We start from the raw sequence: 57,335 nt of genomic DNA, 5'->3' as shown, positions 1-57,335 counted from the left end.
GCGTCAGGCCAGGGGAGAGGGCGAAGGCCAGCGGCAGCGCCTGGCCCGGCACGCTCTCAAGCCGTGGCTCCAGCGCCGGCCCGGGCTGCGGCAGGCGCCGTGCGCCGGCTGCCTGGGTCAACCCAGCCTCTGGGCAAGGATCACGCGGCTTGGGTTCTGCATGGGACGGGCCTCCCTGGTCGAGATGGAAATACCGCCTTCCCGCCGCGGGTCACACGACCTGAAGCCGGCCTGCTGGCGATCCGAGGTTACGTGCTGGCGCTGCTCGGCACCATGCTGACCGCCGCGGTGCCGGGACTTCCATTCGCTTCCCGCAGGAGGACAGGAGCCGGCTACAGCGGATTGCGTTCATGTCCGAACACCAACCTGCTGTAGCGTATTGTTCATAGGGCGGCTTCCCACCCAGGGGCGGGCATGTCCTCCACGGTTCGCTCTAGCCCTTTCCGAGGCGCTTCTGCGCCCGGCGCAGCAGCCAGCCGTTGAAGCCGGTCGCCTTGCTGATCGCGTCGCGCAGCGCCTTCAGCTCGGCCTCGGCGCGGGAGCGGGCGACGGCGGCATCCACCGCCAACCCGCGGGCGATCTTCTGCCCCTCCTCGAGCTCCGCCAGCCGCTTCGCCACCATCGGGTCGGCGCCGCCGCCTTCGAGCTGCCGGATCCTGGCCTCGGCCCGCGTCAGCTCGCGTTGGAGTTGGGTGATTTCCAGCTTGAGTTCGGCGAAGCTGTGGGCGCCCTTGGGGCCTGCCGTCTTGGAGCGGGGGCGGCGGCTCATCCTGCCATCGCCCGCACCAACCCCGCTGGCCCGCCGCGCCGGACGGCGATCACGGCGCCTCCGCCTCCATCAGCCCCTGCAATTCGGTGGTGCTGGCGCGCAGCACGCGGCGGCGGTCGAGGATCTGCGGCGCCTGGTGCTGCAACTCGGCCCAGCGGGCCTCGACCGCGTCCAGGGCGGCGTCGAGGGTCTCGAATGTCTCCTCTTCCGGCGCCGGGCGGCCGGAGCGCCAGCGGAGGTAGAAGGGGCCGAGTTCCGTCATCGTGCATGATCCTCCAGAGGCCGGCGTTGTACGCCATTCCGTCAGGCCCGGGATGTGCCAGCGCGCGGACGCGACAACAAGCCGCGGACCGCCCTGCCGCGATGATCTCAGGGTCCTTCTGCTGCCGCTTGCCGCCACGCCTGTCTGCCATCGCTTGCCGCGTCCCGCAGCTGGAGCCCAAGGCGGCGGGCCTGACTGTCTATGGGTCTTTCCGGCAGCGCGCTGGCATGGAATCGTCACCGGCCAGAGCGGACTGCGGAGGGACGTGACATCCCGCAGCATGAATCCGCCCTGCAAACAATGAGCTGCGGCGGACTGGCGTTCAGGCATGGACGCAAGCCGCCCTGGACGGAGGAGGAAAGCCGATGCCACAGGAGCCGGACGACGCGCTGCGGACCCGCATCGCCGATGAATTGCCCGAGGTGGCCGAGATCGGCGATCCCGCCCTGCAACGGGGGGTGATCGAGGCCTGGGCGCTGGCACTCTCCCGCTCCTCATTCAGCTCGATCCGTGACATCCCACCCTCGGGCAACCCCGGCTCGATGACCCTGACCCGGGGTGACCAGACCGACCACATCCGCGGCGTCACCCGGCTGGCGATGCGCATGGCCGAGGAGATGGGTGCGCTGAACCCGGAGATGGCGATCAACCGGGACATCGTCATCGCCGGCGGGCTCTGCCACGACGTCGGCAAGCCCTGGGAGTTCGACCCCGAGAACCGCCGGCGCTGGGAAGCCTCGCCGCGCGCCACCGGCCTGCCCTCGATCCGCCATCCCGGCTATGGCCTGCACCTCTGCTTCCTGGCCGGGCTGCCGGAGGAGGTCGCGCATATCGCCGGCGCCCATAGCGGGGAGGGCGAGCTGCTGGTCCGCAGCCTGGAATGCACCATCGTCCACCTCGCCGACATCGGCTACTGGACCATGGCGCTGGCCGGCGGGCTGATCCGGCCAGAGACGGTCAGCAGCAAATACCGCCGTCCGATCGTGCTGTGAAGGAGGCGACGGCGATGCAACGACGCACCCTGCTGGCGGCGACGGCCGCCCTGGCCGCGCCGGCCCTGGTTCCCGCCCTGGCGCAGCCCGCCTGGCCGAACCGGCCGATCCGCCTGATCATCCCCTTTCCGCCCGGCGGCACCACCGACATCCTGGCCCGCTACATCGGCCCGCCGCTGTCCGCGGCGCTCGGTCAATCCGTGGTGATCGAGAACCGCACCGGCGGCGCCGGCACGGTTGGCGCGCTGGAGACCATGCGCGCCCCGCCGGATGGGCATACCATCTGCATCACCATCAGCACCCTCATCACCACGGCGTTGCTGAGCCGCCAGCCCTATCATCCGGTGAACGACGTCACGCCGATCCTGCATCTGGCGAACGTCGCCAACATCCTGGTGGTGAACAAGGCGCTGCCGGTGCACAGCGTGGCGGAGCTGATCGCCTATGGGCGGGCCAACCCCGGCAAGCTCTCCTACGGCTCGCCGGGCATCGGCACCTCGGTGCATCTCTCGGGCGAGATGTTCAAGCAGGCCACCGGCATCGACATGGTGCATGTCCCCTATCGCGGGGGCGGCCCGGCGCTGGCCGACCTGGTCGGCGGGCAACTGCAGCTGATCTTCGGCAACGCCAGCTCGACCCTGCCCTTCGTACGTGGCGACCAGGTGCGGGCGCTGGCGGTCACCGCGGCGACCAGGCAGTCCTACGCGCCGGAGCTGCCGACCATCGCCGAGGCCGCGATCCCAGGCTTCGCGGTAGCCGAGTGGTATGCGGTGATCGGCCCGGCCGGCATCCCCGCCCCGGTGACGGCGCGGCTGAACCGGGAGATCCTCGCCATCGTCGGCACGCAGGAGGGGCGGGCGCGGCTGCTCGACATGGGCTCCGAGATCGTCGGCGGCACGCCGGAGGAGTTCGGCGCCTTCCTGCGCGCCGACATGGCCCGTACCGAGGCATTGGTGCGCAGCACCGGGATCCGGATGGAATGACGCGGGCGGCGCCTGCCGGATTGGCGATTCGGCAGGCTTCGTACTAGACCCGGATAAGGGGGGAATACGGGCATGCAGGCGGATTACGTGATCGTGGGCGCAGGCTCGGCCGGCTGCGTGCTGGCCAACCGGCTGACCGAAGACCCTGGCACCCGCGTCATCCTGATCGAGGCCGGTGGCCGCGACTGGCACCCCTACATCCACATCCCCGCCGGCTACATGAAGCTGCTGCAGCACCCGACGCTGACCTGGGGCTACAAGGCGGACAAGGACTCCGGGCTGAACGGGCGGGAGATTCCCTACCCGCGCGGCCGGGTGCTGGGCGGGTCCAGCTCGATCAACGGGTTGATCTACATCCGCTCCCAGCCCGAGGATTACGACCACTGGTCGCAGCTCGGCAATCGCGGCTGGTCGTCGGAGGAGGTGATGCCCTTCTTCCGCAAGGCGGAGCGGTGGGAGGGCCCGGCCGATGCGGTGCATGCGACGGACGGCCCGCTGTTCACCTCCCGCACCCGGGACCAGCCGGAGCTGTGCCAGGCGGCGATCCAGGCCGGCGTCGAGCTGGGCTGGGAGTACCGCGAAGACCTGAACGACCTGCCGCATGGCCTCGGCGACCATATCGGCTGGGTGCAGCAGACCCGCGGCGGCCGGTTCCGTGCCTCCGCCGCGCGGACCTACCTGCGCCCTGCGCTGCGGCGGCCCAATCTGATGCTCGTCACCAATGCGCTGGTGCACCGGGTTCTGTTCGAGGGCACACGGGCGGTGGGCGTCGCCTTCTCCCGCGGTGGCGTCACCGAGGAGGCGCGGGCGGGGACGGAGGTGATCCTCTCGGCCGGGGCCATCGGCACGCCGCATCTGCTGCAGCTTTCCGGCGTCGGCGACCCGGAGCATCTGGGGCGGGTCGGCATCCCGGTGCGGCACGCGCTGCGCGGCGTCGGCCGGAATTTCCAGGACCATTTCCTGGTGCGGGTGCAGGCGGAGCTGACGGGCATCGCCACCTTGAACGAACGCTCCCGCGGGCTGCGCCTGGCTGGCGAGGTGGTGAAGTATTTCGCCACCAACCGCGGCATCCTGACCTATGCGGCGTCGCTGGTGGCGGCCTCGGTGAAGGTGCTGCCGGAATCCGCCACGCCGGATGTGCAGGCGCTGTTCGCCTCGGCCAGCTACGCGCCGGGGCCAACGCGGCAACTGGACACCAAGCCGGGCATGACCTCCGGCATCTGGCAGATGCGGCCGGAAAGCCGTGGCAGCGTGCTGGCCCGCACGCCGGACCCGCGCGACCAGCCCTCGATCAACCCGAACTACCTGTCCGAGGAGCGCGACCGGCGCACCATCGTCGCGGCGATGCGGCGGGTGCGGGAATGGTTCAACGCCCCGGCGCTGAAGCGCTACCTGGTGGCCGAGACGGTCCCCGGCCCGCAGGTGCAGACGGATGACGAGTTCCTCGCCTATGCGCGGCAGACTGGAACCACCGTGTTCCATGCCACCTGTTCCTGCCGGATGGGGCCGGATGCGATGGCGGTGGTCGACGACCAGCTGCGGGTGCATGGGTTGCAGGGGCTGCGCGTGATCGATGCTTCCGTCATGCCGACGGTGACATCGACCAACACCAATGCGCCGACCATCATGATCGCCGAGAAGGGCGCGGCGATGGTCAAGGCGACGGCCCAGGCTGCCCGGGCTGTCGCGGCCTGATCCTCAGCGCGGCGGGGAGACGGCGTGCTCGCGCAGCGAGGCGCCGCTGCCCTGGTCCACCTCGCGCAGCAGCACGTCATAGCCCCAGAGGCTGGCGAGGTGGCGCAGCACCTGCCGCGCCTCCTGCTCTTCCAGCAGCCGCCCGCCGGTCGCCTGGTGTTCCAGGATCAGCCGGCGGTCGCCGGAGAGGTCGACGTCCACCACCTGGATATCCGGGTCGGTGAGCGCCGGGTCGTATTGCCGGGCGAGGGCGCGGCGCAGCCGGCGGTATCCGCGCTCGTCATGCATCGCCTCCACTCGCAGCACCGGCTGGGCGGTGTCGTCCAGCACGTGGAACAGCTTCAGGTCGCGCATCAGCTTCGGGCTGAGGAATTGCAGGATGAAGCTCTCGTCGCGGAACTCCGCCCAGGCGTGGCGCAGCACTGGCATGGCGTCGCCACAGCCGGCGAAGTCTGGGAACCATTCGCGGTCCTCCTCGGTCGGCCTGGTGGCGATGCGCTCGATGTCCGACATCATGGCGAAGCCCAGCGCATAGGGGTTCATCCCGGAATAGCGCTGGTCGTCGAATTCCGGCTGCATGATGACGCTGGTGTGGGAATGCAGCGCTTCCAGCAGCGCGCCGTCGCTGATGCGGCCCTGTTCGTGCAGCCGGTTCAGGATACGGTGATGGACATAGGTGGCGCAGCCCTCGTTCATCACCTTTGTCTGCCGCTGCGGCAGGAAATACTGCGCCACGTTGCGGACGATGCGCAGGATCTCGCGCTGCCAGGGGGCGAGGCGCGGCGCCGACTTCTCGAGGAAATAGAGGATGTTCTCCTGCGGCAATTGCAGCAGGACGCGGCGCCGCTCCTCCTCGCTCCGGGTCGGTGGGGCGGCCGCCTTCTCCGGCATGGTGGACCAGAGCACGTTGTACATCTGTTCATCGTGCTCGCGCCGTTCCCGCTCCCGCTTCTGCTCGGATTGCAGGTCGGGGGCGCGGCGGCGGTGGCGGTGGACGCCGTAGTTCATCAGCGCATGCGCGCTGTCGAGGATGCGCTCCACCGCCGGCTCGCCATGCTGCTCTTCGCAGGACTGGACGTAGCCCTTGGCGAATTCCAGGTAATCCAGAATGCCCTTGGCATCCGTCCATTCTCGGAACAACCGGCTGTTCTTGAAGAAGTGATTGTGGCCGAAGGCGGCGTGGGCGATCACCAGCGCCTGCAGGGTGGCGGTGTTCTCCTCCATCACATAGGAGACGCAGGGATCGGAGTTGATGACGATCTCATAGGCCAGCCCGCGCAACCCGCGGCGGTACAGCGCCTCATGCTGGGCGAAATGCTTGCCGAAGGACCAGTGGCGGTAGAACAGCGGCAGGCCGGTGCTGGCATAAGCGTCCAGCATCTGCTCGGCGCTGATCACCTCGATCCGGTTCGGGTACCAGTCGAGGCCGAGTTCATCGCCGGCGATCTCGGCGCAGGCGTCATGGATCCGCATCAGCGTGCCGAAATCCCAGTCGGCACCCTGGTAGAGCAACCGGTCTTCCAAGGCGGCATTCATGCATTCGCCCCTTCAAGCACGCCGCGCTTGGCGAACAGCTCCCGGAACACCGGGAAGATCTCACGCCGATGGCGGACCTTCTTCATCGCCAGCGGCGCCCCAGCGGTGACCAGCGCCTCATAGGTTCGCCAGAGGTCGGTGGGGCCGCGCGGGAAGCCGGGGATGCCGTGCTCGCCCTCCCGCCCCACCTCGATATAAGCGTAGTACTGGCAGGCCGGCAGGATGGTATCCACCAGCAGCCGCGCCGTCTTCTGGCTGTCGCCAGCGGCGTTGTCGCCGTCCGAAGCCTGAGCGGCGTAGATGTTCCATTCGGCCGGCGGGTAGCGATCGGCGACCACCTTCTGCATCTCCTCGAGCGCGGTCGAGACCAGCGTGCCGCCGGTTTCCCGGCTGTGGAAGAAGGTCTCCTCATCCACCTCCGAGGCTTCGTGGGTATGGCGGATGAAGACGATCTCGACATGCTTGTAGCGGCGCTGCAGGAAGATGAAGAGCAGCGTGTAGAAGCGCTTGGCGAGGTCCTTCATGTCCTCGGTCATCGAGCCGGAGACATCCATCAGGCAGAACATCACCGCCTGCGCCACCGGCCGCGGTACCGGCTCGAAGCGGCGGTAGCGCACGTCGATCGGGTCGATCCAGGGGATGAGCCTGGTCCGCTGCAGCATCCGTTCCAGCTCCGCCCGCAGTTCCAGCACCCGCTCGGCCTGCGCCGGATCGCCTTCCAGCGCGGCGATCTCCTCCTCCAGCGCCTGCACCGCCTCCGGCTTCGGGCGCTTCAGCGCGATGCGGCGCGACATGCTGTTCCGCATGGTCCGGCCAAGCGCCAGGTTCGCCGGCGAGCCGCTGACCGAATAGCCGGCGCGGTGCCAGGCCGGGTCGGTGCCATCGACCAGCCGGCGTTTGGCCATATCCGGCAGCTCAAGGTCATCGAGGAAGAGGCTGAGGAACTCCTCGCGGGTCAGGACGAAGCGGAAATTATCCTCGCCGCTTCCATCCGGCGAACCCTCGGAGCCGCCGCCCCCGCCGCCGCTGGGCGGGCGGGGGATCTCGTCGCCCTCGCGGTATTCCTTATTGCCGGGCAGCACGTGGTCGCGGATGCCGCCGCTGCCATGGTGGAAGCTCGGCTCGCGGATTCCGTGCAGGGGAATGCTCACTTCCCCGCCCTCGTCGGCGTTGCGGATGTCCCGCTTGGCCGAAGCGTCCCGCACCGCTTCCTGCACCAGGGATTTGGCACGGCGCAGGAAACGCTGGCGGTTGGGCAGGCTACGGCCGCTGGGATTGAGGCGGCGGTCCAGGATCTGCATGCAGCGGGAGCCTTGCGACCGGGTTGGACGGCTAGCCGGCCTGCTTCACGCGCATGTACCACTCCACCAGCCGGCGCACCTGACGTTCGGTATACCCCCGGGAAGTCATGCGTGCCACGAATTCACTGTGCTTCTTCTCGGTTTCACCGTCTTTTTTCGACCCAAAGGAGATTACCGGCAACAGATCCTCCACCTGGCTGAACATGCGGCGTTCGATGACTTCCCGGATCTTCTCATAGCTGGTCCAGGAAGGGTTCTTGCCGCCACGGTTGGCACGCGCCCGCAGGGCGAATTTGACCACTTCGTTCCGGAAGTCCTTGGGGTTGGCGATGCCCGCCGGCTTCTCGATCTTGGTGAGCTCCTGGTTCAGCAGCTCCCGGTTCATCATCTGACCGGTGTCGGGATCCTTGAAGTCGAGGTCCTCGACCCAGGCATCGGCATAGCCGACATAGCGGTCGAACAGGTTCTGGCCGTAGTCGTTGTAGCTTTCCAGATAGGCCTTCTGGATCTCGTTGCCGATGAACTCGGCGTAGCGCGGCGCCAGCTCGCCCTTGATGAACTCCAGGTAGCGCTTCTCGGTCTCGTCAGGCAGCTGCTCGCGCCGGATCGACTGTTCCAGCACGTACATCAGGTGCACCGGGTCGGCGGCAATCTCGGTGGTGTCGTAGTTGAAGGTCGCCGCCAGCACCTTGAAGGCGAAGCGAGTGGAGGCACCATCCATGCCCTCATCCGGGCCGGCGGCGTCGCGGTATTCCTGCAGCGTCTTGGCGCGCGGGTCGGTCTCCTTCAGCGATTCGCCATCGTAGACCCGCATCTTGGCGTAGATGTTGGAGTTGTCGTGCTTGCGCAGCCGCGTCAGCACGCTGTAGCGGGCCAGCATCTCGAGCGTCGCCGGGGCGCAGGGGCTGGGCGCCAGTTCCGAGCTGCGGACCAGCTTGTCGTAGATCTTCTGCTCCTCGGTCACCCGCAGGCAGTAGGGCACCTTGATGACATAGATGCGGTCGATGAAGGCTTCGTTGTTCTTGTTGTTCTTGAAGGCCTGCCATTCCGCTTCGTTGGAATGCGCCAGGATGATGCCCTGGAAGGGGATGGCGCCGATGTTCTCGGTGCCGATGTAATTGCCCTCCTGCGTCGCCGTCAGCAGCGGGTGCAGCATCTTGATCGGCGCCTTGAACATCTCGACGAACTCCAGGATGCCCTGGTTCGCCCGGTTCAACCCGCCCGAGAAGCTGTAGGCGTCCGGGTCGTTCTGCCCGTACATCTCCAGCTTGCGGATATCGACCTTGCCGACCAGGGAGGAGATGTCCTGGTTGTTCTCGTCGCCCGGCTCGGTCTTGGCGACCGCGATCTGCCGCAGCCGCGACGGCCGGATCTTCACCACCCGGAATTTGGAGATGTCGCCGCCGAACTCATCCAGCCGCTTCAGCGCCCAGGGGCTCATCAGCCCAGTCAGGCGGCGGCGGGGGATGCCGTAGCGGTCCTCCAGCAGCGGTCCCATGCGATCCGGGTCGAACAGGCCGAGCGGGCTTTCGTAGACCGGGCTCATCTGCTCGCCGGCCTTCAGCACATAGACCGGCTCGGCCTCCATCAGCGCCTTCAGCCGCTCGGCGAGGGAGGATTTGCCGCCGCCCACCGGGCCCAGCAGGTAGAGGATCTGCTTGCGCTCCTCCAGCCCCTGGGCGGCGTGGCGGAAGAAGCCGACGATCCGCTCGATCGTCTCCTCCATGCCGTAAAATTCGGAAAAGGCAGGGTAGATGCGGATGGTACGATTGAGGAATATCCGCCCCAGCCGGGCATCCTTCGCGGTGTCCACCACCTCCGGTTCGCCGATGGCGGAGAGGATGCGCTCGGGCGCGGTGGCGTAACACCCCGGATCGGTCCGGCAGGTTTCGAGAAACTCGGCAATCGACATATCGGTCTCGCGCCGGGACTCATAGGCCCTGGCGTAGTCGGCAAAGATGTCTTGCATGCTGCTCATCGGCCGCCCCTGGAAGCGCTGGCACTTCAGCGCAACGCGAACAGGATGGAGCTAGCGCCAGCCGATGGCGGTAAACTTTTATTGCTGCGCCGCAAGGCGGTCGTGTAGAGTGCAAATCACCGCAGGGTGAGCAGCCTGCGTTCCCGCACGGGATCGCGCCAAGCAGGCCCGATTATAAATAAAGCATCAATTCCAGGCGCCGCATAACGCAATACGGCGCCCCGGCGCTGCTTGTGCTGCTTGATGCGGCGGGAGCGCGGCGACTTTGCCTCATTTCGGGCATTGCCGGAAGGTGAGCCGCCGGTCCCGGTTTCGTCATGTCTTGTCACAGGCAGCGATGCTGTTGCGATTCTGCGTGCTGAGGCCCGCGCCGGCAGCGCAGGGCGGCGGGGCAACTAAGGCTCTTGACAGAACCGGGGCCGGGTTCCGGTCCTGTCAAGGGGCAGCCGGGGAACCGGCGCATCGGAGTGGATCGCAGGGGCGCGTGAGCGCCCCGCCGAGCGGCATTCAACTCGAACGCCGCTCCGCGTCCGCTGGCGCCGTCAGTCCTCCGTGTTCGCCGGCGGCCCGGCCAGGACGCCGCCATCGATCACCATGCTCTGCCCGGTCATGAAGCTGCCGGCCGGGGAGGCGAGGAACACTGCGGCGCCGGCGATCTCGTCCGGTTCGCCGATCCGCTTCAGCGGGGTGTCGCGGGTCCGCTTCTTATAGTTCACCGGATCCTCCCACAGGGCGCGGGCGAAATCGGTGCGGATCAGCCCGGGGGCGATGCAATTCACCCGGATGTTCTTCGGCCCCCATTCGCAGGCCAGGTTCCGCGCCAGCTGCAGGTCGGCCGCCTTGGTGATGGCATAGGCACCGAGGTTGACCGAACCCTTGTAGCCGCCGATCGAGGAGACGATGACGATGGCGCCGCCGCCCCGCGCCTCCATGCTCGGGATGCACATGTGCGACAGCCACATGTTCGACTTCACGTTGGTCGCCATCATCTTGTCGAACACCTCGTCCGGGATGCCCATCGCCGGCCCGAAATGCGGGTTGATGGCGGCGTTGCAGACCAGGATATCGACGCCGCCCCATTTGGCGATGGTCTCGTCGGCCAGCGCCTGCAGCTCCAGCTTGCGGCCGATGTTGCAGGCCATGGCGACGGCGGTGCCGCCCTTCGCGGTGATGGCGTCCACCACCACCTGGCAGGCGTCCAGCTTGCGGGAGGAAACCACCACCTTGGCGCCATGCTCCGCCATGCGCTCGGCGATCGCCCGGCCGATGCCGCGGGATCCGCCAGTGACGATGGCGACCTTGCCGGAAAGGTCGAACAGGGATGATGACGGCATGGGCAGTCTCCTCGGTTTTGGCTCTGGTGCGGCGGGGCCGGAGCGGTGATCCTTCTCGCCGCTCTCGCCCGGCGTCAAGGCGAGCGCCGCCGCGGATGAAGGATCGCCGAGCTTGACCCAGGATTTGCCACGCCCCGTTGCCCTAGAAGGCGCCTCCAACCTGCGCGACCTGGGGGGCTGGCAGGTGTCGGATGGCCGGCGGCTGCGCTTCGGCGTGCTGTACCGTTCGGCGACCCTGGCGCAGCTCACGCCGCGCGACGTGGCGGCGGTGGCGGCGCTCCGCCTGCGCACGATCTGCGACCTGCGCGGGGTGGCAGAGGCGGCGCGGCACCCTTCCCGCCTGCCGGAGGGTGCGGAGCGGGTGTCGCTGCCGATCGAGCCGACGGTCGGCGCCTCGCTGGCCGATCTGATGCGGCGGGAGCAATCGACCGGCGAGGATGTGGTCGCGCTGCTGCGTCGTGCCTATCTGGATTACGGCACCCGTTTCATCGCCGCCTATCGCGGGTTGTTCGATCTGCTGCTCGACCCCCGCCGGCATGCGCTGCTGTTCCACTGCTCCGCCGGCAAGGACCGTACCGGACTGGGCGCGGCGCTGGTGCTGACGGCGCTTGGCGCCACGCGGCAGACGGTGCTGGCGGATTACGTGGCGACCGACCGGCTGTGGCGGCGCGACTACGCCCTGCCGGATGGCACGCCAAAGCCGCTGGCCGAGGCGCTCTATGGGACCCATCCGGCGCTGCTGGAGGCGGCGCTTGACGCCGCCATCGAGGCCCATGGCGGCAGCCTGCCGGTGTTCCTGGAGCAGGGCCTCGGCCTGGATGCGCCGCGGCTGGCGCAACTGCGCGACCTGCTGCTGGAATGAGCCGCGCCAGTCGTGTCCTTCCGCGGCCTGGCCGCGGAAGGCTGAGGTGAGGTGCCGATCGGGAGCCGCCATCGCGGCCCCCGCGACACTGCGCAGCAGCTTTGTGGGGAGGCCCTATGCCAGATAGCCACCGCCATTGATGTGGTAGACCTGCCCGGTGATCCACTCCGCCCTGTCGGAAGCGAGGAACACCGCCAGATCGGCGATATCCTCCGGCCGCCCCAGGCGGCCGAGCGGCAGCGCGGCGCCCATCGCCCGCACCTCCGCATCGCTGTTGCCGTAGCGCGGTTGCGCCGTATCGGTCAGCCCGGGGGCTATGGCGTTCACCCGGATGCGGTGCTCCGCCAGCGCCAGCGCCATGGAGCGGGTGAGGCCGACCACGCCGTTCTTCGTCGCACTGTAATGCACCCCGAGCGGTGCGCCACGGACCGCCGCCGAGGCCAGGTTGAGGATCACCCCGGGCCGTCCCGCCGTGACCATCGCCCGTGCCGCCGCCTGGGCGCAGAAGGCGCTGCCCTTCAGGTTGACGTCCAGCACCTGGTCCCATTCCGCCTCGGTCATGTCGAGGAAGGGCACGCGCGGGAAGATGCCGGCGTTGTTCACCAGCACGTCGAGCCGGCCGAGCCCGTCCAGCGCCGCCTGGACGATGGCGGCGCAGCCGGCGGCGGTGCCGACGTCGCCGCGCACCAGCAGGGCGCGCCGTCCGGCGGCGCGGATGCCCGCGGCCACCGCCTCGGCGGCCGCTTCATCGTCCAGCCAGTTCACCGCCACATCATGGCCGGCGGCGGCGAGGGCCAGGGCGCAGGCCCGGCCGATTCCCTGTTGCGCGCCCGTCACCAGTGCCGCCATCGAAGCCCCCTCGGGTTCATGCCGCGGCGCAGTATGCGGGGCAGGCGCGCCGCTGTCAGCGGGCGAGCGCGGCGCGGTAGCGCTCCATCATCACCTGCCCGTCCGGCCCGGCCTTGGCCAGCCAGTCCTGGATCTGCTTCGCGCCCACCTCCCGCAGCTGCGCCAGCAGCTCCGGGGTGGGGCCGGTCACCTGCATCCCGCGCTCGCGCAGCCGCGCGGCCGTGCTCCGTTCCGCCTCCTGGGCGATGCCCACGGCGCGCTCCGCCGCCCGGGCCGCCGCCGCCCGCACCGCCTGCCGGGTCGGCTCGTCCAGCGTGGCCATGGCCCGGGCATTGGCCAGCACGCCGTTGCGGGCGCGCATGCCGCCGACATCGGTGAAGACCTTGGCATAATCCCAGGAGGCGGTGTCCACGCCGGTCTGCGCCGAGGTGAACATCACCGTCACCACATTGGTGGCGAAGGCCTGGGCCAGCTCGGCGGATTGCACCGTGACCGGGGTGGCGCCCATCAGCTCCGCCATGCGGATGGTGATGGCGTTGTAGGCCCGGAAGCGGGCGCCGCGGAGCTGTTCCAGGGTGGTGACCGGCTCGCGGGTGTAGAAGCCCTGGCTGGCCCAATTCGCCATGTACAGCAGCTCCACCCCCTGGCGCTGCAGCCGCGCCCGGATGAAAGGCTCGGAGGCCCGCATCAGCGCGGCGGAGGCCTCCCAGGTTTCAGCCAGGAAGGGGACGCCGTCGACCTCGAAGAAGGCGTCCTCATTGCCATGGACGGACATCAGGATCTCGCCGAGCTGGATCTGCCCGGTCTGCACCGCCCGCTTGATCTGCGGCATGGGCAGCAGGCTGGCACTGGCGTGAAGCTGGATCTGCAGCCGCCCTTCCGTGGCCTGCTCCACCTCCTGGATGAATTGGCGGATGTTGCGGGTGTGGTAGTTGGCATCGGGATAGGCGGTGGCCATCACCCAACGGGTCTGGGCGGCGGCGGGCAGGGCACCAACGGCGGCCAGCAGCACGGCCGCGAACAGGCGAAGCATCAGGCGTTCCTCCTGGGGGGATTTTCCGCCAGTCTCGATGAGTGGCCGGGGCGCGGCAAGGTCTGGACCGCCGCGCCGGAGCGTGCAGACTGCGACGGATGACGCAACCGCTCCGCCAATGACCCCGCTCCCGCAAACCCCGAGCTTCCGCCTGGACGGCCGCCGCGCCCTCGTCACCGGCGCCGGGCGCGGCATCGGCCTCGCCGCCGCCGCGGCGCTGGCCGGGGCCGGGGCGGAGGTGACCCTGGCCGCCCGCACCGCCGCCGAGATCGAGGCCGCCGCCGAGGCGATCCGCGCCGCTGGCGGCCTGGCCGAGACGCTGGTGCTGGACGTGGCCGAGGTGCCGGCGGTGCAGGACGCCCTGGCCGCCCGCCCGGCCTTCCACGCCTTCGTCAACAATGCCGGCACCAACCGCCCGGCGCGGTTCGAGGATGTGACGCCCGAGGATTTCGACGCGGTGATGGGGCTGAACCTGCGCGGCTGCTTCTTCGCCGCCCAGGCGGTGGCGAAGCGGATGATCGCCGAGGGGGTGCGCGGCAGCATCATCAACATCTCCTCCCAGATGGGCCATGTCGGCGGGCCGAACCGCGGGGTCTACTGCGCCTCGAAATGGGCGATGGAGGGCTGGACCAAGGCGATGGCGATCGATCTGGCGCGGCACGGCATCCGCGCCAACACCATCGGCCCGACCTTCATCGAGACCCCGCTGACCCGGCCCTTCTTCGAGAAGCCTGAGTTCCGGGAATGGGTGCTGTCGAAGATCAAGCTCGGCCGGCTGGGGCAGGTGCAGGATCTGATGGGGGCGGTGGTATTCCTCGCCTCCGATGCCTCGGCGCTGATGACCGGCTCGGCAATGCTGGTCGACGGCGGCTGGACGGCGGAATAGAGCCGGACCGGCCGGCGGGAGCGAAGCCCGACGCCGTGAAGCGGCCCGGCGAAGGAGAACACCATGGCACGCTGGTTGAAGACGAGCATTTCCGCCGCCGACAAGGCCGACGCCGATACCAAGGTGCGCGGCATCGTCGAAGGGCTGCTGGCGGATATCGCCGCGCGCGGCGATGCCGCAGTGCGCGAGATGTCGGTGAAGTTCGATGCATGGGACCGTACCGACTACCGGCTGACCGACGCCGAGATCAAAGCCTGCCTCGACCAACTCACCGGCCAGGATCTGGAGGACATCCGCTTCGCCCAGGCCCAGGTGCGGAACTTCGCCGAGCACCAGAAGGCGGCACTCAAGGATGTCGAGGTGGAGACGCTGCCGGGCGTGGTGCTCGGGCACAGGAACATCCCAATGAACTCGGTCGGCTGCTACGTGCCCGGCGGCAAGTACCCGCTGCTGGCCTCGGCGCATATGTCAGTGGTGACGGCCAAGGTCGCCGGCGTGCCGCGCATCGTCACCTGCGCCCCGCCCTTCGAAGGCCGGCCGGCGCCGGCCATCGTCGCGGCGCAGCACCTGGCGGGGGCGGATGTCATCTACTGCCTTGGCGGCGTGCAGGCGGTGGGCGCCATGGCGCTGGGGACGGAGAGCATTCCGGCGGTGGACATGCTGGTCGGCCCCGGCAACGCCTTCGTCGCCGAGGCCAAGCGCCAGCTCTACGGCCGCGTCGGCATCGACCTCTTCGCCGGCCCGACCGAGACGCTGGTCATCGCCGATGAGACGGTGGATGCGGAGATCTGCGCGACGGATCTGCTGGGCCAGGCGGAGCACGGCCCGACCTCGCCCGCCATCCTGCTGACGGATTCGGAAAAGCTGGCGCGGGAGACGATGGCCGAGGTGGAGCGGCTGCTCGGAATCCTGCCGACCGCCGCGATCGCGCGGCAGAGCTGGCGCGATTACGGCGAGGTGATCGTCTGCGACAGCCTGGAGGAGATGGTGACGGAGGCCGACCGCATCGCCTCGGAGCATGTGCAGGTGATGACCCGGGACGATGATCTGTTCCTGGAGAAGATGACAAATTACGGCGCGCTCTTCCTGGGACCGCGCACCAATGTCTCCTTCGGCGACAAGGTCATCGGGACCAACCACACCCTGCCGACGCAGAAGGCGGCGCGCTACACCGGCGGGCTCTGGGTCGGCAAATTCCTCAAGACCGTCACCTATCAGCGGGTGCTGACGGATGAGGCCAGCGCCGCGATCGGCGAGGTGTGCTCCCGGCTCTGCATGCTGGAAGGCTTCGCTGGCCATGCGGAGCAGGCCAATGTGCGGGTCCGCCGCTATGGCGGCCGCAACATCCCCTACGCCACCGCCGCGGAGAAGCTCTAGATGCCCTTCGACCTGCTGCTGCGCGACGCCAGGCTGCCGGATGGCAGCGCCGCAGATATCGGCGTGGCTGCCGGCCGGATCGCCGCTGTCGGCACCGGCCTGCCGGCCGAGGCGGGCGAGGTGGTGGAGTGCGGCGGAAGGCTGGTCTCACCCGGCTTCGTCGAGACCCATATCCACCTCGACAAGAGCTGCACCATCGACCGCTGCGCCTGCGAGGCCTCCCGCTTTCCGCACCGGGCGATGGAGCGGACCAGCGCCATCAAGCACAGCTTCACCGTAGAGGATGTGAGCGCCCGCGCCCGCCGCACGCTGGAGAAATGCATCCTGCACGGCGCCATGACCATGCGCACCCATGTAGAGGTGGACCCGCTGGTCGGGCTGCGTGGCTTCGAGGGGGTGAAGGCGCTGATCGACGCCTATCGCTGGGCGATCGACATCGAGATCTGCGTCATGCCGCAGGAGGGGCTGCTCAACAACCCCGGCACCGATGAGCTGATGGTTGAGGCGCTGCGCAACGGCGCCACCGTGGTCGGCGCCGTGCCGAATTACGACAGCGACCGCGCCGGCCAGATCCGGCGGGTGTTCGAGATGGCGCGGGAATTCGACGTCGACATCGACATGCACCTCGACAGCGGCGCCTCCGCCGCCGAGCTGGACACGCTGCTGGTCTGCGAGCTGACCGAGAAATACGGCTGGGGCGGCCGGGTCGCGGTGGGGCATGTGACCAAGATGTCGGTCATGCCGCTGCCGGAATTCGACCAGGTGGCGAAGCGCATGGCCGATGCCGGCGTGGCGCTGACGGTGCTGCCCTCGACCGACCTCTACCTCGGCGGGCGGGAGAAGGACCATCGGGTGGAGCGCAGCGTGGTGGATGCCAACCGGCTGGTGCGGCAGGGGGTGACCTGCTCGGTCTCCTCCAACAACATCCTGAACGCCTTCACCCCGATGGGCGACGGGCAGCTCATCCGCATGGCGAACCTCTATGCCAATGTGGTGCAGCAGGCAATGCCGGATGCGCTGCGCGACACCTGGGGCATGTTCACCACCCAGTCGGCGAAGCTGCTGCGGAAATCCGACTACGGCATCGTCGTCGGCAACCCGGCCGATCTGGTGCTGGTCGATGCCCCCGACACGGTCGCGGCGATCCGCGAGATCGCGCCGACCCTGGCCGGCTTCAAGCGCGGCCGCCGTACCTTCACGCGGACGCCGGCGGTGCTACACAGGCCAGCGTAACGGCACGGCCCGGCGGGCCGCGCCCCGCCACCAAGGCCACACCACGCGGCGCCGGGTCGACCTGCCGCCTCTGGAGGGATGATCCAATGAACAGCGTCACCGATCGCCGCATGCGCTTCCGCAAGGTGCTGGCGGGCAATCTCTGCGTTCATCCCGGCTCGGTCTTCGACCCGATGTCGGCCCGCATCGCCGAGGAACTGGGCTTCGAGGTCGGCATGTACGCCGGCTCCACCGCCTCGCTCACCGTGCTGGGCGCCCCCGACCTCATCGTGCTGACCTTGACCGAATTCGCCGACCAGGCGCGCCGCATCTGCCGGGCGGTGAAGACCCTGCCGCTGCTGGTCGATGCCGATCATGGCTATGGCAATGCGCTCAACGCCATGCGCACATGCGAGGAGATCGAGGCGGCCGGCGTCGCCGCCATGACGCTGGAGGACACGGTGCTGCCGCGGCCCTATGGCGACGGCAAGGTCACGCTGATTTCGCTGGAGGAGGGCCTGGGCAGGGTCAAGGCGGCGCTGGCGGCGCGCGACGATCCCTCCTTCTGCATCGTCGCCCGCAGCGGCGTGGTTTCGGTGAACGGCATCGAGGACGCGGTGGCGCGGACCCGGGCCTATACCGCCAGCGGCGCCGACGCGCTGTTCTACACCGGCATCAGGACCAGGGCGGAGCTGGATGCGGTTTCGGCCGTCGCCACCCTGCCGATCATCCTCGGCGGCGTCGAGGGTACCGAGGTCAACGACAAGGAATACCTGGCGGCGCGCGGCGTCCGCATCGCCCTGCAGGGGCACCAGCCGATCATGGCGGCGCAGCAGGCGGTCCATGCCGCGCTGAAGGCGCTGCGCGACGGGGTGCAGCCCTCGGCGCTGCCCGGCCTGCCCAAGGACAATCTCATGGCGCGCGTCACCCGCGACGCCGACTACAAGCGCTGGACCCGGGACTATCTGGGCGGCAAGTGAACGGAGATCGCCGAGCAATGGCTACTGAGACCGAAAGCCCCTTCCAGACGCTGCATGAGTTCGTCAAGGAAGCGAAGTCCCGCCTCAGCCCCGGCAATTGGGACTACCTGGTCGGCGCCACCGAGACCGAGACGACGATGCTGCGCAACCGCACCGCCATCGACGCGCTGGCGTTCCGGCCGCGGGTGCTGCGCGACGTGTCCAGCATCGACCTGACCGGCCGCTTCCTCGGCAAGCCCATCACCCTGCCGGTGATGCTGGCGCCGGTCGGCGGGCTGGAGAATTTCGACCCGGAGGGCGGCGCCCCGGCGGCGCGCGCCGCGGCAGACTTCGGCGTGCCGATCATGGTCTCCTCGGTCTCCATGCCGGGGCTGGAGCCGATGGCGCAGGCGGGCAAGGGCCCGAAGGTCTTCCAGCTCTATGTCCGCGGCGACTGGGCCTGGATCGAGGATGTCAGCAAGCGGGCCATCGACGCCGGCTACGACGCCTTCTGCCTCACCGTCGACACGGCCATCTACAGCCGGCGCGAGCGCGACATCGCCAAGCGCTTCGTCAAGCCCTGGCGGGTGCGCGCCACCGGCCAGCATTTCCAGGCAGCGCTGAACTGGGACGATGTGAAACGCTGGAAGGACCGCTTCCCGGGCACACCGCTGGCGCTGAAGGGCATCGCCACCGCCGAGGATGCGGTGATCGCGGTCGAGCATGGGGTCGAGGTGGTCTATGTCTCGAACCACGGCGGCCGGCAGCTCGACCACGGGCGCGGCTCCATCGCCGTGCTGCCGGAGGTGGTGAAGGCCGTCGATGGTCGCGCCAAGGTGTGGGTGGATGGCGGCTTCGCCCGCGGCACGGATATCGTCAAGGCGATCATCCTCGGCGCCGAGCTGGTCGGCCTGGGCCGGATGTACTGCTACGCCCTGGCCGCGGCCGGCGAGGCCGGGGTGGCGCGGATGTTCCAGCTGTTGCAGACTGAGGTGCATGAGGTGCTCGGGCTGCTTGGCGTGACCAGCTTCGGCCAGCTCGACGGCAGCTACCTGCACCCGGCGGCGCCGGTGGTGCAGCCGCATGTCCACAGCGCCTTCCCGCTGACCAACCTGACCGATCCCGGCTACCGGTAAAATATTGGCGTGCGTAGATGCTGACGCATTTGCGCCCTCGGACGCCGCGTAGCCCGCGTTCGCGGCCGTGGACCGGTTAAGGAACCGGTCCGCGAGCCTCAGACCCCGGCCGCATAGCCATCCCGCTGCGGGTCGGCGCCGCCCTCCGGCACGCCGTCCCACAGGGCGATGCCATGCACTCCGGCGAAGGCGTAGCTCTGGTAGCTGCGCTTCGTCGCATAGCCCATGGCGGCAAGCGCCTTCTCCGTCGCGCGCGGGATGCGGTTGGAGAGGTCCACCGTCTCGCTGGTGGCGGAGAAGCGCGGCGCGCTGACCGCTTCCTGCATGCCCATCCCCCAATCCAGCAGGTTCAGCAGCACCTGCATCACCGCGACGGTGATCCAGGCGCCGCCCGGCGCGCCGAGCGTCGCCACCGGGCGGCCGGCTTCCAGCACGATGGCCGGCGACATCGACGAATAGCGCCGCTTGCCCGGCGCGATCGACCCGGCACGGCCCGGCCGCGGGTCCATCCAGTTCATCGCCCCGTTCAGCATGAAGCCGGTGCCGGGTGGGATGACGCCGGAGGGCACCGCCAAGCTATGCGTCATCGACACCACCATGCCCTCGGCATCGGTGCAGGAGACATGGGTGGTGTTCGGCGCATCCGTTGTCGCCCGCACCAGTGAGGCGCGCTCGCCGCGGCGGATCCGCGCCGCGCACTCATCGGCATAGGCATCCGACAGCAGATGCTCGACCGGCACCGGCTGGAAGGCCGGGTCGCCGACATGCGCTTCCTTGTCCAGCCCGGCGATCTTCATCGCCTCCGCCACGACCTGGATGTAGGCCGGGGTGTTGTGGCCGAGCGCCGTCAGATCGAAGCGTTCCAGGATGCGCAGCATCTCGCCCACCACCACGCCGCCCGCCGGCGGCTCCGGCAGTGCCACGGTGAAGCCGCGGTAGGGCACGGCAAGCGGGGCGCTGACCGCTGCGCGGAAGCCGGCGAGGTCAGCCAGGGTGATCAGCCCGCCCTCGGCCTGCATCACCGCGACGATCTCGCGGGCGATTCCGCCCTGGTAGAACTCCTCGGCCCCGCCCGCGGCGATGCGCCTCAGCGTCGCCGCCAGTGCCGGGTTGCGCACCGTCTCGCCCAGCCGCTTCGGCGTGCCGTCCGGGCGCAGGTACAGCGCGCGGCCCTCCGCCGTGTGGCCGAGCTTCCGGACGTAGCTGAGCCGGCCATAGGGCCGCTCATCCAGGGTGAACATGGCGTGGACATGCGGGCGGATGATCCAGCCTTCGGTGGCGAAGTCCATCGCCGCCTCGAACAGTGCCGCCCAGGGCTTACGGCCGAGCGTCGCATGCGCATCGGCGAAGACCCGCAGCGCCCCTGGCACCGTCACCGAAAGCGGGCCAAGCTCATTGGCGTGGCCCTTCACCCGATAGCCGAAGCCATCGCTGCATTAGCCCTCGAAGGCATCGGCCCACATATCCTCGCGCACCGCCGCCGGGCAGGTGCCGAGGCCGTTGATCACCTGGTGCGTGCCGGTCCTCGGGTCGAAGACCTGCAAGGTGGCAATGCCGCCGATGCCGCACATCATCGGGTCCACCACCCCTTGGGTCAGGGCGCAGGCCAGCGCCGCATCCAGCGCATTGCCGCCGGCCACCAGCATCGCCGCCCCGGCCTCCACCGCTTCTGGCTGCGGGGCGACGACCATGGCGCCGGGCTGCGGCAGGCGGCGGGTGGGGCAGGGCATGGCGCGTCTCCCTCATTCCGCCGCAGCTTCGCGCCGGCACCACGCGTCCGGCAAGCCCGCGGGCCGCAATCCCCGCTTGCGCCAGCGCCGATGCATGGCAGGCTGGCGCCTGGGCTGCAGGGGGATAGCGCAATGGTGGTGCCGCTGATCGGATATCTGGACCGTTTCTCCGCCCGGCCGGGGGAGCGGCTGGAGGTCAAGGTGTCCTCCCAGCTCGCGCAGCCCTATGCCGCCGATCTGGTGCGCGTCCGTCACGCCGACCCCAACCCCGATGGACCGGGGATGAAGCTCATTCCCGTGCCGGCGCCCTGGGCGGGCGACTACCCCTCCGTCGCCAAGCCGGTCCCACGCGGGTCCTACGGGCGGGCGGAGGGCCGGCTCGATCTCGGCGATGCCTTCACCCTGCTGCTGCGGGTGCAGCCGCGGAAGCTGCGCGGGACGGACCGGCCGCAGGTGCTGCTGGCGCTGACCGGCGCCGGGCGCAGCCTGGTGCTGCGGGCCGATACCGGCGGTATCACCGCCGAGGCGATGGTCGATGGCCAGGGCGTCAGCGTCGCCAGCGGCGCCCCGCCGCTCGACCAGCGCTGGTACGAGCTTGCCGTCACCATCGGGGAAGGCCGGTTGACCCTGCGGCAGACAGCGCTGCAGATCAGCTGGGGCGCCGCCGACAGCGGCGCCGCCGAGGCGGCGCTGCCGATCGCAGATTGGAGCGGCGCCTATGCGCTCAGCCTCGCCGCCGCGCCCGATGCCAGCGCGCATTTCAACGGCCGCATTGAGGACCCTCTGCTGCTGCGCGGCACGCCGCGCGTCACCTTGGAGCATCCGGAAGCCCTGCTCGCCTCCGGCCGCGTCGCCGCCTGGTGGGATCTGTCCGTGGGGCAGGAGGGTGAGGCGATCCACGATCGCGGTCCCGCCGCGCTGCATGGCACGCTGGTGAACATGCCGGCGCGCGCAGTGAAGGGCAGCCGCTGGACCGGCGCCGAGCACGCCTGGCACCACGCCCCGCGCCATTACGCCGCGGTGCATTTCCACGAGGACGACCTGGAGGATTGCCGCTGGGCCACCGACTTCAGCGTGCCCATCCCCGAGGACATGCCGAGCGGCGTCTACGCCGTGCGCCTGCGCGCCGGCGAGCATTGGGACATGATCCCGTTTTTCGTGCTGCCGCCGAAGGGCGTGGCGCGGGCGAAGATTGCCTACCTCGCCAACACCTTCACCTGCCAGGTCTACGCCAACTACCGCCGGTCGGAGTTCCCCGAGACGCAGCTGCAGAAGCGTCGCGCCTGGGGTGCCTATCCCTATTGCGGCAACCTTGAGCGCGACTACGGGCTTTCCACCTACAACAACCACCCGGACGGTTCGGGGATCCATTTTTCCTCGCGGCTGCGGCCGATCATGAACATGCGGCCGGGCTTCCTGGCGGTGCCGGATGACAAGGGCTCCGGCCTGCGCCACCTGCCGGCCGACAGCCATCTGACCGATTGGCTGGAGGAGAAGGGCATCGAATTCGACGTCATCACCGATGAGGATCTGGACGAGGAGGGCGTCGCGCTGCTGTCGCGCTACCGCTGCGTCGTCACCGGCTCGCATCCCGAATACCACACGCCGGGCACGCTGGATGCGCTGCAGAGCTTCGTGAATGACGGCGGAAGGCTGGCCTATCTCGGCGGCAATGGCTTCTACTGGAAGGTGGCGCGGCGCAAGGAACGGCCGCATCTGCTGGAGATCCGCCGGGCCGAGGGCGGCATCCGCGCCTGGGCGGCGGAGACCGGCGAATATTTCAACCAGCTCGACGGCACGCTGGGCGGCCTGTGGCGGCGCAACGGCAGGCCGCCGCAGCTGCTCTGCGGTGTCGGCTTCAGCGGCCAGGGGAAATTCGAGGGCAGCCATTACCGGCTGCTGCCGGGCGCCACCGACCCGCGCGTCGCCTGGATCATGGAAGGCACCGGCATCGCCCCGGGCGAGGCTTTCGGCGGCTTTGGCCTTTCGGGCGGCGGCGCCGCGGGCTTCGAGCTGGACCGGGCCGACCCGCTGCTCGGCACCCCGCCCAACACCGTCATCCTGGCCCGCAGCGAAGGCCACCAGGAGCATTTCGTGACGGTGCCGGAGGAACTGCTGACCCATGTCACCACGGTGACCGGCGAGTCGCCGGAAGCCCTGATCCGCGCGGAGATCGTCTATTTCGAGACGCGCAACGGCGGCGCGGTCTTCTCCACCGGCTCCATCACCTTCTGTGGCAGCCTCTCGCACAATGGCTATGCGAACCCGATCTCCCGCATGCTCGAGAATGTGCTGACCCGTTTCCAGGCGTGACCCGAATGCCCGACAGCCCGAAGACCATCCGCCGCGGCGATTACGCGCCGCCGGCCTTCCTGATCGATACCGTCGATCTGGATTTCGCCCTCGACCCTATGGCGACCATCGTACGCAGCCGGCTGGCATTCCGCCGCAACCCGGCGGCGGCGGCGGATGCGCCGCTGCGGCTGGATGGCGAGGGCCTCACGCTCCTCGAGGCCCGGCTGGACGGCGAGGCGCTGCCGGAATCGCGGCGACAGCTTGGCGCCGACGGGTCGCTGACCATCACCGACGCGCCGGATGCGGGCATTCTGGAAACCAGCGTCCGTATCGCGCCGGAGCGCAATACCGCACTCTCCGGCCTCTATACCTCCGGGGGCAATTTCTACACCCAATGCGAGGCCGAGGGCTTCCGCCGCATCACCTTCTTCCCCGACCGGCCCGATGTGATGTCGCGCTACAGCGTGACCATCACCGCCGATCGCGCCCGCGTGCCGGTACTGCTCTCCAACGGCAATCCGGATGGCAGCGGCGATGCCGGGGAGGGGCGCCACTGGGCCCGGTGGGTCGATCCGCATCCGAAGCCGAGCTACCTGTTTGCCCTGGTCGCCGGCGACCTGGTGAACGTCCCCGACAGCTTCACCACCCGCTCCGGCCGCAAGGTGGCGCTGAACATCTGGGTGCGGCGCGGCGACGAGACGCGCTGCGGCCATGCGATGGACAGCCTGATCCGCTCGATGAAGTGGGACGAGGAAGTCTTCGGGCTGGAGTACGACCTCGATGTCTTCAACATCGCCGCCGTCTCCGACTTCAACATGGGGGCGATGGAGAACAAGGGGCTCAACGTCTTCAACACCAAATACGTCCTGGCCAGCCCGGAAACCGCGACGGATGGCGACTGGCAGGGCATTGAGACCGTCATCGCGCATGAGTATTTCCACAACTGGACCGGCAACCGCGTCACCTGCCGCGACTGGTTCCAGCTCAGCCTGAAGGAAGGGCTCACGGTCTTCCGCGACCAGGAGTTCACCGCCGATCAGGGAAGCCGCGCGGTGAAGCGCATCCGCGACGTGCGCGGGCTGCGGGCGGCGCAATTCCCCGAGGATGCCGGGCCCATGGCGCATCCGGTGCGGCCGGACAGCTACATCGAGATCGATAATTTCTACACGCCCACGGTCTACCAGAAGGGCGCCGAGGTGGTGCGGCTGCTGCACACCCGGATCGGTCCCGTTGCCTTCCGCCGCGGCATGGACCTCTACATCAGCCGCAACGACAACCAGGCGGTGACCATTGAGGATTTCGTCGGCGCGATGCAGGATGCCTCCGGCACCGACCTCACGCCCTTCATGCGCTGGTACGACCAGGCCGGCACGCCGGAGCTGACCGTCGAGGACAGCTACGATCCCGCGACCCGTCGCTACACGCTGACGCTCCGCCAGCGCACGCCGCCGACCCCGGGCCAGGTGGAGAAGCAGCCGCTGCCGATTCCAGTGGCGATGGGGCTGCTGGATGATACCGGCGCCGCGCTGCCGACGCGGCTCGCCGGCGAGAATGCGGCGCAGCCCGGCACCCGCGTGCTGCTGCTGGACGGCGCCGTGCAGGATTTCGTCTTCGAGGACGTCCCGGCCCCGCCGGTGCCCTCCCTGCTGCGCGGCTTCTCAGCCCCGGTGCGGCTGAAGGGCGTGCCGCAGGAACGGCTGCGCTTCCTCGCGGTGCATGACAGCGACCCCTTCGTGCGCTGGGACAGCGGACAGCAATACGCCGCCGCCTTCATGCTGGAGCAGGTTGCACGGGTGCAGCGTGGCGAGGCGCCGGGCTTCGCTCCCGCGCTGGCCGATGCGGTGGCGAATACCCTGGCCAGCGCCGATGCCGACCCCGCCTTCGCCGCCGAGGCGTTGGTGCTGCCGGGCGAGGGCTTCCTCGCCGACCAGATGGAGGTCGCCGACCCGGAGGCGATCCACCAGGTCCGCCGCCATCTCCGCCGGCAGATCGGCACGCACTGCGGCGCCGCGCTGCTTGCCACCTATCAGGCGCTGACCGAGACCGGCCCCTACCGCATCGATGGCCGCAGCATCGGCCGGCGCAGCCTGCGCAATGCCTGTCTCGCCTACCTCGCCGCCGCCGGGGAGGATGGGGTGGCCCTGGCCGCCGCGCAGTACCGGGCAGCGACCAACATGACCGACCAGCTCGCCGCCCTGGCCCTGCTCGCGGATGCCGAGACGCCGGCGCGCGAGGCTGGGCTGGCCGAGTTCCATGCGAAGTGGCGCGGCGACGATCTGGTGCTCGACAAATGGTTCTCCATCCAGGCGATGTCGTCGCGCCCGGGGACCATCGCCGCGGTGCGGGCGCTCTATGCGCATCCGGATTTCGACCTGAAGAACCCGAACCGCGCCCGCGCACTGATTGGCGCCTTCGCCAGCGGCAATCCGCTGCATTTCCACGACAGTTCGGGGGAGGGCTATCGCTTCCTGGCGGATGCGGTCATTGCGCTCGACCCGATCAACGGCCAGACCGCGGCGCGGCTGATCGGCCCGCTCGGCCTATGGCGGCGCCAGTGGGTGGAGCGAGGGGCGCTGATGCGACGTGAGCTGCAGCGGGTGCTCGACACGCCGAACCTCTCCAAGGGCAGCTTCGAAAAGGCGTCGAAGGCGCTGCAGTGAGCCGCGTGCCGGAGCGGCCGGGGCCCCGGGCCAAGCTCGATCCAACCATGGGAGGATCAGCCATGCCCTCACCCCTTCGCCGTGCCAGCATTGCCTGCGGCCTTGCCGTCGCCCTGATGGCGCCGGCGCACGCCGCCGAGGTCGATCCCCGCGCCATCGCACTTGAGCGGCCTGAGCAGATCCCCTGGGGCCCCGTCATCCGCGACGGCAATCAGCAGGCGGTGCTGGTCGGTGATTCCGCGAAGCCCGGCTTTCATGCGGTGATGCCGCGCTGGCTGCCCGGCCATGTGACCCGGCCGCATTTCCACCCCAACGACGGCTTCATCGCCATGCTCTCCGGCACCTGGTGGATGGGCAGCGGCCGGAAGTCAGACCCGGATTCGACGGTGCCGGCACCGGCTGGCAGCGGCGTCACCCATTTCGCTCGCGGCATCCACCACGACGGCGTCCAGGATAGGCCGGCGGTGCTGCTCATCCTTGGCGAGGGCCCTGGCACCTCGTCCTCCGCGGAGACTCGTTGAGGCATGGAGCAGGTGAGTATCGAGGCGCGGTTCCGCGGCCCGGAGGGAATCGGCAATGGCGGCTATGTCGCCGGCCGCATGGCCGGGCTGCTCGGCACCCAGCCCGCCGAGGTGACCTTGCGGCGCGGCTGGCCGCTGGACATGCCGCTGAGCATCGAGCGTGACGCCGGCGTGGTGCGCGCGGTGGATGCCGAGGCGGTGACCATCGCCGAGGCCCGCGCCACCCAGCTTGATCTGGTGCCACCGGAGCCGCCCTCGCGCGCCGAGGCGGCGGCGGCCACGCGCTGGTTCCTTGCCAGCCCGCTGAGCCATTCCATCGGCCGCTGCTTCGTCTGCGGCTCCGCCTGGGACGAAGGGGTCGGGTTGCGGGTGCTGACCGGGAAAGTGGCGGGGCGGGACGGCCTGTCCGCCGCGCTATGGGCGCCGCATGCCGCCTTCGCCGGGCCGGATCGCCGGATCGCGCCGGAGTACCTGTGGTCGGCGCTCGACTGCGCCGGCGCCTTCGCCTTCTCGGTGCATGGCGGGCCGCAGCGCATGCTGCTCGGCCGCATCGCCGGGCGGCTGGAGGGCAGCGTGGAACCGGGCGAGCCTTGCGTCGTGATCGGTTGGCAGATCGCCCAGGAAGGTCGCAAGCTGCACGCGGGCACGGCGATCTTCGGGGCCGATGGCGAACTGCGCGGGGTGGCGAAGGCGCTATGGGTCACGCCACCGCCGGTGGCAAGCTGATTGCGTGCCAGGACACTGTTCCGCAAGGATGAGCGAGCATGGGCAGGTTTCTCGACGATGCGCAGGTCGCGGCCTATCGGCACGACGGCTACGCCTCCCCCTTCCGTGCGGTGCCGGCCGTCCAGGCGGAGCATTGGCGGCGGGAGCTGGAGCGCACCACCGGTGCCTTCGACGCGGCTTTCCCGAAGCAGCCAGGGCGGCGCTACGCCTCCTCGCGCATGAAGCCCTATCTGCTGTTCCGCTGGGCGGCGGAGATGGTGCGCAACCCGGCGGTGCTGGATGCGGTGGAGGATCTCGTCGGCCCCGACATCCTAGTCTACCACACCACGCTCTGGTGGAAGCCGGCAGGCAGCGAGGCCTTCGTGCCCTGGCACCAGGACGGCACCTATTTCGGCCTGGCGCCGCATGAGCATGTCACCGCCTGGGTCGCGCTGACGCCAAGCACGCCGGAGAGCGGCTGCGTCACCATCCTGCCCGGCACCCAGCGCCAGGGCCAGTTGCCGCATGTCGACAAGCCAGACCCGGCGATCATGCTCAGCCGCGGCCAGACGGTGGCGGCCGAGGTGGATGCCGCAGCCGGCGTGCCGATTCCGCTGCAGCCCGGTGAATTCTCGCTGCACGACACGCTGGTGCTGCACGGCTCGGCACCGAACCGCTCGGCGCATGACCGCATCGGCCTCGGCATCAGCTACATCCCGGCGCGCTGCTACCACACCGGCCCGACCCGGCTATCGGCAACCCTGGTGCGCGGAGAGAACCGCTACGACCATTTCGATCTGGAGCCGGAGCCGCAGGCCGACATGGATGCGGCAGCGGTCGCCGCGCATCTCGACAGCATCGGCCGGTTCTGGCGGGCCAGCGAGCTGATGCCGGAAATGTCGCTGGTGCATTGACCCGTCGCGGCCTGCGGCCACGTCAGCCGAACAGCCAGTCCGGGCCGAAGTCCGGCAGGCTGTAGAAGCCCAACGGAACCTGCTCGGCGGCGGGCGTGACGAGCATGTCGAGCGCCGTGGCCGGCGCCGCCTCCACGGCCAGGCTGTTGCTGGCATCGGCGGATTCGGTATTCGCGAGGTTGAGCATAACCGGGCTGCCCGCGGTTTCGATGCTGCCGACGGCGATGCCGCTGATCTCGACGCCGCCATTGCCGTTGCTCGTGGCCGCGCCGGTATTGGCATTGGTGATGTTGGCCCCTCCACTCACGGTGAGCCCGTTGGCAGCACTCGCTTCTGGCACCTCCTGCCCATTGACCACCACACGCCCGGCCACATTGCTCACGCTGAGGCCTTGCGAGAGATCGATGCCGGTCAAACCAATGCCGTTGACGATGACTTGCGGAACTTCTGGCATGTCCCCACCCCGTGTCAAAATACAGTTTGGATGAAATAAATAGCTCTCCATTGGGCAGGACGATCCGGCCCTTCTCAAATCACAAACACTGCATCGCCAGCCGCCAAGTCCGGGCCGGCGGCAGGGCGATGCTGCCAGCGCATGGGGGGCACGAGATCCGCCGCATCCCGCTTGTCCGGCCGGTTCGGCTTCGCTCGCCCCTCTGGTCTGGCGTGCCGCATCCGCTGTCCGTACACTTCCGCATAAGACCGCAGCGGCCATGTGGCTGCCTGTCCCCTTGATTGCGTGGATGGGCGTCCTGGGCAGCACATCGGCGTGGCGCGTAAGCGGAGGAACCCCCATGACGATCCAGGCCCTGGGCTATGTCGGCATCGCGGCGAAGACGCCGGAGGACTGGGCGGGCTACGGCGTCGATTTCCTTGGCCTGCAATTGGCGGAGCGCAGCGCCGCGCAGCTCGTCTTCCGCATGGATGACCGCAAGCAGCGGCTGGTGGTGACCCCGGCCGACCACGACGGCGCCCGCTTCTTCGGCTGGGAGGTCGCTGATGCCGCCACGCTCGGCACCCTCGCCGCACGGCTGGAAGCGGCCGGCCATGGTGTGGTGCACGGCGATGCGGCGCTGGCGGCGCAGCGCCGGGTTGCCGGGCTGGTGGTGACCCAGGACCCGATGGGCAATCGCATCGAGATCGTGCATGGCGCCGAGAGCACCGACGCGCCCTTCCTGCCCGGCCGCAACCTCAGCGGCTTCCGCACCGGCGTGCTCGGCATGGGGCATGCGGTGCTGACCGTGCCGGAGATGGCGCCGGCGCTCGGCTTCTACCGCGACCTGCTCGGCTTCCGCATCTCCGACTACGTGACCAGGCCGTTCCACGCCTATTTCCTGCACGTGAACCCGCGGCACCATTCGCTGGCGCTGATCGAGACCGGCACCGCCGGGCTGCACCACATCATGATGGAGCTGTTCCAGCTCGACGACGTCGGCCAGGGCTACGACCTGGCGATGCTTGAGGAGGGACGCATCGCCACCTCCCTCGGCCGCCACACTAACGACTTCATGACCAGCTTCTACGCCCGCACCCCGGGCGGCTTCATGATCGAATACGGCTGGGGCGGCAGGGTGGTGGATGATGCCACCTGGCAGCCGGTGGAGATGCATTCCGGCCCCAGCCTCTGGGGCCATGAGCGCACCTGGGGCTCGCCGGAGATGAAGGCGGAGGCGCGGCGGCTGAAGCTCGAAGCCGCCCGCAACGGAGAGCGCCAGCCGGTGCAGGTGCTGCCCGGCAACCACAGTCTGATCGCCGGCGAATGCGCCTGGTGGGACCAGCTGCACGCGGCGGCCGAGTGAGGTGGCAACTGCTCCGAAGGTCCTGCCCGCACGGCGTGGGTGGTGGTCGGTTCCTCTCCACAACAGGAGCTGGTGCATGCCGAGGGCGCGGCGGCCTATGTTACCCGCGGATTCGCCTGCCGGTGATGCAGGAGCGAACAGAGCGGCTCTACACCTATGACGTAGCGAAGGTGCCGGTCTGACCGGGCGCCGCGGCCTTCGTCCCGATGGGGCGGCCGGAAAAGGGAGAGGAAACATCCATGACCGAGACGCTTGCCCAACGCATCGGCGCCTTTGTCGCCGGCTTCGGCCCGGCCGCGCTCACCGCCGAGGAAGCCCATCTCGCCCGCCGTGCCCTGCTGGATACCATCGCCTGCGCCCTTGGCGGGCTGCGGGAGGCGACGACGCAGAAGGCGCTCCGCTACGCCCGTGCCACCAGCGGCCCCGGCGCCGCCCATGTCTGGGGCTTCAATGACCGGCTCGGCCTTGAGCAGGCCGCCTTCGTCAACGGCGTCGCCGGCCATGTGCTGGATTATGACGACGTGACCACGCCGCTGCGTGGCCATCCTTCCGTCGCCATGCTGCCGGCGCTCTGCGCCCTGGCCGAGGCGGAAGGGAAGGGGATGCAGGCGCTGGCCGCCGCCTATGTGGTCGGCTTCGAGGTGATGGGGCGGCTCGGCGAGACGATCGGCGACGAGCATTATGCCCGCGGCTGGCACGCCACCGCCAGCATCGGCACCCTCGGCGCCACCGCTGCCTGCGCCAACCTCCTGGGGCTTGCGGCGGAGCAGACAGTCAATGCCATCGGCCTCGCGGTGGCGCAGGCCGCCGGCAGCCGGGAGAATTTCGGCACCGACGCGAAGAGCTTCCAGGCGGCGCACGCCAACCGCGCCGCCCTGCAATGCGTGCTGCTGGCGCGCGAGGGCTTCGATGCCTCGCCGGCGGCGCTGGACGGGGCGCGCGGCTACCTCACCCTCTACGGCAAGGGCGAGGATCCGGCGCAGGGCTTCGCCGGCCTCGGCGAGACGCCGCGGCTGCTGCTGCGGGCGGGGCTGGAGGTGAAGAAATACCCGATGTGCTACGCCACCCACCGCACCCTGGACGGGCTGCTCGACCTGAAGGCGGAGACCGGCATCGGCCTGGCCGATGTCGCGGCGGTGGAGGTGGAGGGCAGCAACCGGGCCTTCACGCCGCTGCTGCATGACCGGCCGCAGACCGGCCTGGCCGGCAAGTTCAGCCTGCAATACGCCGTCGCCGCGGCGCTGGCCGATGGCGGCGTCGGCCTGCCGGCTTTCGAGGATGCCGCGGTCCAGCGCCCGGCGATCCAGGCCTTCCTGCCCATGGTCACGAAGCGCGAGGGCAGCGGCGCGCTGAACCCGCGTTATGCCGAGATCACCGTTCGGTTGAAGGATGGCCGTAGCCTGCATCGCCGGGTGGAGGCGCTGCGCGGCGGGCCGAGCCTGCCGCTGACGGATGCGGAGCTTGCGGCGAAGCTGGGCGATTGCCTGGCGCATGCCGGCAGCACCGCGGCGGCCGGGATGATCGCCGCGGCGATCCTCGACCCGGCGGATCGCCCCGTCGCCGAGGTGATCCGGCTGCTCGCGCCACTGCGCGCTGCGGCGGAGTAGGGCCAATGCCCCCCCCCGTGCCGCAGGGGGGGACGCACTTACCGCTTCGCGCTACTCGATGCGGATGTTGTTGGTCTGGATGATGTCGCGGAATTCCTCGCGATGGGTCTTGAGGAATGCGGCGAAGGCGGCGCTGCCGCGCGGGTCCGGCTGCATGCCGATGCCGGCGAGGCGTTCCCGTGCCTCCGGTGTTGCCAGCGCCTTCGCGGTTTCCGCCGCCAGCTTGTCGACGACCGGCCGCGGCGTCGCCGCCGGCATCATGTAGCCGCCAAAGGCGCCGACGTTGTAGCCTTCGATGCCCGGCACCCGGGCCAGCGGCGTCAGGTTCGGCGCCAGCTCAGTGCCGCCCGACAGCGACACGCCGAGGGCGCGCAGGCTGTTCTGGCGGAACAGCGGCCCGGTCGCGGCCAGGGTTTCGATGGCGAAATCCACCTGCCCGGCCACCACCGCGGTCAGCGAGGGCGAACTGCCCTGGAACGGCACATGCACCGTGTCCAGCTTCGCCTTCGCCAGGAACATCAGGGTGATGAGATGCGCCGCGGCGCCGGTGCCCGAGGTGGCGTAGGTGTATTTGCCCGGCGAGGCACGGACCTTGGCGATGAACTCCTCGGCCGTCTGCGCCGGGAAATTATTGTTCACCACCAGCACATAGGGCGAGATGCCGATCATCGCGACCGGTACGAAATCCTTCTCCGGGTCATAGGCAGTGCGCTGCACCAGCGGCGCGGTGGTGATCGGCCCGGTGGAGGCGGCGAGGATGGTGTAGCCGTCCGGCGGCGCCTTGGCGACGAAATCGGTGCCGATCATGCCGCCGGCACCGGCCCGGTTCTCCGGCACCACCGGCTGGCCCCATTGCTCGGAAACCTTCTGCGCGACCACCCGTGCCATCAGGTCGGTGGCCTGGCCGGGCGGCCAGGGCACGATCAGCCGCACCGGGCGCGACGGGTAAGCCGGCTGAGCCCGGAGGATGGCCGGGCTGGCGATTGCCGCGGCACCGGCGATAAGAAGGGTTCTGCGGTGCATCCCTGACGTTCCCTGTAAGTTGTATGACCCTAAGGAGGCCTTGCTTGAGGGTTTAAGCCGCGTCGGCTCCGCTGCCAAGCGCCGGCGTTACGATGCCGTATTCAAAGGCTCCGGCGGGCACTGGGGGCGGCCCGCCGGACCACCGCCTCAATCCAGCCTAGCGCCCGAGACCTGGACCAGATCCCGCCACACCGCATCCTGTGAGCGGAGGAATTCAGTGAAGGCGGCGGGGCTGTCGTCGGACACCGGGCTGAAGCCCAGCGGCAGCAGCTTCTCCCCATAGTCGCGGCTGCGCACCGCGGCGATGGTGGCCGCATGCAGCTGCTGGACCACCGCCGGCGGCGTGCCGGCCGGGGCGGAGATGCAGTACCAGAACTCCATGTCCATGTCGGTGCCTGGGATCAGCTCGGACATGCTCGGCACCGCTTCGATGCCCGGGACATAGGTGACCCGCTTGGCGCTGCCGACCGCGAGCGGCCGCAGCCGGCCTTCCCGCACATGCGGCATCAGCGCCGGCATGCCGTCGAACAGCATGTCGACATTGCCCGCCAGCAGATCGTTGAGCCCGGGCGCCAGACCACGATACGGCACGTGGTTCAGCTCGATCTTCGCTTCCTTGGCGAGCTTCGAGATGGTGAGATGGCTGATGGTGCCGATGCCCGAGCTGCCGGTGCTGATCCGCCCCGGCGCTTCCTTCGCCGCCTTGACCAGGCCGGCAAAGTCGCGCCATGGCTTGTCCGCCCGCACCACCAGCAGGGTGCTGCCGACCGACACGCGCGAGACATGGGTGAAGTCGCGCATCGTGTCGAAGGGCATGGCGCCGCTGTAGAGATACTTGTTCGCGCAGAAGATGGTCGCACCGCCGAGGAACAGGCTGTAGCCATCCGGCGCGGAGCGGGCGACGGCTTCCGCGGCGATATTGCCGCCAGCGCCCGGACGGTTTTCGATCATCACCGGCTGGCCGAGGGTCGCCGACATCTTCTCGCCCAGCAGCCGGGCGGTGATGTCGGCCGCGCCGGCCGCGGGGAAGGGCACGACGATCTTCAGTGGACGGGTTGGGAAACCCTGCGCCCGCGCCACCGCAGGCAGCGCCAGAGCACCAAGCAGCGTGGCGCGGCGGGAGAGCCTGGGGGTGTACGGCCTCCCACTCTTCCCGGATGTCGGTGAGTTCATGGTTTCTTCCTCCCTGAGGGAGCGGGCCACTGCTGCCATGCAGCGCAACGGACCGCAAGGGTAACAATTATCCGGCGCCCGTCGCATGTGGCAAGCCGACCGCCAGCCCAGTCATGAAGCCGTCGCGCAGCACCGAGAGGAAGTCGCCCGGCTGGTTGGCATCGCCAACCAGCGTATAGGGCACGCCCGCCGCCTCCACTGCCGGCAGCACCTCGCGGTTCGGCAGCGCGCCGATGGCGGCGATGACATGGTCCACGCCCACCACCGCATGCGGCGCGCCGTCCGCGGTGAACTCCAGCCGCCCGCCGACGAGGCGCTCGACCCGCGCCTTGGTGTGGAAGCGGACGCCGGCCTGCTCCAGCCGCAGCAGCAGGTCGGTGCGGTTGTTGCGCGCCATCTGCGGCGCCAGCGCCGGCATCGCTTCCAGCACCGTGATGCGGCAGCCGCGCAGGATCAGCATGTCGGCTACTTCCAGGCCGACGATGCCGCCGCCGACCACCACCACCGTCGCACCCTCGGGGATCAGCGCGGGATCGGCGATAACATCCCAGGCCTGCAGCGGCGTGGCGCCCGGAATGCCGAGTGGCCGCGGTCGTGCGCCGGTGGCGACCACGATATGGTCGGGCGCGAATGCACGGATCATCGTCGCATCGGCGTCGACGCCGCAACGCACCGGTACGCCGAGCGATTGCAGCAGGGTCCAGCGATAGCCCCAGGCCGGCTCTACCTCCGCCTTGTCAGGCGCGGCGACCGCAAGGTGGATCTGCCCGCCCGGCCGGGCAGCCTTCTCCCAGACCTCGACCTGATGGCCGCGCGCCGCCGCAACCCTTGCCGCCTCGATGCCGCCGACGCCGCCGCCGAGCACCAGCACCCGCCGCGGCGCCGGGCGTGGCCAGGCGGTGGGGCCGGTCGGCTGCGGTTCGGCCAGCGCCTGCTCCTCGAATTCGGTGCCCAGCATGGGGTTCACGACGCAGGAGACGTCGCGCTCCAGGGTCAGCCGCTCGAAGCAGACGTTGCAGGAGATGCAGCCGCGGATCGGCGCCGGCGACTTTCCGAAGGCCTTGCGCGGCCAGTAGGCATCGGCGGTCAGCGCCCGGCCGAGCGAGATGAAGTCAGCGCTGCCGGCTTCCAGCACCGCCTCGGCATCCTCGGGCGAGAGGATCCGGCCGGCAATGATGGTGGGGATGGAGACTGCCGCGCGGATCGGCCGCGCATGCGGCTCCAGGGCGCGGCGCGGCATGGAAGGCGGCTGGATGCAGAAGCGCGACAGCGCCGGGCTCTCATTGGTGCCGCCGGAGAGGTCGAGCGCGGTGACGCCGGCCTGTTCCAGCATCCGGGCGACGGCGATGACATCCTCGATCGGGTAGCCATCGTCGCAGTATTCGGTGCAGGACAGCCGGACCCAGAGCGGGAAATCCGGCAGCGCGTCGCGGATGCGGTGCACCGTCTCCAGCAGCAGCCGGGCGCGGTTGGCGATGCTGCCGCCATACTGGTCGGTGCGATGGTTGATTCGCTGCGTGAGGAATTGCTGGAACAGGTAGCCATTCGCCGCATGCAGCTCGACCGCATCGTAGCCGGCCTGCCACAGCCGCCGCGCCGAGGCGACGAAGTCGAGCTGGATGGCGCGGATCTCATCGGCCTGCAGCACCCGCACTTCATCGCCGGTGTTCGGGTTGCGCCAGGGGGAGGGGCCCACCGGCTCCATGTTCAGCACCATGCGCCGCAGCAGCCCGCCGCGATGGTTGAGCTGGCCGATCGCCAGGCAGTCATGCTGCCTGATCGCCTCGACCAGCCGCGCGAGGCCGGGAATGAAGCGGTCGTGGTAGATCCAGAGCGAGTTGTTGTGGGCGCGCCCGCCCTCGCTCACCGCCATCGCCTCGGTGACGATGGCGGCGACGCCACCCTCGGCGCGCAGGGCGTAGTAATGCCGGTCGCGCTCCGTTGAGAGCCCGTCGCCGGTGCCGAAATTGGTGCCCATCGGCGCCATGATCAGCCGGTTCTTCAGCCGGAGCGGACCGATCCACCCCGGCTCGCCGATCCGCAGCCCGCCCTGCGCCACGGGCATCAGTCCTTCTTGGACTCGAACACATCCACCGCGACATGCGAGGCGGTCATCGCTGCTGGCCAGCCGGCGTACATCGACAGATGGGTGATGATCTCGGAGATCTCCTCCTGGGTCAGCCCGTTGCCGAGGCCGCGGCCGATGTGGCTGTTGAGCTGATCTTCCCAGCCGAGCGCCACGAGTGCCGCGATGGTCACGATGCTGCGGTCGCGCTTCGAAAGCTGCGGGCGTTCCCAGAGGTCGCCGTAGACGTATTCATTGGTCATCTCGACCAGCTTGCCGAAATGCGGCTTGATCCGGTCGCGCCGGGCGGAGGGGGGGGCTGCCATCTTGGACTCCTCTGGGTTGCACAGGCGGAAGCTGGCACGGCGCGGGCGACCGCCCGCGGACACCCTCCGGCTTCGAGGCGCCGATCCTAGGGCAGACGCGGTGGGCCGCAACCGGGGCCGCCGCATTCGCCCTGGGTGCCGGCATCAGTCGGGGGAGGGGGTGGCGCGTCAGGCTTTACCCCGGCTTCGGACCGGGCGCATGATCCGCATGACGGCCGCCAAGCCGGCCGCGCGCCATGAGCGTCGGAGGAAAATGCCAATGTCAGAGCTGCGGAACAGCGAATACCGCCACCTCGAGGTCAGCCGCATCGCCGGATCGCTCGGTGCCGAGATCGATGCCGTCGACCTCTCGCGCGAGCTGGATGACGAGGTGCTGGGCGAGATCCGCCGGGCGCTGCTCGACAACCTCGTGGTGTTCTTCCGCGGCCAGCAGCTGACGCCGGACCGGCTGCTGGGCTTTGCCCGGCGCTGGGGCGACATCCACCTGCACCCTTACATGGCCGGGATGGATGAGTTCCCCGAGGTGCTCGAGATCAAGAAAACCCCGGCCGACAAGAAGAACTTCGGCGGCTCCTGGCACTCCGACCAGGCCTTCACCGCGAAGCCCGCCATGGGCACCATGCTCTACGCCAAGGAAGTGCCCTCGGCCGGCGGCGATACGCTGTGGACCAACCAGTACCTGGCCTATGAATCGCTGTCGCCCGGGATGCGGCGGATGCTGGACGGGCTGAAGGGTGTCTATCGCGGAGATAATTTCAGCAGCCACGACGGCAAGACCCGCAAGGAGTTCTACGCCGACAAGATCTCGATGAAGGTGAAGGACCCGGGCGACACCCAGACCATCTCCACCCACCCGCTGATCCGCACCCATCCGGAGACCGGCCGCAAGGCGCTCTACGTCGGCGGCCATCTGCATCGCTTCGAGGAGATGACGGAGGTCGAGAGCAAGCCGTTGATCGACTTCCTGATGCAGCATTCGACCCGGCCGGAGTTCACCTGCCGCTTCCGCTGGCAGACCGGGTCCATGGCCTTCTGGGACAATCGCTGCACCCAGCATTTCGCCATCAACGACTATCCGGCGGAAACCCGGATCATGCATCGGGTCACCATCTGCGGCGACACGCCGTACTGAGCACGGGGCGGGCGTTCCGGCAGCCCGGCCCGCCCGGTGCCGGGGCCATCGACAGGGTGAGGCGGTAGCCGCCGGCCGCGGCGCCGCATGAGCGGCCAGGAGGCCTCGGCCGATGCCGCCCTTCCGCCCCAGCCCCGCAGCTCGCTTCGCCTGGCTGGCGGCGGGGCTGGGCCTTGGGCTGTGGCTCGCCTCGCCCGCCGGCCTCCGCGACACGCTGCGCGAGCGCGCCACCGACCTTCTCCACACCACCCCAATCGAGGCCGGCGCCGCCCAGGTGATGGTGGTGGATATCGACCGGGCGGCGCTGGACCGCATCGGCGCCTGGCCCTGGAGCCGCGCCAGCCTGGCCGCCCTGCTGCGCGTGGTGGCGGCGGCCAGGCCGGCGGCCGTCGCGCTTGACATGTTGGTCACTGAGCCGGACCGGCTCTCCCCTGCCGCCCTGGCCCGCCGCCTGGCGGCGCTGACCGGGCGGGAGGAGCTGGCCGGGCTCGCCGCCACGCTGGAGGATGGCGACCGCCTCCTCGCCGAGGCCATTGCCGCAGCACCCACCGCCCTCGGCCTGCTGCCGGAGCAGCATGCGACCGAGGCCAGCCTACCGGCGGTGCCGATCCTGCTGCGCGGGATGGTGCGGCTGCCGGGGATCGGCACCGCCCCAGGGGTGCAGGGGCCGATCCCCGAGTTGGCCGCGGCCGCGGAGGGGCTTGGCCTGCTCACCCTGGATGCGGATGCCGATGGGCGGGTGCGCCGGGTGCCGCTGCTTGCCCTGGTCGGCGGCGTGGCGCGGCCAGGGCTGGCGGTGGAGGCGGTGCGGCTGCGCGAGGGCGCCGGCGCCCTACAGTTGGAAGCCGATCCGCTGAGTCTTGTCGTCGGCGGGCAGCGCGTGCCGCTCGACCCTGGTGCCACGCTGCGCCTGCTGCCGACTGACCCGGCAGGCTGGCCCGCGCGCAGCCTCTCCGCCGCCGCCCTGCTGGCTGAGCCGGAGCGCTTCGCCGCGCGTCTCACCGGGCGCATCGTGGTGGTCGGCGGCAGCGCGCCGGAGCTGGGCGGGCTGCGGCCGGCGGCGCGCGGCATGGCGGTGCCCTCGGTGCAATTGCAGGCGGATGCGGTGCTGGCGGTGCTGCGCGGGGTGGCGCCACGCCGGCCGCCGGTGCTGGTCATCGCCGAGACGTTGGGCACCGTGGCGCTGGTGCTCGGTGTGGTGCTGGCCGGGCTGGCGCTCCGCCCGCGCCATGCGGCGCTGATCGCCGGTGCCGCCGTCGCCGGCTGGGTGGCCGCGGCATGGCTGCTGACCCGCGCCGGCCTGCTGCTGGATGGCGGCGGGCCGCCGCTGCTCGCCGCCATCGGCTATGTCGCCGCCGCCGTCGCCACCCATTTCGCCGCCGAGCGCCGCGCCCGGGCGCTGGAGGCGCGGTTCGAGCAGCGGCTGGCCCCGGCGGTGGTGCAGCGCATCCTGGCCGCGCCGGAGGCGATCCGCCTGGATGGCGAACTGCGCGAGGTGACCGCCCTCTTCACCGATATCGAGGGCTTCACCGCCATGACCGAGCGCGCCGCTCCGGCCGAGCTGGTGGCGCTGCTCGACAGCTATCTCGATGCGCTGACCGCCACGGTGGTCGCGCATGACGGTATGGTGGAGAAGATCGTTGGCGATGCCGTGCATGCGGTGTTCAACGCGCCGCTCGACCTGCCCGCGCATCCGCGCCGGGCGCTCGATTGCGCCGTGGCACTGCTGGCGGCGGCGGAGGCGCAGCGGGCGACGCCACTCGGCCGCAAGCTCGGGCTCGGCCGCACCCGGATCGGGCTGGAGACTGGGCCGGCGGTGGTCGGCGATGTCGGCGGCAGCGGCAAGCTGGACTACACCGCGCATGGCAATGTCATGAACACCGCGGCGCGGCTGGAGGCGGCGAACAAGCAGCTCGGCACCTCGATCTGCATCGGCCCGGTGGCGGCGGCGCGGATCGGCCATGCGCGGCTGGTGCCGCTCGGCCCGCTCGCGGTGCGCGGCCGGGCGGCGCCGCTCGAGGTCTACACCGTCCCGCCGCTCAGTTAACCGAGGCGAGCGCCGCGGCGATTCGTGGCGCGCCCCAGGCGATGGGCGGGGTCGGTGGCGCGCCCGGGCTGGCGATGTCCGAACCCAGGCCGGCGGTCAGCTCGACCGCACGGTCGGCGGCGACCAGCAGCACCGCGCCACGCAGGACGAAGACGCCGAAGACGCGGTTGCTCGGCCCGGCCCAGACCCGCGTGCCGCGCACCGCGACCAGCCCGAAGGGGGAGCGGATGGCCGTGCCGCCGGCGCGGTCCTGCGGCCCCAGGTCGAGCAGCATCGGCCCGCGTTCCAGGGTCAGCACGCCGCCGCTGCGGGCGAGGAAGCGGTCCAGCCGCAGCCGCACCCCGGCGCCGAGCCGCAGCTCGGTATCGGCGCCGAGGCGGAGCACCAGGCGGGACTCCTCGGCCGTCTCCATGATCTCGCCGGTGAAGACCGGCATCGTGGGGCTGAGGCTGCGGCGCCCGCGGGGCGATTCCGCCACCGCCTCGCCGCGGACCGCCTCCACCCGGCCGACGCTTGCCTGTGCCAGGGCAGGGCGTGCCAGCAGGGCGGCCAGGACCAGGCTGCGGCGCCCTAAGCCGGTCGGGGTGTTGGACATCGGGCGCGGCCTCCATCGCCGTGACGGTCGCGTGACGGAAGGCCGAAACCCCTTCCGGCCGCAAGCCGTGCCGGGGTCCCGCCGATCACAGCCACGATACCGCCCGGGCCGGCTACGCAGGTGACAGGCCGGCGGGTCCCGCGCATCCTCCGTGCCGATGCGGGGGGAATGTGCATGGACGCTGGCTTGAAGCACACCAGGATCGGCAGCCCGATGCGGCGGGTCGAGGATGCCCGCTTCCTGCGTGGCGCCGGACGCTATGTCGATGATGTGCCGGCCTTCGGCGCGGCGCATCTCGTCGTGCTGCGCTCGCCGCATGCGGCGGCGCGTATCCGCAGCATCGATGCCGCGGCGGCGCGGACGATGCCCAATGTGGCGCTGGTGCTGACGGCGGCCGATCTGGAGGGACTCGGCGTGCTGCGCTGCGTCACCCCACGCCACCGGCGCGATGGCCGGCCGCTGACGCAGACGCCTTGGCCGATGCTGGCGGCGGAGGAAGTGCGCTACGTCGGCGATGCGGTGGCCGCGGTGGTGGCGGAGACCCGCGCGGCGGCACAGGACGCGGCGGATGCCATACTGGTGGAATACGACCCGCTGCCCGCCGTGACCGATATCGGCGAGGCGGTGCGGCCCGGCGCGCCGGTGGTCTGGCCGGCTCTGGCGCCGGAGAATGAATCCTTCGTCTTCCGCCTGGGCGACGCCGCCGCGGTTGAGGCCGCCTTCGCGAGCGCCGCGCATGTCGCCCGGCTCGACTTCCGCATCACCCGCGTCTCGGCGAACCCGATGGAGCCGCGCAACGCGCTGGCGAGCCACGACCCGATCGAGGACCGCTACACCCTGGTCACCGGCACCCAGCTGCCGCATGTGATGCGGAACGAGATCGCGGAATACGCCCTCGGCATCCCTTCCAGCCGGCTGCGCATCATTTCCCCCGATGTCGGCGGCGGTTTCGGCATGAAGGAGAGCCCCTTCCAGGAATATGTGCTGGCGCTGCACGCGGCGAAGCGCCTCGGCCGGCCGGTGCGCTGGACGGCGACGCGGACGGAGAGCTTCCTCACCGACACCCATGCGCGCGACAACCTCTCCACCGCCGAGCTGGCGCTGGCGGCGGACGGCACGTTTCTGGCGCTGCGGGTGAACACACTCTGCAACCTCGGTGCCTATCTCGCCTGGCAGGGGCCGGTGTCCTCCACCAACAATGTCGGCGGCCTCGCGGGCGTCTACCGAACGCCGCATATCTGCACCGAGGTGCGCGGCATCTTCACCCATACCCAGCCGACCGCGCCCTATCGTGGCGCCGGACGGCCGGAGGCGATCTACGCCATCGAGCGGGTGATCGACCTGGCGGCGGATGAGATGGGGATCGACCGGATCGCGCTGCGCCGGCACAACATGATCGGGCCGGAGGCGATGCCTTTCCGCACCGGGCTCGACTACACCTATGACAGCGGCGACTTCCCGCGGAACATGGCGCTGGCGCTGGAAGCCGCCGATTGGGCTGGCTTCGAGGCGCGGCGCGCGGCCTCGGCCCGGCGCGGCAGGCTGCGCGGCATCGGCATCGCCAATGCCATCGAGAGCGCCGGCGGCCCGCATCGCGGCCCGATGGAGGAAGCCGCCGAGATCCGCTTCGACAGCGGCGGCAGCGTGACCCTGTTGATGGGCAGCCACAACCATGGCCAGGGGCATGAGACGGTGTTCCGGCAGATCGCCGCCACCCGGCTCGGCATCCCGCCGGAGCGCATCCGCTTCATCAACGGCGACACCGACCTCGTCACCCATGGCCGCGGCACCATCGGCTCGCGTTCCATGATGGCCGCCGGCGGCGCGCTGGTCGGCGCGGCGGAGCGGATCATCGCCCGCGGCAAGCGCCTCGCCGCGCATTTCATCGAGGCGGCGGAGGAGGATATCGAATTCGCCGAGGGCATCTTCCGCGTCGCCGGCACCGACCGCGGGATCGGCATCGAGGAGGTGGCACGCCGCAGCTACGTGCCGGGCGCGCTGCCGATGGGCGATGAGCTGGGGCTGTCGGCGCTGCTGATCACCCGCCCCGGCGACGCCACCTTCCCCAATGGCTGCCACATCTGCGAGGTGGAGGTGGACCCGGAGACCGGGGAAACCACCCTGCTCAGCTACCTTGTCGTCGATGACGTCGGCACGGTGATCAACCCGATGCTGCTGAAGGGCCAGATCCATGGCGGCATCGCCCAGGGCTTCGGGCAGGTCTTCGGCGAATGGGTGCGGTACGACCCGGACGGCCAGATCCTGACCGCCAGCTTCATGGATTACCAGATGCCGCGCGCCGCCGATCTCTGCGCCATGGAGGTGCTGAGCAACCCGGTGCCGACCGCCACCAACCCGCTGGGCGTGAAGGGCGCCGGGGAGGCGGGCACGGTGGGCGCGCTGCCGGCGGTGCTGGGGGCGGTGGTGGATGCGCTGCGGCCGCTCGGGGTGCGGCACCTCGACCTGCCGGCGACGCCGGAGCGGGTCTGGGCGGCGATCCAGGCGGCGGGCAGCCCCCCTCTGGCCGCCCCGGCGCCGGTGCCATAGGCTCGGCTGCCTGAACCCAAGGGGGGATACCCATGTCCAAGCATCCGGATGCCCAGGTGCCGGCGGTGCATCACCGCCGCATCGGCGACATCACCGTCACCAGCATCAGCGACGGCTACCTCGACGGCTCCATGGCCGTCATCCAGAACATCGCACCCGAGGATGCGGTGCGGATCCTGCGCGAGAACCATCGCCCGGTGCCGCGGCGCACCGCGGTGAACACCTTCCTGATCCGCTCCGGCGACCGGCTGGCGCTGGTCGACACTGGCTGCGGCACGGCGATGGCAGCGACCGGCGGCAAGCTCTTCGCCAACCTCGCCGCCGCCGGCGTCGATCCGGGCGAGATCGATACGGTGCTGCTGACCCACATGCACCCGGACCATTCCAACGGCCTCAGCGAGGGCGAGAAGCGCCTCTTCCCGAACGCCGAGCTGGTGCTGCACGAGGCCGAGCTGGCGCATTGGCATGATGACGCGGCGATGGCGAAATCCGACGAGGTCGGCCGCCAGCGCAATTTCCAGGCATCCCGCGACCAGGTCGCACCCTACCGCACCCGCACCCGCACCTTCAGCGGCGGCGAGGTCTTCCCCGGCGTTACCGCCAACCCCTTTCCGGGCCATACCCCGGGCCATACCGGTTACATGATTGCCTCCGGCGGGCAGTCGCTGCTGATCTGGGGCGACATCATCCACCTGCCGGAAATCCAGGTGGCGCATCCGGAAGTGACCATGGCCTTCGATGTCGATCCGGTGCAGGCGGCGGCGACGCGGCGGTGGGTCTTCGACATGGTGGCGACGGATGGTCTCGCGGTGGCCGGCATGCACATGCATTTTCCCGGGCTGCTGCATCTGGCCAAGCGCGGCGATGGCTACACGCTGCTGCACGATGGCTGGCAACCGGCGATGTAGCGGCCGCCGGCAAGCTGCGAGAATGGCAGATGCCATCCCTCCCCACCGTCATGCGCGGGCCTGGCCCGCGCATCCGCGGACCATGGCCGGTTGGAAAGCCCTGGGTCGAGCCCGGCCATGACGACGGGTGGTGCCAGCATCGTTCCTTGCCGCCAGAGAGTTGGCCGGCGGCGGCTTCCGTGACAGTCTCCGCCCGCATCTGACCACGCAGGAGGAGACGCATGATCGCGCCAGGCCGGGCGAAGCCGAAGCCGACGCCCGAGACGAAGCATTTCTGGGATGGCGCCAAGCAGGGAAAGCTGCTGCTGCAGCGCTGCGGCGATACCGGGAAGGCCTATTTCCCGCCCCGCCCCTTCAGCCCCTACACCGGCACGCGGAACGTCTCGGTGTTCGAGGCGAGCGGGAAGGCGACGCTCTACAGCTACGTCATCCACCACCGCCCGGTGCCGGGCTTCACCCCGCCCTACGCCATTGCGGTGGTGGAGCTGGAGGAAGGTCCGCGGCTGATGACCAACATCGTCGATTGCCCGCAGACCCCGGAGGCGCTGGTGCTCGACATGCCGCTTGAGGTCACCTTCGAAGCCATGGATGAGGAGATCAGCCTGCCGTTCTTCCGTCCCGCCAAGGGAGGCAAGTGATGCTCGGACGCGGAGAGATCGCCATCGTCGGCGCCGCCGAGACGACCCAGCTCGGCGCCATACCCGGCATGTCGCAGATCATGCTGCATGCCGATGCGGCGCTGAACGCCATGGCCGATTGCGGGCTGAAGCCGAAGGACATCGACGGCGTCGCCTGCGTCGGCCCGATGATGCCGCAGCAGATCGCGCATTACCTTGGCATCACCCCGAAATGGGTGGATGGCACGGGGGTTGGCGGCTGTTCCTTCATGCTGCATGTCCGCCATGCCGCGGCGGCCATCCATGCCGGCTATGCCAACACCATCCTCATCACCCACGGCGAGAGCGGCAAGTCGCGCATCAACGCGACGCCCCGTCCGGCCGAGCCGGAGAGCCTGAACGGGCAATTCGAGATGCCCTTCGGCCCCTTCGGCCCGCCGACGCTCTTCCCGATCCCCGTGCTGCGCTACATGAAGACCCATGGCGTGACGCATGAGGATCTGGCGACGGTCGCCGTGGTGCAGCGGGAATGGGCGGCGAAGAACCCGCGCGCCATGTTCCGCGACCCGATCACGGTTGATGACGTGCTGAGCAGCCGGATGATCGCCTATCCCTTCCGCATCCTGCAATGCTGCCTGGTGACGGATGGCGGCGGCGCGCTGATCCTGACGAGATCGGACCGGGCGAAGGACTTCCCGACCAAGCCGGTCTACATCCTCGGCACCGGCGAATCGGTCGAGACCACCATGGTTTCGCAGATGGAGGACTTCAATTACTCCCGCGCCTTCCGCGTGGCCGGGCCGACCGCGATCGAGGCGGCCGGCATCGACCGCAAGGATGTGGATCACATGATGATCTACGACGCCTTCGCCCATCTGCCGCTGTACGGGCTGGAGGATCTCGGCTTCTGCAAGCCGGGCGAGGCGGCGGGCTTCATCCGCGAGGGCAACACCCGCCCGGGCGGCAAGCTGCCGCTCAACACCACCGGCGGCGGGCTGTCCTACACTCACACCGGCATGTACGGCATGTTCGCCCTGCAGGAGAGCGTGCGGCAGATGCGCGGCACCGCGCCGGCGCAGGTGCCCGGCGCGAAGGTGTCGGTCTGCCATGGTGTCGGCGGCATGTTCAGCGCCTCCGGGACCATCGTCTTCTCGAACGAGCGGCCCTGACCGGCCAGAGCGGAGCGCGGAGGGGCGTGAAGGAACGCCCCGAAGCGTGAAGCCGTTCTACAACAACAGGCTACAGCGGAATGGCGTTCGGATCTTAACGCAATCCGCTGTAGCGGCGTCCTCGGCTTGGTCGGCAACGGCCAGGTCGAAGCGCTGCCTGCCGCGGCGAGGACGCAGCGCTGCCGGCTCTATGCCAGAAATCGCTTCACTTTCAGTGCATTAAGGAGAATGGTGGGCGCGACAGGGATTGAACCTGTGACCCCTGCCGTGTCAAGGCAGTGCTCTCCCGCTGAGCTACGCGCCCGCCGTGCGGCGAAGGAGGCGGTATCTAGCCCGCCGCCGGAGGGTCGGCAAGTCTCCTTGCTCTGCTTCGTTCGGGTCGGGTGCCGCGCAGCGACAGATGACAGGCGCCGCCGCCTGTGGCTTGATCCCAGGGCCGATGGACCTCCCTCTCGACTTCACCGCATCGCTGCCGCCCGCTGCCGCGGAACCGCCGCCCTATCTGCTGACCCGGCCAGCGCGGCAGACCGTGCCGCTGGTCTTCGCCTCGCCGCATTCCGGCCGGCTCTACCCGGAGGCCTTCGTCGCCGCGGCCCGGCTCGACCCGGTGGCCCTCCGGAAGAGCGAGGATGGCTTCGTCGACGAGCTGTTCGCCGCCGCGCCCGGGCATGGCGCGCCGCTGCTGGCGGCCACCTTCCCGCGGGTGTTCTGCGACGTGAACCGGGAACCCTGGGAACTCGACCCCGGCATGTTCGACGGGCCGCTGCCGGCCTGGGTGAACACCGCCAGTCCGCGGGTCGGCGCCGGACTCGGGACGATTGCCCGCGTGGTGGCAACGGGGGAGGCGGTCTACCGCCACAAGCTGACCTTCGCCGAGGCCGAAGACCGCATCCGCCGCTTCTGGCAGCCCTACCACGCGGCACTGGCGGCGCTGATCGCCGAAACCCGGGCCGAGTTCGGCTACTGCCTGCTGATCGACTGCCATTCCATGCCGACCCATCCGGCGCAGGCGGCCAGCCCGCCGGACTTCGTCCTCGGTGATGCGCATGGCACGGCCTGCGCCCCCAGGGCCACCCGGATGGTTGAGGAATCGCTGCTGCAACTCGGCTACCGGGTCCGCCGCAACGATCCCTATGCCGGCGGCTACGTCACCCGGCATTACGGACGGCCGCGGGAAGGGGTGCATGCGCTGCAGGTGGAGATTGCCCGGCCGCTCTACATGAATGAGCAGCGAATCGAGCGGCTGCCGCGGATGCAGGCGCTGGTCGATGACCTGGCCCGGCTGATCGGCCGCATGGCGGCAAGCGACTGGTCGATCCTGCGCTGAGCGCCAGCCGAATGCCCCTGCCAAACGCCAAGGTGAGCCGCCTGACGGCAGGGTGATCCCGCTGCCGGTCCCGCCGTGCGAAAACCTGCGGGCCCGTAAACCCTCGGACTGCGGACAAAAAAAGGGCGGTGCCTTGCGGCACCGCCGAGTTTAGGGAGGAAACGTCCAAGAAAGGCAGACAACCCGGCAACGCCGTGTTGCTGCGATGCACAATCTAGGGGTCCTGCGACCCGATGGCAAGAGGAATTTTGCATCGCAGCATTCGAATGATTCAGCATGTATCTCGGTGTTCCGGCGCTTTCAGAAAGGCTCTTTGAAGACAGCGGCTTGGGGCGCTTTCCTGGGCCAGACCCTGAGGAACCCCCCATGCGCCATGTCCGGCATCTCGCCCTCTTTCTCGGAGTCATTGCCGTGCCGGCCCGGGCGCAGCCGCTGCCGGAGGATCCCGGGCTGCAATGCCGCCGGGCGATCGCGATGGCCGAGCGGGAATACCGACTGCCTGCCGGGCTGCTGCCGGCCATCGCCCGAGTCGAATCAGTGCGGCCGGACCCGGTGACCGGCGCGCCCACACCCTGGCCCTGGACCATCAACGCCGAGGGGCGCGGCCGATTCTTCGACACCAAGGCGGAGGCGGTGGCGGCGGTCGAGGCGCTGCGGGCGCGCGGAGTGCGGGTGATCGATGTCGGCTGCCTGCAGGTGAATCTGCACCATCATCCAACGGCCTTCGCCAGCCTGGAGGAGGCCTTCGCCCCCGCTGCGAACGCCCGCTACGCGGCGACCTTTCTGCGCAGCCTCTACAGCACCCGGCGGGATTGGGAGATATCGGCGGCGCATTACCACTCCACCACGCCAGAGCGGGCGGAAGCCTATCGGCTGAAGGTACTGGCGGCCTGGCCGGCGATGGCTGCGCGGCTGGCCGAGCTGCGCCGGCGGGAGGCAATGGCGCAGGCCTGGGGCGCGAGCCGCGGGGCGGCGAATGGGTTTCAGGCAGTGGCACTGTCGCTCGGGCCGCGTGCGGCGGCGGGCGCCAGACGTGGCCTGCTCGACCCGGCGCCGACGCGCGTTGCGCCGCCGCGTCGGGCGCCGGCGGTGGAAGTGGCCGAGGCCTGGCGCTGACGACCGGTGCCTGAGGGAGGAGCCGAAGCAGCGAAGCTTCGGCTCGGCCTGTGCTACCCGCCGAATTCCGCCCGGATCGCCGCGGAATGCTGGCCGAGCGACGGCACCGGCCCAAGGCTCCGCGGACCATCCGAAAGCCGGGCCGGCGGGGCGCCGATGGCCACCGGGCCTTCCGGCGTCGCCACCTCCACCCGCCGCAGCGCCGGGTGGTTGCGCAGCCCCTCGCAATCGTTGACGAAGCCGTAGGCGGTATTGGCACGGCGCAGCTTGGCGGCGCATTCCTCGCGGGTCAGGGAGGCAAACATCCGGCCGATATGCGCATCGACCATCGGGCGGTTGGCCACCCGCTCATTGTTCACCCGGTAGCCTTCGGTCTGTGGCAGCGCCGGCTCGTCGAGGAAATGCGCGCAGAAGCTGGCCCATTCCCGCTCGTTCTGGATGGCGATGAGGACCAGCTGGCCATCCTTCGTCTCGAAGGCGCCGTAGGGGCAGATGGAGGGATGGGCGAGGCCGATGCGCGGCGGATTCTTCCCCGTGCCCTCGTATTGCAGCAGCGGCACCGTCATCCAATCGGCCATGCCGTCGAACAGCGAGACGGCGATGCCCTTGCCGCGGCCGGTGATGCCGCGCTCGATCAGCGCCTCCAGCACCGCGGCGTAGCTGTGCATGCCGCAGGCGATGTCGCAGGCGGAAACCCCGACCCGGCCCGGCCCCTCGGCCCGGCCGGTCACGTAGGCCAGGCCGGTCTCGGCCTGCACCAGCAGGTCATAGGCCTTCATCGTGGCGTAGTCGCCCTCGTCGCCATAACCGGAGATGTCGACGGTGATGAGGCGCGGGTGCTTCTCCCGCAGCGTGGCTGATCCGAAGCCGGCGCGGGCCATGGCGCCCGGGGCGAGGTTCTGGATGAAGACATCCGCCTTCGCCACCAGTCGCTCCAGCAGCGCCTTGTCGGCCGGGTCCTTGATGTCGAGGCAGAGGCTTTCCTTGCCGCGGTTCAGCCAGATGAAATAGCTGGACTGGCCCTTCGCCACGGAATCATAGGCCCGGGCGAAATCGCCCTCGGCCCGCTCGATCTTGATGACCCGGGCGCCGGCATCGGCGAGGCGGCTGGCGCAATAGGGCGCGGCCACCGCCTGCTCCATCGAGACGACGAGCAGGCCCTTCAGCGGTTGGCTAAAGCTGGCGGCCATCAAAGGGCATCCTCTCAAGACTGTCCGGATCGACGCCATCCAGGCACCGGACATTGACCGCGATCATCTCCGCCCCGTCCGGCTTCCTGCCGCGCGCAAAGGATTCCACGCCGCAGCCGGCGCAAAACAAATGGTGGATCGTCTTCCGCCCGAACTGGTAGTCGGTCAGCGCATCCTCCCCGGCCTCGAGCGTGAACCGTGCCGGTGGAACAAAGGCCAGCAGGAGGCCCCGCTTCGTGCAGATCGAGCAGTTGCAGGCGATCACCTGCGCGAGGTCGGCCGTCACCGCGAAGCGGACCCGTCCGCAATGACAGCCACCCGTATGGGCGCCGGCCTGCGGCACCTCAGTAGCTCCGCGGCATGCCGAGCACGTGCTCGCCGACATAGCTCAGCACCAGGTTGGTGCTGATCGGCGCCACCTGATAAAGCCGCGCCTCGCGGTACTTGCGCTCGACGTCGTATTCCTCGGCGAAGCCGAAGCCGCCATGGGTCTGGATGCAGGCCTCGCCGGCCGCCCAGGCGGCCTCGGCGCAGAGCATCTTGCCCATATTGGCTTCCTCGCCGCAGGGCAGCCCGGCCTCGAACTTCTCGAGGCCCAGCTTCAGCAGCGCCTCGGCGGCGCGCATCTGCGCATAGGCCTTGGCGATCGGGAACTGGACGCCCTGGTTCTGGCCGATCGGCCGGCCGAACAGCACGCGTTCCTTGCTGTAGTCGACGGCCTTCCTGATGAACCACTTGGCGTCGCCGATGCTCTCCGAGGAGATCAGCAGCCGCTCGGCATTCATGCCATCCAGGATGTAGCGGAAGCCGCGGCCTTCCTGGCCGACCAGGTTTTCCGCCGGGACCACCATGTTGTCGAAGAAGACCTCGGTGGTGTTGTGGTTCATCATGGTGCGGATCGGCCGGATGGTCAGGCCGTTGCCGAGCGCCGCCTTCATGTCGACGATGAAGGTGGAGAGGCCCTCAGTCTTCTTCTGCACCTGGTCGCGCGGGGTGGTGCGGGCCAGCAGCAGCATCAGGTCGGAATGCTCCGCCCGGCTGGTCCAGATCTTCTGGCCGTTGACGATGTAATTGTCGCCATCGCGCTTCGCCACGGTGCGCAGCGCGGTGGTGTCGGTGCCACTGGTCGGCTCGGTCACGCCGAAAGCCTGCAGGCGCAGCGCGCCGGAGGCGATGCCGGGCAGGTAGCGCTTCTTCTGCTCCGGGCTGCCGTGCTTCAGGATCGTCCCCATGATGTACATCTGGGCGTGGCAGGCGCCGGCATTGCCGCCGGAGCGGTGGATCTCCTCGAGGATCGCCGCCGCGGCGGACAGCGGCAGCCCGGCGCCGCCGTACTCCTCCGGGATCAGCGCGCCGAGCCAGCCGCCCTCGGTCAGCGCCTTGACGAAATCGGTCGGATAGGCCCGCTCGCGGTCTACCTTGCGCCAGTATTCGCCAGGGAAGCGGGCGCAGAGCTTGGCGACCTCCTCGCGAATCTCGGCATGCGGATCACTGGCGATGAGGGGCTGGTCCATGGGGTTAATCCTCCGGCCCCCGGATTAGGACCCGCCGGATGGGCTGGCAAGCCCGGCGCGCAGCGCATGGTTCCGGACCAGGACCTTCATGTTGGCCGCATAAGGCCAGCCTGCGCCTGCTTTACCGCTCCACTGGCGGCAGGCTGCGAAGGTAGGCGATCAGCGCCGCCATATCCGGGGTGGAGATGCGGGCGTAATGGCCGAAGGGCATCGGCGGGAACAACTGCCTCCCGTCCTGCGAAACGCCGCGGCGGATCGCCCGCTCGATCTCCGCATCGCTCCAACCGCCGAGGCCGGTGGCCCGACCGGGGGTGATGTTGGCGGCGACCGAGACGCCCCAGGGGCCCTCGAAGGGCTGACCGCCGACCCCCAGCCGCTCCAGGTCGCGCTGCCCCGGGGCGCCGAAGGGGGTGTGGCATTCCATGCAATGGCCGACCGGCCCGGCCAGATAGGCGCCGTAGCGCACCATATCGCTGCGCGGCGGCGCCACCACCCGGCCGACTGGCGGGCCGTAGTTCGGCGGCAGCGGCATCCGGTAGGTCGATTTCTCCGAGACATTGGCGACCGCGGGGATGCTCCGCAAATAGGCGACCATCGCCGCCACATCCTCATCCGCCAGGTCGCGGTACCAGGCTATCGGCATCGGTGGGCCGATCACCGAGCCATCGGGGCGGATGCCCTCGCGGATGGCGCGGGCGATCTGCGCATCGGTCCAGGCGCCGATGCCGGTGCGGCGGTCCGGCGTGATGTTGGAGGCGACCGCGCGGAAGGCGGGATTGTCCTCGATCACCTGGTTGCCGGCCAGGGCCTTGCCGGGCAGGGGGCCGTTCGGGCCCTGCGGCGTGTGGCAATTGCCGCAGGCCGCGATGGTCTCCACCAGATAGCGGCCCCGTTCGAGGCGGGTCTCGGCGAGGGCCGGGAGGCTCGCCAGCAGCAGGAGAAACGCAGCAATCAGAGTGCCGCAACCGTTGGAACGCGCCACGCTATCCCTCCTCCGAGTGGGCGCGGTACGCGCCATCGTTACGGGACGCTATCCGGCATTCTTCCGGTCTGCAACGCGGTTGGTGACTACTCCGCCGCCAGCCGCCGCGGCAGCACCGCCTCCAGCGAGGTGCGCACCACGATCGCCGCCGGGCCGGGCGTGCGCAGTGCCGCTTCCAGCGCCGGGAAATCGGCGTTGCTCTCCACCTGTGTCACCGGCACCCGGAAGGCGGCGCACCATTGGGCGAAATCCGGGTTGATGAGGCTGGTGCCGGAAACCCGGCCGGGATGCGCCTTCTCCTGATGGATGCGGATGCTGGCGTAGCTGCCGTTGTCGGAGAGAACCAGCTTCAGCGCCGCGCCACGCGCCACCGCCACGGCGAGCTCGCCGCCGGTCATCAGCGCACCGCCATCGCCGACCAGCCCGATCACCGGCCGCCCCGGGCAGCGCAGCGCCGCGGCGACGGCGGCCGGCACGCCGAAACCCATGGCGCCGGAAACCGGGGCCAGCAGGCGCTGCGGCGGCGTCCAGGCAGTCTTGCGATAGAAGGGCGCACCGAAGGTGCCGGCATCCAGGGTAACGATGGCATCCGCCGGCGCCACCCGTTCGATCAGCTTCGCCACCTCGGCGAAGGCGACGCCATCGGCGAATCGGCCGGGCGCCACCTGGCAATCCGCCACATGCAGCGCATGCAGCCGCCGGGCCCAGTCGGCCCGTCCTGCCGGCGCCCCCGGGGCGTGGGCCGCCAGCGCCGCGATGGTCGCCTGGGCATCGGCTGCCAGGGCCAGCTCGGCCGGGAACAGCCAGCCGAGGAAGCGCGGGTCGGCGCAGACATGCACCAGCCGCTGCCCGGCGGCCGGCCAGCTCCAGCCCTGGGTGGTGATGTCGGTCAGCCTGGTGCCCAATGCGACCACCAGATCGGCCTCGGCGAAGGCGGCGCGTTGGTCATCCGGATTGCGCAGCCCGAGATCGCCGGCATAGAGCGGATGGCTGTTGGGAAACAGGTCCTGGCGGCGGAAGGAGACGGCGACCGGCAGCTGCCAGGCCTCGGCGAAGCCTTGCAGCGCGGCCCGGCCGGCTGCGGATTCGAAGCCATGCCCTGCCAGCAGGATCGGCCGTTCCGCCGTCCGCAGCAGCGCCGCCAGCCGGGCGGTGTCGGCCGGTGCCGGGGCGAGGGGCGCGGGCAGGGTCGCCGGCAGCGCCGGCGCGGCGCATTGCATTGCCAGCACATCCTCGGGCAGCGAGAGCACCACCGGGCCGGGGACGCCGCCCATCGCCATGGCGAAGGCGCGGGCGATCAGCTCCGGCGCCTGGTCGGGGTCGGTCGCCTCGCCCACCCATTTCGCCACGCCGCGGAACATGTTGGCGTAGTCGATCTCCTGGAAGGCGTTGCGGCGCAGGTCGCGCTTCTCCACCTGGCCGACCAGCAGGATCAGCGGCACCGCATCCTGTTCGGCCGTATGCACCGCGATGCCGGCGTTGCAGGCGCCGGGGCCGCGCGAGACCAGCACCACGCCGGGCAGGCCGGTGAGCTTGGCATCCGCCACCGCCATGAAGCCGGCGCCGCCCTCGGACCGGCAGGTGACGAGGTCCATCCGGTTGTTGGCGTGCAACGCGTCCAGCAGGGCGATGTAGCTCTCGCCCGGGACGCAGAAGGCGCGGTCGATGCCTTGCGCGGCCAGGAATTCGACGATGCGTTCGGCGGCGGTCGGCATGTGGCGGCATTCTCCCCAGGACAAGGCCTGGGTAGCGCTCCGCCGCCGCCTCGCCAAGCGGCAGCGGCGGTTATGCCTCCACCGCCGCCTCGCGCCGCGTCGCCAGCCCCACCCAGTCCCGCAGCAGCGCCAGCGCGGTCTCCGGCAGGCGCAGCCCCGCGGCGGCGGCGGCGCGGGTGAGCTCGGCATAGAACGCCCGGCCGAGCCGGGCCGCCGCCTCGGGCTCGGGCGGCTGGCGCCAGTCCAGCCGGGCGCGCTGCAGCCAGGCCACCAGCGCCACCACCGCACGCGCCGGCAGGTCGAGCCCGGTGGCGCCGGCCTCCGCCGCCAGTGCCTCGGCCTGCGCCGGCTCCGGCGGACCGGGCAGCGGCAGCAACCCGGCCAGCCCGTGCAGGGCGAATTCCAGCTCCGCGGCGCCAAGGCGGGGCAATTCCGGCAAGTCCCGCAACGCCAGCCGCAACTCCGCCAGCACCGCCTCCAGCGGATCGTCCGGCAGTAGTCCGGGCTGGCTGAGCGAGGGACGGTCGTGCCGCTGCGGGTCATACAGCCAGCCGCCGCCCGGCCCAGCCTCCAGCGCCAGATCCTCCGCCCCCTCCAGCAGCTTGGCGAGGGTGCCGGCGCCGCCGAAGCGGGAGGCGCGGACCCAGCCACCGAGCGCCAGGTGGATCCGCTTGCCGAGCGCCGGCAGGTGCAGCGGGCCCGGTGCCCCGGCCACCTCCTGCCGCAGCAGGGCCAGGATGGCGGCGCGCTGGGCGGCCGGCTCGGCCGGGTCGGGCGGCGGCGCGGCCGCACCGGCCTCTAGCTTTGGCGGCTCGGCGGGCGCCGCGCGGTCTTCCGGCAACGCCGTCTCGGCCAGATCGACCAGCGGAATCACCGCATCCGCCGCCGCCCGCAGCGCCTGGGCCGAGACGCCCTGCGCCGCCAGCAGGCTCAGCCGGTCATGTGCCCTGAGCCGGTGCAGCAGCGGGGTGAAGTCGCTGTCGCCCGACAGGATGAGGAATTCCTCGAACCGCGTCGGGTGGTGCAGCGCATCGGCGATGTCGAGCGCCATCTGGATGTCGGCGCCGTTCTTCAGCCGGGCGAGCCGCGGGCAATCCACCACCTCGAAGCCGGCCCGGGTGAAATCGGCGCGGAACCGGCTGAAGTAGAGCCGCGGCTGGCCGAGCCAGCTGGCCAGCGGCCCGCCCGGCTCCGGCTCGGTCCAGCCGGCCGGGTTCAGGTAGCAGCGGCGGACCAGCAGCCGGCGCGGCCGGTCGCCCCCGAGGCCCGCGGCCAGCGCCGCCAGCCAGCGCCCGGGGTCGCTGGCGAAATGCCATGCCACCGCCTCGTCCAGCCCGGCCAGGGTGGAGAACACATTATCGAAGTCCAGATAGAGTGCGGCGCGGCGCGGCTCCGGCGGGATTTGCATCCAGCATCCATGATCCTGCCGGCGGCCGAGGGCAAGCGCGGCTTGACGCCGGGCGTCCGGCTTCCCATGGTCCGCCGCCTTCATCCGGAGCTTGCCCAGCGATGCCTGCGATCACCCTACCCGACGGTTCCGTCCGCGCCTTCGACGGGCCGGTGACGGGCACCACCGTCGCGGCGGCGATCGGCCCCGGCCTCGCCCGCGCGGCACTGGCCATGCAGGTCGATGGGGTGACCCGCGACCTCTCGGCCAGCATCGACCGCGATGCCAGCCTGCGCTTCATCACCCGTCGCGACCCCGAGGCGCTGGAACTGATCCGCCATGACGCCGCCCATGTGCTGGCCGAGGCGGTGCAGGCGCTGTTTCCCGGCACCCAGGTCACCATCGGCCCGGCGATCGAGAACGGCTTCTACTACGACTTCGCCCGCAACGAGCCCTTCACCCCGGAGGATTTCGCTGCCATCGAGGCGAAGATGCGGGAGATCATCGCTCGCAACAGCCCCTTCGTGCGCAGCGTGCTGCCGCGCGAGGAGGCTATCGGCTTCTTCGAGGCGAAGGGCGAGAAGTACAAGGCGCAGCTCATCCGGGACCTGCCGGCGACCGAGGAGATCAGCCTCTACAGCCAGGGCGAGTGGGTGGACCTCTGCCGCGGCCCGCACATGCGCGGCACCGGCGATGTCGGCACCGCCTTCAAGCTGATGAAGGTGGCCGGGGCCTATTGGCGGGGCGACCACCGCAACGCCATGCTGAGCCGCATCTACGGCACCGCCTGGCGCGACCAGAAGGAGCTCGACGCCTATCTGCACCAGCTGGAGGAGGCCGAGAAGCGCGACCACCGCAAGATCGGCCGCGAGATGCATCTCTTCCACATGCAGGAGGAGGCGGCCGGCAGCGTCTTCTGGCACCCCAAGGGCTGGAAGCTGTACCGGGCGCTGGAGGACTACATGCGCCGCCGGCTGGACGTGACCGGCTACCAGGAGGTCCGGACGCCGCAGCTGGTGGACCGCAAGCTGTGGGAAGCCTCCGGCCATTGGGAGAAGTTCCGCGAGAACATGTTCATCGCCCGGGTCGAGGACGAGGATGAGAAGGACCGCATCCTCGCGCTGAAGCCGATGAACTGCCCCTGCCATGTGCAGATCTTCAACCAGGGCCTGCGCAGCTACCGCGAGCTGCCGTTGCGAATGGCGGAGTTCGGCAGCTGCCACCGCTACGAGCCCTCCGGCGCGTTGCACGGCATCATGCGGGTACGCGCCTTCACCCAGGATGACGCGCATATCTTCTGCACCGAGGAGCAGATTGCCGAGGAGACGGTGCGCTTCGTCGACCTGCTGTCCGGCATCTACCGCGACCTCGGCTTCAGCGAGTTCCGGGTGAAGTTCAGCGACCGCCCGGCGGTCCGCGCCGGCACCGATGCGGTCTGGGATCAGGCCGAGGGTGCGCTGCGCGAAGCCTGCCGGATCGCTGGCGTCGATTACGTGGTGAACCCGGGGGAGGGCGCCTTCTACGGCCCGAAGCTGGAATTCGTCCTGCGCGACGCCATCGGCCGCGACTGGCAATGCGGCACCTTGCAGGTGGATTTCGTGATGCCGGAGCGGCTGGACGCGGAATACGTGGCCGAGAACGGCAGCCGAAAGCGTCCGGTAATGCTGCACCGGGCCATTCTCGGCAGCTTCGAGCGCTTCATCGGCATCCTGATTGAGCAGCATGCGGGGCGCTTCCCGCTATGGCTGGCGCCGGTGCAGGTGGTGGTGACCACCATTGTCTCGGATGCCGATGATTTCGCTCGGGAGGCCGCGGCGGCGCTGCAGGCGGCCGGGCTGCGGGTGGAACTCGATCTCAGGAACGAGAAGATCAACCGCAAGGTGGTGGATCATATCGATCAGCGCGTGCCGGTGCTTGCGGTGGTCGGCCGGCGGGAGGCGGAGGAGCGCAGTCTGGTGCTGCGCCGGCTGCCAGGGCGGGAGCAGGCGACCCTGCCGCTGGCCGAGGCGGTCGCAACCCTGGCGCGCGAGGCGACCCCGCCCGATTTGGCGGCAGCCACGCCGGTGGTTGCACCGGCGTGAGGCACGCGCCATAAATGAGGCTTGCCTTCAGCGGCATGTCAAGATGAACAGCGACAGGAGACGACCATAGCACGAGGCCCCATTTCCAATCAGCCGCCGACCCGCGACGGCCCGCGGGTCAACGAGGACATCCGCGTCCCGCAGGTGCGGCTGATTGACGAGAACGGCGAGATGATCGGTGTCATGTCGGCCCGGGAGGCGATGCTGCGCGCCTTCGAGGTAGGCATGGATCTGCTGGAGATCAGCCCGAACGCCGTGCCGCCGGTTTGCAAGATTACCGACTACGGCAAGTACAAATACGAGCAGCAGAAGAAGGCCAACGAGGCCCGCAAGCGGCAGAAGGTCGTCGAGATCAAGGAAGTCAAGGTCCGGCCGAACATCGACGACCATGACTATGACGTCAAGATGCGCCAGATGAAGGGCTTCATCGGCGAGGGCGACAAGGTGAAGGTCACGCTACGCTTCCGCGGCCGCGAGATGGCGCACCAGGACCTCGGCATCAAGGTGCTGGAGCGGATCCGGACCGAGCTGGGCGAGACCATCAAGGTCGAACAGATGCCGCGGCTGGAGAACCGGCAGATGATCATGGTGCTGGCGCCGAAGTAGCCGCGCCGGCCACCACGGCAGGGCGTCCGTCGGGGCGCCCCCCCTCGCCATGCCTGCCGGCCACGGCGGGAGGGGCGGCGTTTGCCGCAGTGCGGCATAGAGCTTGCATTTCCCGGCCACCCTGGCTATCTGGAAGGTTCTCCTAGAAGCCGGTACGCCGTTGCCGCGGCGTTGCCCTTACCGCACGAGGCCGTCATGGCGCGCGTCACCGTCGAAGACTGCATTGTCAAGATCCCCAACCGCTTCGAGCTGGTGCTGCTGGCCGCCCAGCGGGCCCGCAACATCGGCCGCGGCGAGGAGCTTTCGATCGACCGCGACAACGACAAGAACCCGGTTGTTGCCCTGCGCGAGATCGCCGAGGAGACCATTCCGCTCGATGCGATCGAGGCCGACCTGATCAAGTCGCTGCAGCGCGCCCCC

The 57,335-nt window shown here is 69.8% G+C and carries 48 protein-coding genes, 1 tRNA gene and 1 pseudogene (2 of these 50 cut by a window edge); 27 read left to right on the top strand and 23 right to left on the bottom strand.

The annotated features are described in order from the left end of the window. The 3 genes from H7965_RS11160 to H7965_RS11150 all read right to left on the bottom strand — a co-directional run. Positions 1-121, bottom strand: the beginning of a protein-coding gene (locus tag H7965_RS11160) for a PCC domain-containing protein (protein WP_186770655.1). Its footprint begins 758 nt before the window's first position; 121 of the gene's 879 nt are visible here — the first part of the coding sequence; it begins with the start codon at positions 119-121; its stop codon lies beyond the left edge, outside the window. A gap of 312 nt (positions 122-433) precedes the next feature. Continuing rightward, complete coding sequence (locus tag H7965_RS11155; RefSeq protein ID WP_186770654.1) at positions 434-769, bottom strand: hypothetical protein; 336 nt, start codon at positions 767-769, stop codon at positions 434-436. Between the two features lie 49 nt (positions 770-818). Continuing rightward, the gene (locus H7965_RS11150) at positions 819-1,031 is read right to left on the bottom strand and encodes a hypothetical protein (protein ID WP_186770653.1); all 213 of its coding nucleotides are present in this window, start codon (positions 1,029-1,031) and stop codon (positions 819-821) included. A 365-nt stretch (positions 1,032-1,396) separates the two neighbouring features. Here H7965_RS11150 and H7965_RS11145 point away from each other — a divergent pair, with 365 nt between their 5' ends. From H7965_RS11145 to H7965_RS11135, 3 genes are all read left to right on the top strand, one after another. Next, entirely contained in the window at positions 1,397-2,023 is a 627-nt protein-coding gene (locus H7965_RS11145) for an HD domain-containing protein (RefSeq protein WP_186770652.1), read from the top strand. 14 nt (positions 2,024-2,037) lie between these two features. Further along, positions 2,038-3,006 carry a Bug family tripartite tricarboxylate transporter substrate binding protein gene (locus H7965_RS11140; RefSeq protein WP_186770651.1) on the top strand — a complete coding sequence of 323 codons (969 nt, stop codon included), beginning with the start codon at positions 2,038-2,040 and terminating at the stop codon, positions 3,004-3,006. 72 nt (positions 3,007-3,078) lie between these two features. Beyond that, entirely contained in the window at positions 3,079-4,701 is a 1,623-nt protein-coding gene (locus H7965_RS11135) for a GMC family oxidoreductase (protein WP_186770650.1), read from the top strand. 3 nt (positions 4,702-4,704) lie between these two features. Here the strand turns inward: H7965_RS11135 and H7965_RS11130 are convergent, their stop codons facing one another. The 4 genes from H7965_RS11130 to H7965_RS11115 form a co-directional block, all read right to left on the bottom strand. Further along, positions 4,705-6,237: a SpoVR family protein gene (locus H7965_RS11130; RefSeq protein WP_186770649.1), complete on the bottom strand. Its 1,533-nt coding sequence runs from the start codon at positions 6,235-6,237 to the stop codon at positions 4,705-4,707. After that, positions 6,234-7,538 (bottom strand): YeaH/YhbH family protein, encoded by a 1,305-nt coding sequence (locus tag H7965_RS11125; protein WP_186770648.1) that lies wholly within the window; start codon positions 7,536-7,538, stop codon positions 6,234-6,236. The genes H7965_RS11130 and H7965_RS11125 overlap by 4 nt, the downstream gene beginning before the upstream one ends. A 31-nt stretch (positions 7,539-7,569) precedes the next feature. Continuing rightward, positions 7,570-9,516, bottom strand: a complete 1,947-nt coding sequence (locus H7965_RS11120; RefSeq protein WP_186770647.1) for a PrkA family serine protein kinase — start codon at positions 9,514-9,516, stop codon at positions 7,570-7,572. 542 nt (positions 9,517-10,058) lie between these two features. Beyond that, positions 10,059-10,850 (bottom strand): SDR family NAD(P)-dependent oxidoreductase, encoded by a 792-nt coding sequence (locus H7965_RS11115; protein WP_186770646.1) that lies wholly within the window; start codon positions 10,848-10,850, stop codon positions 10,059-10,061. A gap of 112 nt (positions 10,851-10,962) precedes the next feature. On the opposite strand from H7965_RS11115, the gene H7965_RS11110 reads away from it, so the two are divergent. Then, positions 10,963-11,712 (top strand): tyrosine-protein phosphatase, encoded by a 750-nt coding sequence (locus H7965_RS11110; RefSeq protein WP_186770645.1) that lies wholly within the window; start codon positions 10,963-10,965, stop codon positions 11,710-11,712. 114 nt (positions 11,713-11,826) lie between these two features. Here H7965_RS11110 and H7965_RS11105 read toward each other — a convergent pair whose 3' ends face one another. Further along, positions 11,827-12,561 carry an SDR family NAD(P)-dependent oxidoreductase gene (locus tag H7965_RS11105; protein ID WP_186770644.1) on the bottom strand — a complete coding sequence of 245 codons (735 nt, stop codon included), beginning with the start codon at positions 12,559-12,561 and terminating at the stop codon, positions 11,827-11,829. A 55-nt stretch (positions 12,562-12,616) separates the two neighbouring features. Continuing rightward, positions 12,617-13,594: a TRAP transporter substrate-binding protein gene (locus H7965_RS11100; protein ID WP_186770643.1), complete on the bottom strand. Its 978-nt coding sequence runs from the start codon at positions 13,592-13,594 to the stop codon at positions 12,617-12,619. Between the two features lie 118 nt (positions 13,595-13,712). On the opposite strand from H7965_RS11100, the gene H7965_RS11095 reads away from it, so the two are divergent. From H7965_RS11095 to H7965_RS11075, 5 genes are all read left to right on the top strand, one after another. Next, positions 13,713-14,480, top strand: a complete 768-nt coding sequence (locus H7965_RS11095; protein ID WP_186770642.1) for an SDR family NAD(P)-dependent oxidoreductase — start codon at positions 13,713-13,715, stop codon at positions 14,478-14,480. Positions 14,481-14,543: 63 nt separating this feature from the next. Then, positions 14,544-15,857, top strand: coding sequence for a histidinol dehydrogenase (gene hisD, locus H7965_RS11090; RefSeq protein WP_186770641.1), 1,314 nt, complete (start codon positions 14,544-14,546; stop codon positions 15,855-15,857). After that, a complete protein-coding gene (locus tag H7965_RS11085) occupies positions 15,858-17,090 on the top strand; it encodes an amidohydrolase family protein (protein WP_186770640.1) in 1,233 nt (410 codons plus the stop codon). An 86-nt stretch (positions 17,091-17,176) separates the two neighbouring features. Then, on the top strand, positions 17,177-18,049 hold the full coding sequence (locus H7965_RS11080) for an isocitrate lyase/PEP mutase family protein (RefSeq protein WP_186770639.1): 873 nt from the start codon (positions 17,177-17,179) through the stop codon (positions 18,047-18,049). A gap of 17 nt (positions 18,050-18,066) precedes the next feature. Further along, positions 18,067-19,164 (top strand): alpha-hydroxy acid oxidase, encoded by a 1,098-nt coding sequence (locus H7965_RS11075; protein ID WP_186770638.1) that lies wholly within the window; start codon positions 18,067-18,069, stop codon positions 19,162-19,164. Positions 19,165-19,262: 98 nt separating this feature from the next. Here H7965_RS11075 and H7965_RS11070 read toward each other — a convergent pair. Beyond that, a pseudogene (locus H7965_RS11070) lies at positions 19,263-20,810 on the bottom strand (gamma-glutamyltransferase family protein). Between the two features lie 216 nt (positions 20,811-21,026). On the opposite strand from H7965_RS11070, the gene H7965_RS11065 reads away from it, so the two are divergent. From H7965_RS11065 to H7965_RS11045, 5 genes are all read left to right on the top strand, one after another. Further along, a complete protein-coding gene (locus H7965_RS11065) occupies positions 21,027-23,207 on the top strand; it encodes a LamG domain-containing protein (protein WP_222440566.1) in 2,181 nt (726 codons plus the stop codon). Between the two features lie 5 nt (positions 23,208-23,212). Further along, on the top strand, positions 23,213-25,849 hold the full coding sequence (pepN, locus tag H7965_RS11060) for an aminopeptidase N (RefSeq protein ID WP_186770637.1): 2,637 nt from the start codon (positions 23,213-23,215) through the stop codon (positions 25,847-25,849). A gap of 62 nt (positions 25,850-25,911) precedes the next feature. After that, the gene (locus H7965_RS11055) at positions 25,912-26,370 is read left to right on the top strand and encodes a cupin domain-containing protein (protein ID WP_186770636.1); all 459 of its coding nucleotides are present in this window, start codon (positions 25,912-25,914) and stop codon (positions 26,368-26,370) included. 3 nt (positions 26,371-26,373) lie between these two features. Continuing rightward, positions 26,374-27,096, top strand: a complete 723-nt coding sequence (locus tag H7965_RS11050) for a hypothetical protein (protein ID WP_186770635.1) — start codon at positions 26,374-26,376, stop codon at positions 27,094-27,096. 38 nt (positions 27,097-27,134) lie between these two features. Further along, entirely contained in the window at positions 27,135-27,989 is an 855-nt protein-coding gene (locus H7965_RS11045; protein ID WP_186770634.1) for a phytanoyl-CoA dioxygenase family protein, read from the top strand. 22 nt (positions 27,990-28,011) lie between these two features. Here H7965_RS11045 and H7965_RS11040 read toward each other — a convergent pair whose 3' ends face one another. Then, entirely contained in the window at positions 28,012-28,443 is a 432-nt protein-coding gene (locus H7965_RS11040; RefSeq protein WP_186770633.1) for a hypothetical protein, read from the bottom strand. Positions 28,444-28,783: 340 nt separating this feature from the next. Between H7965_RS11040 and H7965_RS11035 the strand changes: the two genes are divergently transcribed. Then, positions 28,784-29,788, top strand: a complete 1,005-nt coding sequence (locus tag H7965_RS11035) for a VOC family protein (protein WP_186770632.1) — start codon at positions 28,784-28,786, stop codon at positions 29,786-29,788. A 239-nt stretch (positions 29,789-30,027) separates the two neighbouring features. Beyond that, complete coding sequence (locus H7965_RS11030) at positions 30,028-31,395, top strand: MmgE/PrpD family protein (protein WP_186770631.1); 1,368 nt, start codon at positions 30,028-30,030, stop codon at positions 31,393-31,395. Positions 31,396-31,446: 51 nt separating this feature from the next. On the opposite strand, the gene H7965_RS11025 is transcribed toward H7965_RS11030, so the two are convergent. The 4 genes from H7965_RS11025 to H7965_RS11010 all read right to left on the bottom strand — a co-directional run bounded on the left by H7965_RS11025 (position 31,447) and on the right by H7965_RS11010 (position 35,982). After that, a complete protein-coding gene (locus tag H7965_RS11025; RefSeq protein WP_186770630.1) occupies positions 31,447-32,418 on the bottom strand; it encodes a Bug family tripartite tricarboxylate transporter substrate binding protein in 972 nt (323 codons plus the stop codon). A 147-nt stretch (positions 32,419-32,565) separates the two neighbouring features. Then, positions 32,566-33,591, bottom strand: a complete 1,026-nt coding sequence (locus H7965_RS11020) for a Bug family tripartite tricarboxylate transporter substrate binding protein (protein ID WP_186770629.1) — start codon at positions 33,589-33,591, stop codon at positions 32,566-32,568. A 67-nt stretch (positions 33,592-33,658) separates the two neighbouring features. Continuing rightward, on the bottom strand, positions 33,659-35,656 hold the full coding sequence (locus H7965_RS11015; RefSeq protein WP_186770628.1) for an oxidoreductase: 1,998 nt from the start codon (positions 35,654-35,656) through the stop codon (positions 33,659-33,661). After that, complete coding sequence (locus H7965_RS11010) at positions 35,656-35,982, bottom strand: carboxymuconolactone decarboxylase family protein (protein ID WP_186770627.1); 327 nt, start codon at positions 35,980-35,982, stop codon at positions 35,656-35,658. Before H7965_RS11010 ends, H7965_RS11015 begins: the two co-directional genes overlap by 1 nt. A 259-nt stretch (positions 35,983-36,241) precedes the next feature. On the opposite strand from H7965_RS11010, the gene H7965_RS11005 reads away from it, so the two are divergent. Together H7965_RS11005 and H7965_RS11000 are read left to right on the top strand one after the other, a co-directional pair. Beyond that, complete coding sequence (locus tag H7965_RS11005) at positions 36,242-37,114, top strand: TauD/TfdA dioxygenase family protein (RefSeq protein WP_229682579.1); 873 nt, start codon at positions 36,242-36,244, stop codon at positions 37,112-37,114. Positions 37,115-37,226: 112 nt separating this feature from the next. Next, positions 37,227-39,161 carry an adenylate/guanylate cyclase domain-containing protein gene (locus H7965_RS11000; protein WP_186770625.1) on the top strand — a complete coding sequence of 645 codons (1,935 nt, stop codon included), beginning with the start codon at positions 37,227-37,229 and terminating at the stop codon, positions 39,159-39,161. On the opposite strand, the gene H7965_RS10995 is transcribed toward H7965_RS11000, so the two are convergent. Next, complete coding sequence (locus tag H7965_RS10995; protein WP_186770624.1) at positions 39,154-39,756, bottom strand: FecR domain-containing protein; 603 nt, start codon at positions 39,754-39,756, stop codon at positions 39,154-39,156. The genes H7965_RS11000 and H7965_RS10995 overlap by 8 nt on opposite strands. A gap of 174 nt (positions 39,757-39,930) precedes the next feature. On the opposite strand from H7965_RS10995, the gene H7965_RS10990 reads away from it, so the two are divergent. The 4 genes from H7965_RS10990 (at position 39,931) to H7965_RS10975 (ending at position 44,997) form a co-directional block, all read left to right on the top strand. After that, complete coding sequence (locus tag H7965_RS10990) at positions 39,931-42,303, top strand: xanthine dehydrogenase family protein molybdopterin-binding subunit (protein WP_186770623.1); 2,373 nt, start codon at positions 39,931-39,933, stop codon at positions 42,301-42,303. 32 nt (positions 42,304-42,335) lie between these two features. Further along, entirely contained in the window at positions 42,336-43,211 is an 876-nt protein-coding gene (locus H7965_RS10985) for an MBL fold metallo-hydrolase (RefSeq protein ID WP_186770622.1), read from the top strand. Positions 43,212-43,432: 221 nt separating this feature from the next. Beyond that, on the top strand, positions 43,433-43,849 hold the full coding sequence (locus H7965_RS10980; protein WP_186770621.1) for a Zn-ribbon domain-containing OB-fold protein: 417 nt from the start codon (positions 43,433-43,435) through the stop codon (positions 43,847-43,849). Then, positions 43,849-44,997, top strand: a complete 1,149-nt coding sequence (locus H7965_RS10975) for a thiolase C-terminal domain-containing protein (RefSeq protein ID WP_186770620.1) — start codon at positions 43,849-43,851, stop codon at positions 44,995-44,997. Before H7965_RS10980 ends, H7965_RS10975 begins: the two co-directional genes overlap by 1 nt. Positions 44,998-45,226: 229 nt before the next feature. Here H7965_RS10975 and H7965_RS10970 read toward each other — a convergent pair. After that, a tRNA-Val gene (locus H7965_RS10970) sits at positions 45,227-45,301 on the bottom strand. Between the two features lie 135 nt (positions 45,302-45,436). Here H7965_RS10970 and H7965_RS10965 point away from each other — a divergent pair. Both H7965_RS10965 and H7965_RS10960 read left to right on the top strand, forming a co-directional pair. Continuing rightward, the gene (locus H7965_RS10965; protein ID WP_186770619.1) at positions 45,437-46,324 is read left to right on the top strand and encodes an N-formylglutamate amidohydrolase; all 888 of its coding nucleotides are present in this window, start codon (positions 45,437-45,439) and stop codon (positions 46,322-46,324) included. Between the two features lie 366 nt (positions 46,325-46,690). Further along, positions 46,691-47,440, top strand: coding sequence for a transglycosylase SLT domain-containing protein (locus tag H7965_RS10960; RefSeq protein WP_186770618.1), 750 nt, complete (start codon positions 46,691-46,693; stop codon positions 47,438-47,440). A gap of 53 nt (positions 47,441-47,493) precedes the next feature. Here H7965_RS10960 and H7965_RS10955 read toward each other — a convergent pair whose 3' ends face one another. The 6 genes from H7965_RS10955 to H7965_RS10930 all read right to left on the bottom strand — a co-directional run bounded on the left by H7965_RS10955 (position 47,494) and on the right by H7965_RS10930 (position 54,249). After that, positions 47,494-48,630, bottom strand: a complete 1,137-nt coding sequence (locus tag H7965_RS10955; RefSeq protein WP_186770617.1) for a CaiB/BaiF CoA transferase family protein — start codon at positions 48,628-48,630, stop codon at positions 47,494-47,496. After that, positions 48,614-48,973 (bottom strand): GFA family protein, encoded by a 360-nt coding sequence (locus H7965_RS10950; protein ID WP_229682578.1) that lies wholly within the window; start codon positions 48,971-48,973, stop codon positions 48,614-48,616. The genes H7965_RS10955 and H7965_RS10950 overlap by 17 nt, the downstream gene beginning before the upstream one ends. Position 48,974: 1 nt before the next feature. Beyond that, on the bottom strand, positions 48,975-50,144 hold the full coding sequence (locus tag H7965_RS10945; RefSeq protein WP_186770615.1) for an acyl-CoA dehydrogenase family protein: 1,170 nt from the start codon (positions 50,142-50,144) through the stop codon (positions 48,975-48,977). A 121-nt stretch (positions 50,145-50,265) separates the two neighbouring features. Beyond that, entirely contained in the window at positions 50,266-51,126 is an 861-nt protein-coding gene (locus H7965_RS10940) for a c-type cytochrome (protein WP_222440565.1), read from the bottom strand. An 86-nt stretch (positions 51,127-51,212) separates the two neighbouring features. Continuing rightward, complete coding sequence (locus H7965_RS10935) at positions 51,213-52,841, bottom strand: thiamine pyrophosphate-binding protein (RefSeq protein WP_186770613.1); 1,629 nt, start codon at positions 52,839-52,841, stop codon at positions 51,213-51,215. Positions 52,842-52,911: 70 nt separating this feature from the next. Further along, complete coding sequence (locus H7965_RS10930; RefSeq protein ID WP_186770612.1) at positions 52,912-54,249, bottom strand: NYN domain-containing protein; 1,338 nt, start codon at positions 54,247-54,249, stop codon at positions 52,912-52,914. 101 nt (positions 54,250-54,350) lie between these two features. Between H7965_RS10930 and thrS the strand changes: the two genes are divergently transcribed. The 3 genes from thrS to rpoZ all read left to right on the top strand — a co-directional run. After that, positions 54,351-56,309, top strand: a complete 1,959-nt coding sequence (gene thrS, locus H7965_RS10925; protein ID WP_186770611.1) for a threonine--tRNA ligase — start codon at positions 54,351-54,353, stop codon at positions 56,307-56,309. A gap of 81 nt (positions 56,310-56,390) precedes the next feature. Continuing rightward, positions 56,391-56,915 (top strand): translation initiation factor IF-3, encoded by a 525-nt coding sequence (gene infC / locus H7965_RS10920; RefSeq protein WP_229682582.1) that lies wholly within the window; start codon positions 56,391-56,393, stop codon positions 56,913-56,915. Positions 56,916-57,110: 195 nt separating this feature from the next. Then, positions 57,111-57,335: the 5' portion of a DNA-directed RNA polymerase subunit omega gene (gene rpoZ, locus H7965_RS10915; RefSeq protein ID WP_186770609.1), read on the top strand. It continues 177 nt past the right edge of the window; 225 of the gene's 402 nt are visible here — the first part of the coding sequence; its start codon is at positions 57,111-57,113; its stop codon lies off the right edge, out of view.

This window comes from Siccirubricoccus deserti (assembly GCF_014283215.1).
GTDB classification, from domain to species: domain Bacteria; phylum Pseudomonadota; class Alphaproteobacteria; order Acetobacterales; family Acetobacteraceae; genus Siccirubricoccus; species Siccirubricoccus deserti.
Note: the sequence above shows the minus strand (reverse complement) of the source record. Positions and strands in the feature narration are given on the sequence as shown.

Coding starts and splice junctions, on each gene's coding strand:
- H7965_RS11155 (WP_186770654.1), bottom strand. CDS start 769: ATGAGCCGCCGCCCCCGCTCCAAGACGGCAGGCCCCAAGGGCGCCCAC.
- H7965_RS11150 (WP_186770653.1), bottom strand. CDS start 1,031: ATGACGGAACTCGGCCCCTTCTACCTCCGCTGGCGCTCCGGCCGCCCG.
- H7965_RS11145 (WP_186770652.1), top strand. CDS start 1,397: ATGCCACAGGAGCCGGACGACGCGCTGCGGACCCGCATCGCCGATGAA.
- H7965_RS11140 (WP_186770651.1), top strand. CDS start 2,038: ATGCAACGACGCACCCTGCTGGCGGCGACGGCCGCCCTGGCCGCGCCG.
- H7965_RS11135 (WP_186770650.1), top strand. CDS start 3,079: ATGCAGGCGGATTACGTGATCGTGGGCGCAGGCTCGGCCGGCTGCGTG.
- H7965_RS11130 (WP_186770649.1), bottom strand. CDS start 6,237: ATGAATGCCGCCTTGGAAGACCGGTTGCTCTACCAGGGTGCCGACTGG.
- H7965_RS11125 (WP_186770648.1), bottom strand. CDS start 7,538: ATGCAGATCCTGGACCGCCGCCTCAATCCCAGCGGCCGTAGCCTGCCC.
- H7965_RS11120 (WP_186770647.1), bottom strand. CDS start 9,516: ATGAGCAGCATGCAAGACATCTTTGCCGACTACGCCAGGGCCTATGAG.
- H7965_RS11115 (WP_186770646.1), bottom strand. CDS start 10,850: ATGCCGTCATCATCCCTGTTCGACCTTTCCGGCAAGGTCGCCATCGTC.
- H7965_RS11105 (WP_186770644.1), bottom strand. CDS start 12,561: ATGGCGGCACTGGTGACGGGCGCGCAACAGGGAATCGGCCGGGCCTGC.
- H7965_RS11100 (WP_186770643.1), bottom strand. CDS start 13,594: ATGCTTCGCCTGTTCGCGGCCGTGCTGCTGGCCGCCGTTGGTGCCCTG.
- H7965_RS11095 (WP_186770642.1), top strand. CDS start 13,713: ATGACCCCGCTCCCGCAAACCCCGAGCTTCCGCCTGGACGGCCGCCGC.
- hisD (WP_186770641.1), top strand. CDS start 14,544: ATGGCACGCTGGTTGAAGACGAGCATTTCCGCCGCCGACAAGGCCGAC.
- H7965_RS11085 (WP_186770640.1), top strand. CDS start 15,858: ATGCCCTTCGACCTGCTGCTGCGCGACGCCAGGCTGCCGGATGGCAGC.
- H7965_RS11080 (WP_186770639.1), top strand. CDS start 17,177: ATGAACAGCGTCACCGATCGCCGCATGCGCTTCCGCAAGGTGCTGGCG.
- H7965_RS11075 (WP_186770638.1), top strand. CDS start 18,067: ATGGCTACTGAGACCGAAAGCCCCTTCCAGACGCTGCATGAGTTCGTC.
- H7965_RS11065 (WP_222440566.1), top strand. CDS start 21,027: ATGGTGGTGCCGCTGATCGGATATCTGGACCGTTTCTCCGCCCGGCCG.
- pepN (WP_186770637.1), top strand. CDS start 23,213: ATGCCCGACAGCCCGAAGACCATCCGCCGCGGCGATTACGCGCCGCCG.
- H7965_RS11055 (WP_186770636.1), top strand. CDS start 25,912: ATGCCCTCACCCCTTCGCCGTGCCAGCATTGCCTGCGGCCTTGCCGTC.
- H7965_RS11050 (WP_186770635.1), top strand. CDS start 26,374: ATGGAGCAGGTGAGTATCGAGGCGCGGTTCCGCGGCCCGGAGGGAATC.
- H7965_RS11045 (WP_186770634.1), top strand. CDS start 27,135: ATGGGCAGGTTTCTCGACGATGCGCAGGTCGCGGCCTATCGGCACGAC.
- H7965_RS11040 (WP_186770633.1), bottom strand. CDS start 28,443: ATGCCAGAAGTTCCGCAAGTCATCGTCAACGGCATTGGTTTGACCGGC.
- H7965_RS11035 (WP_186770632.1), top strand. CDS start 28,784: ATGACGATCCAGGCCCTGGGCTATGTCGGCATCGCGGCGAAGACGCCG.
- H7965_RS11030 (WP_186770631.1), top strand. CDS start 30,028: ATGACCGAGACGCTTGCCCAACGCATCGGCGCCTTTGTCGCCGGCTTC.
- H7965_RS11025 (WP_186770630.1), bottom strand. CDS start 32,418: ATGCACCGCAGAACCCTTCTTATCGCCGGTGCCGCGGCAATCGCCAGC.
- H7965_RS11020 (WP_186770629.1), bottom strand. CDS start 33,591: ATGAACTCACCGACATCCGGGAAGAGTGGGAGGCCGTACACCCCCAGG.
- H7965_RS11015 (WP_186770628.1), bottom strand. CDS start 35,656: ATGCCCGTGGCGCAGGGCGGGCTGCGGATCGGCGAGCCGGGGTGGATC.
- H7965_RS11010 (WP_186770627.1), bottom strand. CDS start 35,982: ATGGCAGCCCCCCCCTCCGCCCGGCGCGACCGGATCAAGCCGCATTTC.
- H7965_RS11005 (WP_229682579.1), top strand. CDS start 36,242: ATGTCAGAGCTGCGGAACAGCGAATACCGCCACCTCGAGGTCAGCCGC.
- H7965_RS11000 (WP_186770625.1), top strand. CDS start 37,227: ATGCCGCCCTTCCGCCCCAGCCCCGCAGCTCGCTTCGCCTGGCTGGCG.
- H7965_RS10995 (WP_186770624.1), bottom strand. CDS start 39,756: ATGTCCAACACCCCGACCGGCTTAGGGCGCCGCAGCCTGGTCCTGGCC.
- H7965_RS10990 (WP_186770623.1), top strand. CDS start 39,931: ATGGACGCTGGCTTGAAGCACACCAGGATCGGCAGCCCGATGCGGCGG.
- H7965_RS10985 (WP_186770622.1), top strand. CDS start 42,336: ATGTCCAAGCATCCGGATGCCCAGGTGCCGGCGGTGCATCACCGCCGC.
- H7965_RS10980 (WP_186770621.1), top strand. CDS start 43,433: ATGATCGCGCCAGGCCGGGCGAAGCCGAAGCCGACGCCCGAGACGAAG.
- H7965_RS10975 (WP_186770620.1), top strand. CDS start 43,849: ATGCTCGGACGCGGAGAGATCGCCATCGTCGGCGCCGCCGAGACGACC.
- H7965_RS10965 (WP_186770619.1), top strand. CDS start 45,437: ATGGACCTCCCTCTCGACTTCACCGCATCGCTGCCGCCCGCTGCCGCG.
- H7965_RS10960 (WP_186770618.1), top strand. CDS start 46,691: ATGCGCCATGTCCGGCATCTCGCCCTCTTTCTCGGAGTCATTGCCGTG.
- H7965_RS10955 (WP_186770617.1), bottom strand. CDS start 48,630: ATGGCCGCCAGCTTTAGCCAACCGCTGAAGGGCCTGCTCGTCGTCTCG.
- H7965_RS10945 (WP_186770615.1), bottom strand. CDS start 50,144: ATGGACCAGCCCCTCATCGCCAGTGATCCGCATGCCGAGATTCGCGAG.
- H7965_RS10935 (WP_186770613.1), bottom strand. CDS start 52,841: ATGCCGACCGCCGCCGAACGCATCGTCGAATTCCTGGCCGCGCAAGGC.
- H7965_RS10930 (WP_186770612.1), bottom strand. CDS start 54,249: ATGCAAATCCCGCCGGAGCCGCGCCGCGCCGCACTCTATCTGGACTTC.
- thrS (WP_186770611.1), top strand. CDS start 54,351: ATGCCTGCGATCACCCTACCCGACGGTTCCGTCCGCGCCTTCGACGGG.